Annotated in this window: 49 protein-coding genes (2 of these 49 cut by a window edge); 19 read left to right on the top strand and 30 right to left on the bottom strand. The window is 71.6% G+C overall.

The annotated features are described in order from the left end of the window. Together K7C98_RS12065 and K7C98_RS12060 are read right to left on the bottom strand one after the other, a co-directional pair. Positions 1-869 carry the 5' portion of an NAD(P)/FAD-dependent oxidoreductase gene (locus K7C98_RS12065; RefSeq protein ID WP_224191764.1) on the bottom strand. It extends 94 nt beyond the left edge of the window, so 869 of the gene's 963 nt are visible here — the first part of the coding sequence; it begins with the start codon at positions 867-869; the stop codon falls past the left edge of the window. A gap of 345 nt (positions 870-1,214) precedes the next feature. Beyond that, positions 1,215-2,285 (bottom strand): DUF418 domain-containing protein, encoded by a 1,071-nt coding sequence (locus tag K7C98_RS12060; RefSeq protein ID WP_224191763.1) that lies wholly within the window; start codon positions 2,283-2,285, stop codon positions 1,215-1,217. 110 nt (positions 2,286-2,395) lie between these two features. On the opposite strand from K7C98_RS12060, the gene K7C98_RS12055 reads away from it, so the two are divergent. Both K7C98_RS12055 and K7C98_RS12050 read left to right on the top strand, forming a co-directional pair. Then, entirely contained in the window at positions 2,396-3,025 is a 630-nt protein-coding gene (locus K7C98_RS12055; protein WP_224191762.1) for a TetR/AcrR family transcriptional regulator, read from the top strand. Between the two features lie 337 nt (positions 3,026-3,362). After that, positions 3,363-4,772, top strand: coding sequence for a S1 family peptidase (locus K7C98_RS12050; protein ID WP_224191761.1), 1,410 nt, complete (start codon positions 3,363-3,365; stop codon positions 4,770-4,772). 60 nt (positions 4,773-4,832) lie between these two features. Here K7C98_RS12050 and K7C98_RS12045 read toward each other — a convergent pair whose 3' ends face one another. Further along, a complete protein-coding gene (locus K7C98_RS12045; protein ID WP_224191760.1) occupies positions 4,833-6,263 on the bottom strand; it encodes a trypsin-like serine peptidase in 1,431 nt (476 codons plus the stop codon). A gap of 659 nt (positions 6,264-6,922) precedes the next feature. Between K7C98_RS12045 and K7C98_RS12040 the strand changes: the two genes are divergently transcribed. After that, a complete protein-coding gene (locus tag K7C98_RS12040; RefSeq protein ID WP_224191759.1) occupies positions 6,923-8,845 on the top strand; it encodes a type VI secretion system tip protein VgrG in 1,923 nt (640 codons plus the stop codon). A 7-nt stretch (positions 8,846-8,852) separates the two neighbouring features. After that, positions 8,853-10,856: a serine/threonine protein kinase gene (locus K7C98_RS12035; protein WP_224191758.1), complete on the top strand. Its 2,004-nt coding sequence runs from the start codon at positions 8,853-8,855 to the stop codon at positions 10,854-10,856. Between the two features lie 18 nt (positions 10,857-10,874). Here the strand turns inward: K7C98_RS12035 and K7C98_RS12030 are convergent, their stop codons facing one another. From K7C98_RS12030 to K7C98_RS12015, 4 genes are all read right to left on the bottom strand, one after another. After that, positions 10,875-11,336 carry a hypothetical protein gene (locus K7C98_RS12030; RefSeq protein ID WP_224191757.1) on the bottom strand — a complete coding sequence of 154 codons (462 nt, stop codon included), beginning with the start codon at positions 11,334-11,336 and terminating at the stop codon, positions 10,875-10,877. 11 nt (positions 11,337-11,347) lie between these two features. Then, a complete protein-coding gene (locus tag K7C98_RS12025; protein WP_224191756.1) occupies positions 11,348-12,343 on the bottom strand; it encodes a PAAR domain-containing protein in 996 nt (331 codons plus the stop codon). Positions 12,344-12,358: 15 nt separating this feature from the next. After that, a complete protein-coding gene (locus K7C98_RS12020) occupies positions 12,359-12,820 on the bottom strand; it encodes a DcrB-related protein (RefSeq protein ID WP_224191755.1) in 462 nt (153 codons plus the stop codon). A gap of 385 nt (positions 12,821-13,205) precedes the next feature. Continuing rightward, the gene (locus tag K7C98_RS12015; RefSeq protein ID WP_224191754.1) at positions 13,206-13,490 is read right to left on the bottom strand and encodes a hypothetical protein; all 285 of its coding nucleotides are present in this window, start codon (positions 13,488-13,490) and stop codon (positions 13,206-13,208) included. A 613-nt stretch (positions 13,491-14,103) separates the two neighbouring features. Here K7C98_RS12015 and K7C98_RS12010 point away from each other — a divergent pair. Further along, entirely contained in the window at positions 14,104-15,396 is a 1,293-nt protein-coding gene (locus tag K7C98_RS12010; protein ID WP_224191753.1) for an Hsp70 family protein, read from the top strand. 23 nt (positions 15,397-15,419) lie between these two features. On the opposite strand, the gene K7C98_RS12005 is transcribed toward K7C98_RS12010, so the two are convergent. The 3 genes from K7C98_RS12005 to K7C98_RS11995 form a co-directional block, all read right to left on the bottom strand. After that, positions 15,420-15,770: a hypothetical protein gene (locus tag K7C98_RS12005; RefSeq protein ID WP_224191752.1), complete on the bottom strand. Its 351-nt coding sequence runs from the start codon at positions 15,768-15,770 to the stop codon at positions 15,420-15,422. Positions 15,771-15,993: 223 nt separating this feature from the next. Continuing rightward, a complete protein-coding gene (locus tag K7C98_RS12000) occupies positions 15,994-16,908 on the bottom strand; it encodes an oxygenase MpaB family protein (RefSeq protein WP_224191751.1) in 915 nt (304 codons plus the stop codon). Between the two features lie 161 nt (positions 16,909-17,069). After that, a complete protein-coding gene (locus K7C98_RS11995) occupies positions 17,070-17,468 on the bottom strand; it encodes a GFA family protein (protein ID WP_224191750.1) in 399 nt (132 codons plus the stop codon). Between K7C98_RS11995 and K7C98_RS11990 the strand changes: the two genes are divergently transcribed. The 7 genes from K7C98_RS11990 (at position 17,461) to K7C98_RS11960 (ending at position 26,930) form a co-directional block, all read left to right on the top strand. Beyond that, complete coding sequence (locus K7C98_RS11990; protein WP_224191749.1) at positions 17,461-17,643, top strand: hypothetical protein; 183 nt, start codon at positions 17,461-17,463, stop codon at positions 17,641-17,643. The two genes, K7C98_RS11995 and K7C98_RS11990, sit on opposite strands and share 8 nt — an antisense overlap. 320 nt (positions 17,644-17,963) lie before the next feature. Continuing rightward, positions 17,964-19,259 (top strand): esterase/lipase family protein, encoded by a 1,296-nt coding sequence (locus K7C98_RS11985; RefSeq protein WP_224191748.1) that lies wholly within the window; start codon positions 17,964-17,966, stop codon positions 19,257-19,259. Between the two features lie 237 nt (positions 19,260-19,496). Next, positions 19,497-20,762: a DUF4185 domain-containing protein gene (locus K7C98_RS11980; RefSeq protein WP_224191747.1), complete on the top strand. Its 1,266-nt coding sequence runs from the start codon at positions 19,497-19,499 to the stop codon at positions 20,760-20,762. 5 nt (positions 20,763-20,767) lie between these two features. Continuing rightward, positions 20,768-22,690, top strand: coding sequence for a family 43 glycosylhydrolase (locus K7C98_RS11975; RefSeq protein WP_224191746.1), 1,923 nt, complete (start codon positions 20,768-20,770; stop codon positions 22,688-22,690). A gap of 281 nt (positions 22,691-22,971) precedes the next feature. After that, entirely contained in the window at positions 22,972-24,507 is a 1,536-nt protein-coding gene (locus tag K7C98_RS11970) for a GH25 family lysozyme (RefSeq protein WP_224191745.1), read from the top strand. 326 nt (positions 24,508-24,833) lie between these two features. Beyond that, a complete protein-coding gene (locus K7C98_RS11965) occupies positions 24,834-25,586 on the top strand; it encodes a hypothetical protein (RefSeq protein ID WP_224191744.1) in 753 nt (250 codons plus the stop codon). 207 nt (positions 25,587-25,793) lie between these two features. Then, entirely contained in the window at positions 25,794-26,930 is a 1,137-nt protein-coding gene (locus tag K7C98_RS11960; RefSeq protein WP_224191743.1) for a PHB depolymerase family esterase, read from the top strand. 31 nt (positions 26,931-26,961) lie between these two features. Here the strand turns inward: K7C98_RS11960 and K7C98_RS11955 are convergent, their stop codons facing one another. Both K7C98_RS11955 and K7C98_RS11950 read right to left on the bottom strand, forming a co-directional pair. After that, entirely contained in the window at positions 26,962-27,798 is an 837-nt protein-coding gene (locus tag K7C98_RS11955) for an SDR family oxidoreductase (protein WP_224191742.1), read from the bottom strand. Next, positions 27,795-27,941 carry a hypothetical protein gene (locus K7C98_RS11950; protein ID WP_224191741.1) on the bottom strand — a complete coding sequence of 49 codons (147 nt, stop codon included), beginning with the start codon at positions 27,939-27,941 and terminating at the stop codon, positions 27,795-27,797. Before K7C98_RS11950 ends, K7C98_RS11955 begins: the two co-directional genes overlap by 4 nt. An 85-nt stretch (positions 27,942-28,026) precedes the next feature. Here K7C98_RS11950 and K7C98_RS11945 point away from each other — a divergent pair, with 85 nt between their 5' ends. Then, on the top strand, positions 28,027-28,689 hold the full coding sequence (locus K7C98_RS11945) for a TetR/AcrR family transcriptional regulator (protein ID WP_224191740.1): 663 nt from the start codon (positions 28,027-28,029) through the stop codon (positions 28,687-28,689). A 7-nt stretch (positions 28,690-28,696) separates the two neighbouring features. On the opposite strand, the gene K7C98_RS11940 is transcribed toward K7C98_RS11945, so the two are convergent. From K7C98_RS11940 to K7C98_RS11860, 17 genes are all read right to left on the bottom strand, one after another. Next, positions 28,697-29,230 carry a carboxymuconolactone decarboxylase family protein gene (locus K7C98_RS11940; protein WP_224191739.1) on the bottom strand — a complete coding sequence of 178 codons (534 nt, stop codon included), beginning with the start codon at positions 29,228-29,230 and terminating at the stop codon, positions 28,697-28,699. Between the two features lie 338 nt (positions 29,231-29,568). Continuing rightward, entirely contained in the window at positions 29,569-31,125 is a 1,557-nt protein-coding gene (locus K7C98_RS11935; RefSeq protein ID WP_224191738.1) for a R3H domain-containing nucleic acid-binding protein, read from the bottom strand. A gap of 164 nt (positions 31,126-31,289) precedes the next feature. Next, positions 31,290-31,634: a hypothetical protein gene (locus tag K7C98_RS11930; protein ID WP_224191737.1), complete on the bottom strand. Its 345-nt coding sequence runs from the start codon at positions 31,632-31,634 to the stop codon at positions 31,290-31,292. A gap of 82 nt (positions 31,635-31,716) precedes the next feature. Continuing rightward, on the bottom strand, positions 31,717-32,991 hold the full coding sequence (locus K7C98_RS11925) for a hypothetical protein (RefSeq protein WP_224191736.1): 1,275 nt from the start codon (positions 32,989-32,991) through the stop codon (positions 31,717-31,719). Between the two features lie 491 nt (positions 32,992-33,482). Beyond that, positions 33,483-34,610 (bottom strand): acyl-CoA dehydrogenase family protein, encoded by a 1,128-nt coding sequence (locus tag K7C98_RS11920; protein ID WP_224191735.1) that lies wholly within the window; start codon positions 34,608-34,610, stop codon positions 33,483-33,485. A gap of 475 nt (positions 34,611-35,085) precedes the next feature. Beyond that, the gene (locus K7C98_RS11915; protein WP_224191734.1) at positions 35,086-35,796 is read right to left on the bottom strand and encodes a hypothetical protein; all 711 of its coding nucleotides are present in this window, start codon (positions 35,794-35,796) and stop codon (positions 35,086-35,088) included. 30 nt (positions 35,797-35,826) lie between these two features. Then, positions 35,827-36,276, bottom strand: a complete 450-nt coding sequence (locus K7C98_RS11910) for a hypothetical protein (protein WP_224191733.1) — start codon at positions 36,274-36,276, stop codon at positions 35,827-35,829. 67 nt (positions 36,277-36,343) lie between these two features. Further along, entirely contained in the window at positions 36,344-37,675 is a 1,332-nt protein-coding gene (locus tag K7C98_RS43510) for a collagen-like protein (RefSeq protein WP_263429432.1), read from the bottom strand. Next, entirely contained in the window at positions 37,672-38,199 is a 528-nt protein-coding gene (locus tag K7C98_RS11900; RefSeq protein ID WP_224191732.1) for a hypothetical protein, read from the bottom strand. The genes K7C98_RS43510 and K7C98_RS11900 overlap by 4 nt, the downstream gene beginning before the upstream one ends. Before the next feature lie 465 nt (positions 38,200-38,664). Continuing rightward, on the bottom strand, positions 38,665-39,345 hold the full coding sequence (locus tag K7C98_RS11895; RefSeq protein WP_224191731.1) for a hypothetical protein: 681 nt from the start codon (positions 39,343-39,345) through the stop codon (positions 38,665-38,667). 281 nt (positions 39,346-39,626) lie between these two features. Continuing rightward, on the bottom strand, positions 39,627-41,306 hold the full coding sequence (locus tag K7C98_RS11890; protein ID WP_224191730.1) for a collagen-like protein: 1,680 nt from the start codon (positions 41,304-41,306) through the stop codon (positions 39,627-39,629). 20 nt (positions 41,307-41,326) lie between these two features. Beyond that, complete coding sequence (locus K7C98_RS11885) at positions 41,327-41,872, bottom strand: hypothetical protein (RefSeq protein ID WP_224191729.1); 546 nt, start codon at positions 41,870-41,872, stop codon at positions 41,327-41,329. Between the two features lie 329 nt (positions 41,873-42,201). Then, complete coding sequence (locus K7C98_RS11880) at positions 42,202-42,897, bottom strand: hypothetical protein (protein WP_224191728.1); 696 nt, start codon at positions 42,895-42,897, stop codon at positions 42,202-42,204. Between the two features lie 31 nt (positions 42,898-42,928). Further along, positions 42,929-43,372 carry a hypothetical protein gene (locus tag K7C98_RS11875; protein ID WP_224191727.1) on the bottom strand — a complete coding sequence of 148 codons (444 nt, stop codon included), beginning with the start codon at positions 43,370-43,372 and terminating at the stop codon, positions 42,929-42,931. Between the two features lie 60 nt (positions 43,373-43,432). Further along, positions 43,433-45,094, bottom strand: coding sequence for a collagen-like protein (locus K7C98_RS11870; RefSeq protein ID WP_224191726.1), 1,662 nt, complete (start codon positions 45,092-45,094; stop codon positions 43,433-43,435). A gap of 488 nt (positions 45,095-45,582) precedes the next feature. Beyond that, positions 45,583-46,752 (bottom strand): collagen-like protein, encoded by a 1,170-nt coding sequence (locus tag K7C98_RS11865; RefSeq protein ID WP_224191725.1) that lies wholly within the window; start codon positions 46,750-46,752, stop codon positions 45,583-45,585. 20 nt (positions 46,753-46,772) lie between these two features. Then, on the bottom strand, positions 46,773-47,315 hold the full coding sequence (locus K7C98_RS11860; RefSeq protein WP_224191724.1) for a hypothetical protein: 543 nt from the start codon (positions 47,313-47,315) through the stop codon (positions 46,773-46,775). A 588-nt stretch (positions 47,316-47,903) separates the two neighbouring features. Here K7C98_RS11860 and K7C98_RS11855 point away from each other — a divergent pair. The 4 genes from K7C98_RS11855 to K7C98_RS11840 all read left to right on the top strand — a co-directional run bounded on the left by K7C98_RS11855 (position 47,904) and on the right by K7C98_RS11840 (position 55,598). Continuing rightward, the gene (locus K7C98_RS11855; RefSeq protein WP_224191723.1) at positions 47,904-48,812 is read left to right on the top strand and encodes a tetratricopeptide repeat protein; all 909 of its coding nucleotides are present in this window, start codon (positions 47,904-47,906) and stop codon (positions 48,810-48,812) included. 372 nt (positions 48,813-49,184) lie between these two features. After that, positions 49,185-51,254, top strand: a complete 2,070-nt coding sequence (locus tag K7C98_RS11850) for a sulfatase (RefSeq protein ID WP_224191722.1) — start codon at positions 49,185-49,187, stop codon at positions 51,252-51,254. A gap of 415 nt (positions 51,255-51,669) precedes the next feature. After that, positions 51,670-54,444: a hypothetical protein gene (locus tag K7C98_RS11845; RefSeq protein ID WP_224191721.1), complete on the top strand. Its 2,775-nt coding sequence runs from the start codon at positions 51,670-51,672 to the stop codon at positions 54,442-54,444. Beyond that, positions 54,441-55,598: a hypothetical protein gene (locus K7C98_RS11840; protein ID WP_224191720.1), complete on the top strand. Its 1,158-nt coding sequence runs from the start codon at positions 54,441-54,443 to the stop codon at positions 55,596-55,598. Before K7C98_RS11845 ends, K7C98_RS11840 begins: the two co-directional genes overlap by 4 nt. A 138-nt stretch (positions 55,599-55,736) precedes the next feature. On the opposite strand, the gene K7C98_RS11835 is transcribed toward K7C98_RS11840, so the two are convergent. Next, entirely contained in the window at positions 55,737-56,075 is a 339-nt protein-coding gene (locus K7C98_RS11835; protein WP_224191719.1) for a hypothetical protein, read from the bottom strand. A 139-nt stretch (positions 56,076-56,214) separates the two neighbouring features. On the opposite strand from K7C98_RS11835, the gene K7C98_RS11830 reads away from it, so the two are divergent. Both K7C98_RS11830 and K7C98_RS11825 read left to right on the top strand, forming a co-directional pair. Beyond that, complete coding sequence (locus K7C98_RS11830) at positions 56,215-56,550, top strand: hypothetical protein (protein ID WP_224191718.1); 336 nt, start codon at positions 56,215-56,217, stop codon at positions 56,548-56,550. Between the two features lie 838 nt (positions 56,551-57,388). After that, a protein-coding gene (locus tag K7C98_RS11825; RefSeq protein WP_224191717.1) for a hypothetical protein crosses the window boundary here: on the top strand, positions 57,389-57,671 show its 5' portion. It continues 185 nt past the right edge of the window; only the first 283 of its 468 coding nucleotides appear in the window; it begins with the start codon at positions 57,389-57,391; the stop codon falls past the right edge of the window.

Raw genomic sequence — 57,671 nt, 5'->3', positions numbered from 1 at the left:
TTCAGCCCCGCGGCGGCCTGCATGCCCGCGGCCGCGGCGAGCAGCGCCCCCTGGACCGGCGTCGTGAGGTCGCCGGCCGCGAAGACGCCGGCGACCGAGGTGCGCCCGAGCGCGTCGACGCGGACGAAGCCGTGCTCGTCGAGCTCGAGGCCGAGGCGCTGGACCAGCTCGGTCTGCTGCTGCGCCGGACGGGCGAACAAGACCTCGCGCGCGAGCGTGCCGCCGTCGGCGAACTCGAGCGCGACGAGCTCGCCGCCCTCGGCCACGAGCCGCCGCAGCGGCCGCTCGTCGAGGCCGACGCCGGCCCGCCGCAGCTCGTCGCGCGCGGCGTCGTCGACCGCGTAGGCGCCGCTGGTGAGGACGACGACGTCGCGCGACCAGCCGGTGAGGAACACGCCCCAGCGGACCCATTCTGGCCCCGGGGACAGGTACGCGAAGCGCCGGTCCTGGACCTCCCAGCCGTGGCAGTACGGGCATTGAAACACGCTGCGGCCCCACAGCTCGCGCAGGCCCGGGAGGTCGTCGGAGAGGATGTCGCGCACGCCGACGGCCAGCAGGACGCGGCGCGCGGCGGCGCGGGTGCCGTCGGCGAAGGCGGCGACGAACCCGTCGCCCTCCCGCGAGAGCGCGGCGACGCGGACGTCGCGGACCTCGACGCCCGGATAGGCCCGCAGCTGCTCGCGGCCGATCCGGCGGAACTCGGCCGGCGGGGTGCCGTCGCGGGTGACGAAGGTGTGGATCTGCTCGGCCCGGGCGTTGCGCGGCTCGCCGGCGTCGCACAGCAGCACCCGCTTGCGCGCGCGGCCGAGGACGAGGGCGGCGCTGAGTCCCGCAGGACCGCCGCCGATGATGATGACGTCGTATGGCATGAGGCTCCTCGTCGACGCGCGCCGCACACAACCGAGTCCGGCCGCGGCGGCGCCGAGGACGGCGAGCCAGCGGCGGCGAGAGAGGTGAGGTCGGAGTCGCATCGCCCGGTCAACGTAAAAGCGGGCGCAGGAGGCCGCCAGGGCGCCGTTTTCGACGATCCTGGCCGATCTTTCGCCGCCCCGGGACGTCGCTCGCGCCGCGTCATGGACACGGGCGAGTGCGCCACGCTCCGCGGTACCGTCGGCCGATGTCTCGTGCACGACGGCGCGCCGAGTTCGCCCGCCGGCGAAATCATCGATTGGACCCAATGTCCACACTGCCGGGCGGCGCGAATGCGCATGGCGTCAGGCCGGGCCGTGGGTGAGGCGGCGCAGCAGCGCCTCGGCCGGGCCGCGGCGATCGAGTCGGCGCAGGACGTCGGCCAGCACGACGGTGAGCGCCCAGACGCCGAAGCCGACCGCCGCGGCCGTCTGGGGCGCGAGCTCGCCGCCGAGGTCGGCGAAGTACGGCTCGAACAGCAGCAGCCACGCCAGCGACTGCGCCAGGTAGCAGCTCAGCGAGCGCTGGCCGCAGGCGATCAGCGCTCGCGTCAGGAGTCCTCGGCGCTCGCCGATCCGCGCCGCCAGCACGGCGACGAGCGCGGCGTAGCCGAGGCCGCCCGCGTAGCCGGTCAGGGTGTGGAGGGCCGTGGCGCTCGCCAGCGCGGCCGCGGAGGCGGGCGGTCCGGCCTTGAGCAGCGCCAGCGGCAGCGCGCCGACCACCGCGACGGCGATCCCGAGGACGGCGACCCGACGCAGCGCCGGCAGGTGGCGCCCGGGCTGCTCGAGCAGGCGCCGGCGCGCGGCCCAGACCCCGAACAGCACCGGACCGGCCGCCATGATCGCGAACAGCGGGGTGGCGACGATCCAGCCGAGCACGCGATAGCCCGCGGAGACCAGCGGATCGGCGACCGCGTCGGCGCCGTCGGGGATGGCGAGCGAGGCCAGGCCGAAGGCGACCGCGCCGAGCACCGCCCACACGCCGGCGCGGACCAGCAGCGGGCCGTCGGGGCGCCCCAGCGCGGCCAGCAGGCCGAGCGAGAGCAGGCCGTAGGCGCCGAGGATGTCGCCGTGGAACAGCAGCAGCGCATGGAGCAGGCCGAACACGACCAGCCAGCGGCCGCGCCGGCGCAGCGGCTCGGCGCCGCGGCGCTGCTGCAGCTGCACGAGGCCGTGGCCGAACAGCGCGGCGAACATGGGGTAGCCGCGGCTGTCGACGAACAGCGTGTGAAACGCGGCCACCGCCTGCCCGAGCGCCCCGCCGCTGCCCGGGGCGCGCAACACCTGGGCGTGGGCGAGGGCGATCACGAGGAGCATGGCCCCGCGGGCGAGGTCGGGGGCCAGCGAGCGCGGCGGCAGTTCGGCGGCAGGGGACATCGGAGACCTTCCTTCTCGCGGCCGTTGCGTCGGCCGGCGTTTTTGGCTACGCCAGCGTATCTAAAGGCACGCGATTAAGATACGGACACGTATCTTAAAAGAGGAGGTTCATGACCCGGCAGGAGCAAAAGCGCGCATCTCCCCAGACCCGCCGACGCGGCGATGCGCTGGTGCAAAGCATCCACGAGGCCGCGCTCGCCGAGCTGGCGGCCGTGGGGCTCGGGCGGCTGACGATGGAGGGCATCGCCAGGCGGGCGGGGACGGCCAAGACCTCGCTGTACCGCCGCTGGTCGGCGCCGCACGACGTGCTGCTCGACGCGATCCGCGACGAGCACCCGCAGGAGGTGGCGTCACCCGCGGCGGACGACCTGCGCGGCGACCTGTTGCGCGCGCTGCGGCAGCTGGTCGCGTGGCTCGGCACCCCGACGGCCGCGGCCGTGGCCGCGATCATGGCCGAGCGCCGGCGCTACCCCGAGCTGGCCCGGGCCCTCTACGAGCGGGTGTTCGACGCCCGCGGCGGCCGCTTCACCCTCACGGTGCTGCGCTTCTACGCCGCCCGCGGCCACATCGACCCGGCGCGGATCACCCCGATCGTCGCCGACCTCGGGGAGGCGCTGGTGTTCAAGCTGGCGCTCGACGCCGACGCGCCGCCGAGCGAGGAGCAACTCGTCGCAATCGTGGACCAGGCGATTCTCCCCGCGCTCGGCCTCGACCCGGCGCGGCGCTCCGGCAAATCATGATCTGCAGTGCGCGTATCGGGTACGGTTGACTCCGCTGATTCGACGATTCAGCAGAGTCGCGTGTGAGTGCGTCCGACAGGCCCCAATATGGGGGCCGCGGCCCTGAGTCGTCGCGTTCGCGCTTGACGCGATGTAGGTCGTCTGGGTATCGAGAGGATGAACTAGGATTCGAGTGCCCACCGAACCGATCACCGATTCGCCGCCGACCCGGCGCCGCCCCAGATCCGGCGCCCGGGCATTGGCGGCACTGGCACATTCGATCCGGTTCGGGGCGCGGGCGGCCGCCTGAGGCCGCGGCCGCGCCCCGTTCGCACGACCAACGACAAGGAAGCTCGCCATGACGCATCGACGGAAGATCCATCGCATTGTCCTGCTCACGCCGCTCTCGCTGCTCGCGCTGGCCACCGCGGCCTGCGACCCCGAGACCGAACCGCTCGACGTCGAGGTCGACAGCGCGGACGAGGCGGTCGCCAGGGGCGACATCACCGACGCCGGCCGGCCCGGGCTGGTCCGCCACGACGAGCTGTTCGCCGACCTCGCCGACCCGCCGCCGGCGCCGCCGAGCATCGACGAGGGGGCGAGCGACGAGTTCTCGATCGAGGAGGACGACGAGGGCGACGCGATCTACGGCGGCACCACGGTGCCGGCGTGCGGCTGGGCCTCCACGGTCGAGCTGGGCGGCTCGTGCACCGGCACGCTGGTCCACCCGCAGGTGGTCATCTACGCCGCCCACTGCGGCGCCAGCTACAGCAAGATCTACTTCGGCGAGAACTACAAGTCGGCGGCGAAGAGCGTCACGCCGCAGTGGTGCAAGGTCTACCCCGGCGGCCAGCCCGGCAACGGCAACGACTTCGCGGTGTGCAAGCTGTCGCAGGCGGTCAACGACGTGCCGATCGTGCCGATCCTGATGGGCTGCGAGACGAGCAACCTGCAGCCCGGCAAGCAGGTCACGCTGGTCGGCTTCGGCAACGCCGACAACGGGCCCTACGGCATCAAGCGCCAGGTGACCACCACCATCAACGGCTTCAACGGCGACGAAATCTCGATCGGCGGCAACGGCAAGGACACCTGTCAGGGCGACTCCGGCGGGCCGGCGTTCATCAAGCTGGCCGACGGCACCTGGCGCGTGTTCGGCATCACCTCGTACGGCGGCGCGTGCGGCACCGGCGGCATGTACTCGATGATGCACAAGGGCATCCAGTGGTTCGAGCAGCAGACCGCGCTCGACCTGACCCCGTGCCACGACGCCAACGGCACCTGGAACCCGGGCCCCGGCTGCTACAACTTCCAGACCAATCCCGGCAGCGTCAATGACACCTGGTCGGGTGGCTGCAACGCCGGCGCCCCGAGCGGCGCCTACAGCCAGACCTGCGGCTCGCCCTATTCGGGCAACCCGAACCCGCCGCCACCGCCTCCGCCGGACAACGGCGCCCCGTGCACCGGGTGCACCGAGTACAGCGGCTCGCTCTCGGGCCCCGGCGACGCCGACCAGCACCCGAACGGCAGCTACTACCAGAGCACCACCTCCGGCGCGCACGAGGGCTACCTGGTCGGCCCCGCGGGCACCGACTACGACCTCTACCTGTACAAGTGGAACGGCAGCGCCTGGGCCCTGGTCGCCAAGGCCGAGACCGCCTCGACCAACGAGACCATCAAGTACAACGGCACCGCCGGCTACTACGCCTGGCTCGTCGAGTCGTACAGCGGCAGCGGCGCGTACAAGGTGTGGATCAAGAAGCCGAACTGAAAAACTGCGATGAATCACAGGAGCGCCTGCTCGCCGTCCGCGAGCCGGCGCTCCTGAGCTTCACTCGAAGAAGGTCCATTCCATGGGCTCGCTGCGATTGTTCGCCCGGTCGTGGGCGGCGACGCAGACGCGGGTCGGCCCGCCGGTCGACTCCACGGTGAACTGACCGAACAGCACGTTGACGAAATGATAGTCCGCGGGCTCGTCGCAGTCGGTGGTGTCGGCCGGGCCCGACTTCTGGTCGAAGCCGGCGTACGTGGGGTCCTCGACCTCCACCCAAAAGCGCACGCGGTTCGCTTGCGGCGGGTCGTGCCAGACCGGAAGCGGGAGCGGCGGAGGCGTCGAGTCGCTCGCGGTGAGCCACGCGACCGCGTGCGAGGGCGGCTGAATCGACGCGGCGGAGGTGCCGCCGCGCAAGCAGACGACGGTGAGCCCGTCGGTGGTCGGCAGCGGCGCCGCGAACACCGGCACCTCCGCGATCGCGACCGCGGCCCCGTAGCCCGCGTCGACGTAGCAGTCCGTGTCCTGCGCCAGGCCGAACTTCGCCCGGTAGTGCGTCCATCCGTGGTCCTCGGCGAGCGAGACGCGGATCGCCGCGTCGGTGGCGCTCGGTCGCTCGTATCGCTCGGTCAGGCGCCTCGACGTCACCACGGGCCCCGAGGCCAGCGGGCAGCCGGCCGCGGCGAGGTCGAGCGCGCCGTCGACGAAGCACGCGCCGAGGCCGGCGACCGGCATGGCGTAGTTGCGTCCGATGTCGATCGCGGGCCCGCAGGGCTCGAGCTCGCACGGGTGGTCGAGATGACAGAGCGCGTGTCGGGGTTCAGCCGCTCCCGTGTTGAGTACCGCGAAGATCGCGCCCGACGCGTCGAGCAGCGGCGAGCCCGAGCTGCCCCCGAAGACGTCGGGGCAGTCGTTCGCCACGGCGTCGGGCCACAACCATTCGAACTCGACGACCGGAGTCCGTTCGCCGAGCGAACAGCGCCCCAGCCGGAGGTGCTCCTCGTATGGATCCTCGCTCGTGCCCTGGGGCGCGCCGACGTTGACGATCGGCGCACCCTCGGCGGGGAGCGCGGTCGCGATCGGTACGCCCTCGATGCCGTCGGCACGCAGCGCGCCGACGGGCTCGTCGAGGCGGAGGAGCGCGAGATCGGTGCCCCTCATGCTCGAGAACGCTGCGACGGTCACTGCGACGGTTCGGTACCGATCGACGGTGTCGGTGAAGAAGCGGAACGTCACCTCGCCCGGGTGGTCGAGCGGCCGCTCCTCGAACGAGCGGTCGTTCTCCCACCAATTCGTGCAGTGAGCGGAGGTCAGCGCGTAGGCGGGGGCTTCGTCGGCGCCGCCGACGTCGAGCAACGTCGCGGTGCACGCGCCCGGAACGCGCGTACGACCAATGCCGTTGTAGCGATCGTTCGATCCGTCGGCGTTGTGGAGGAGCTCGGAGTGCGGGTCGCCGCCGTCGGGCCCGGCGTCCGCCGCCGAGAGCTCCATTTGGTCCAGTGTAGCGAACGAGCGCACGACATGAACGAGAACGTTCATCATCATCTCCTCGCGGTGTGACGCGTGACCCTATAGCATTCCGCACCGCGTGATTCAAGGCGCGCGGGGCGACGGCGCGGCCAGGAGCGGGCGCTCGCCCGTTCGTCGCACCGATCTCGTGTATCGATTCGGGGTTGGGGACGCGAGGCGACTCGAGCATCGTCGATGATCGAGAGGGAGGGATTGGCCGCACTTCAGATGCGCGAGTCACCACATTGAATGGTGTGCCGCGAGACGACCGGCGGATGTCGTGCGTGCTCGGCGACGGGCGATGAGACCTGAACTCGCCGCGGACCTTCGCCGGGCGTCGCGGCGCAGTCGGCAATCCGCGAGGCACCCTGACTCGGGACTCCCACGTCATCTGTCGGGCGCTCGCGCGAGCGCGCTCGATCGCAACCGCGCAGGGCGCCCCCGGTGTGCAGCGCGAAGCGCAGGGGTTCAATCACGATTCGAGGGCCGCGTCGCCCGCGCCAGGTCCGGCGATTCACAGCAGCAGGCCGGCGGGCGCGGGAATGCTCGAAGCAGCGCGGCGGCCTCGCGTTGACGCCAAGACGGGCCGCGCCGTATCTTGGCGCGCGCAGGGGGGCCTGTACGCGGCTCCGGTCCGACCGATGTCCATTTCCGAACTCGTATCGACCGCGTCCGGCCTCACCTCCGACAAGCCGGTCTTCGACCTCACCGTCGGCGGCTCACCGCTTCGGGTGGTCCGATTCACCGGGACCGAGGGCCTGTCGCAGCTGTACGAGTTCCGCGTCGAGGCCGCGGGGCTCGACTTCGACGCCGAGGCCTTGCTCGGGCAGCCGGCCCTGCTGTCGCTGAACGGCGCCGAGTCGCCGAGGCCGATCCACGGCATCGTCTCCGAGGCCGAGTACGTCGGCTACACCCGCGGCCTGCAGCTGTACGAGCTGACGATCGTCCCGTGGGCCCACCGGCTCAGCCTGCGCGAGGACTGCCGCGTGTTCCAGGACAAGACGACCGAGCAGATCGTCACCGACGTGCTGACGCGGGCCGGCCTGCGGCGCGACTGGTTCCGCTTCTCGCTCGGCGAGACGTACGCCCCGCGCAACTACTGCGTGCAATACCGCGAGACGGACCTCGCATTCGTCAGCCGCCTGCTCGAGGAGGACGGGATCTTCTACTTCTTCGAGCACGAGCAGTCGCGCCACGTGTGGGTGATGGCCGATCAGGTCCAGGCCCACTCGCCGATCGACGGCACCTCGACGATGTGGTTCGACCCGCCGCGCGGGACCATCCAGGACCGCGAGCACATCCGCACGTTCCGCTTCGGCGGGCGCATGCGCTCGGGCAAGGTGACGCTCCGCGACTTCAACCTGCACAAGCCCGACCTCGACCTCGAGGTCAAGGAGGTCGCCAAGGTCGACGCCGACCTCGAGGTCTACGAGTTCCCCGGCGAGTATCAAGACCCGAAGCGCGGCGGTCCGCACCAGGGGCAATCGCTGGCGAAGATCCGGCTCGAGGCGCTGCAGGCCACGCGGCGCGCCGGCATGGGCGACAGCGACTGCCCGCGCCTGGTCCCCGGCCGCACCATCACGCTCGCCGGGCACCCCAGGCACGAGCTCAACGCCGAGTACCGACTGATCCACGTCCGCCACTCCGGCCAGCAGCCGCAGGTGCTCGACCAGGACGCCTCGGGCGAGAACAACTACACCAACGTCTTCACCGTCACCGAGCTCAAGGTGCCGTTCCGGCCGCCGCGGCAGACGCCCCGGCCGATGATGCGCGGCGTGCAGACGGCGACCGTCGTCGGGCCCGACGGCGAGGAGGTGCACACCGATCAGTGGGGCCGCGTTCGCGTGCAGTTCCACTGGGACCGCGAGGGCGGGCACGACGAGAACAGCGCGACGTGGGTGCGCGTCAGCCAGCTGTGGGCCGGCAACGGCTACGGCGCGATGTTCCTGCCGCGGATCGGCCACGAGGTGCTGGTCGACTTCATCGAGGGTGACCCCGACCGGCCGATCATCACCGGGCGGATCTACCACGGCAACAACCACACGCCGTATCCGCTGCCCGACGAGAAGACGAAGAGCACCATCAAGTCCGACAGCTCCCTCGGCGGCGACGGCTTCAACGAGCTGCGCTTCGAGGACCGCAAGGGCTCCGAGGAGGTGTTCCTGCACGCCCAGAAGGACTGGAACACCAACATCCTCAACAACCTGACCGAGACCGTCGGCGCCCACCGCAACGCGACGATCGGCGCCAGCGACTCCACCCTCGTCGGCACCGTGCACACCGTGACCATCGCCCAGGGCGCGCCGGCGCCGTCGATCCCGCCGACGGGCACCAAGATGCAGGACACGTTCTTCACCGTCACCAGCGGCAGCGCGCGCATCACCCTCAACGGCCCCGACATCTTCATCGAGGCCGCCGGTAACATCTCGATTCAGGCCGGCGGCAACATCTCCATGCGGGCCGCCGGCTCGATCGGCGTCGCCAGCGGCGGCCCGAGCCGCGTGGAGGCGGGTAGCGGCCCGCTGGAGCTCCAGGGTGGGCCGTTGGTGAAGATCAACTGCTGAGCGTCCCTTGTCCGCCAGCTTCGCACCACGCGTCGGCGACCGCGTCGCCAATCGCTACAAGCTCACGGCCCTCCTCCGCGGCGGGGGGGCGGCCCAGGTGTTCCGCGCGCAGGACGGCGGCAGCGAGGTCGACCTCGTGCTCATCGATCCCGCCCGCTGCGAACCCGAGGCCTGGGCCTCGTTCGCGCAGCTCGTCGAGTTCACGACCGCGGCGCAGATCCCCGGCCTCTCGCCGCTCCACGGCATCACCGAAGCCCCGCCGACGCCGCCGCACTGCCTCGCCGAGGCCCAGGTCGGCCGCGGCTTCGATCGCCTGCGCGCCGACGAGGGCCCGCTCCCGTGGCAGCGCGGGCTCGCCCTCGGCGAGCAGGTCGCCGCGATCCTCGAGGCCGTCGACGCGACGATCGGCCTGGCTCACCGCGCCCTGATCCCCGCCCGTTGCACCGTCGACGCGCAGGGGCAGGTCAAGCTCCTCGACTACGGGATCGCCGAGTTCGAGCCCCTCGAGGGCCGACCCGACGAGTCGGGCTATCGCGCGCCCGAGCAGGCGAGCGGGCCGGGCGACGCGGCGAGCGACATCTTCTCGCTGGCGCTGATCCTGTTCGAGCTCGTCGCGGGCGTGCGGCCGCCGACGACGATGGCACCGCGCCTGCGCTCGCTCGTCCCCGAGGCCCCGCAGGCCGTCGACGACTTCTTCGCCGCGGCGCTGGCCCGCGACCCCGAGCTGCGTCTGCCCGATGTTTCGACGATGCGGGCTGCCCTGCGCGAGCTCCTCGGACTCGGCCCCGCGCCCGCCGTGGAAGCGTCACAGTCGCCCGCGCCGCCGCCCGCGGCGGTCCCCGCGTCCACCGCCGCTCCGTCGCCGCCGGAGCTGCCGCGCGCGCCGGGTTCGACGAATGGCATGGCCCCTTCGCCGGCGGAGCTCGTACGCGTGCCGGGTCCGGCGAATGGCATGACCCCTTCGCCGACGAGCGTGCGCCCGCCGGGCCTTACGAATTCCCTGACGCCTTCGCCGGCGAAGGCGCCGGTCGAGCCGGTGAGGCCGAGCAGCAGCGCGCTCGCCGGCCTCGCGCCGTCCGTCGTGCAGTCGTCACCCCCGGCCGCCGCCATGGCGCCGCTCCCGATCGTGCCGCCGCCGAGCGCGACATTGTCGATGCCCGGCGGGAGCACGGCCGACCAGCCGGTCGATCGCACGGTGGCGTTCCCCCGCGGCTCGAAGCCGACGCTCCTGGCTCACCTCAGGTCGACGAGGCTCCCGAGCCGCCCGGCCGCGCCGGACCCGACCAGGACGGAGATCTTGCCTCCGGCCGCCCGCGGCGCGGCGGCGCTGCGCCTGCTCGACACGGGCTCGGCCAGGCTCGGCGCTCTCGCGGCCGCGAGCGACTCCATGGCCCGGGCCGACCGCACGGAGATCTTCGTCGACAACAAATCATCGTCGTCGGCGCGGGCCGACCGCACGGAGATCTTCGTCGACGACCGCTCAGCGTCGTCCGGCCGGGCCGACCGCACGGAGATCTTTGTCGCCGACAAATCATCGTCGTCCGGTCGAGTCGACCGCACGGAGATCTTCGTCGACAACAAATCATCGTCGTCCGGTCGAGTCGACCGCACGGAGATCTTCGTCGACAACAAATCATCGTCGTCCGGTCGAATCGACCGCACGGAGATCTTCGTCGACAACAGATCGTCCGGTCGAGCCGACCGTACGGAGATCTTCGTCGACAACCGCGCCGCGCTCGGCGGCCGGAACGAGCGCACGGAGATCTTGCAACCGACGCCGTCGTTCGCCGTCTCGCCGCGCGAGCCGGAATTCATCGTCCCCGCGGTCGAACAACCGCGTCCCGGGCGCGCGGCGGCTGCTCCCGCCGCCCCCGCGCGGCCGCCGGTGCCGGCAAAAGAGCCGGGCGACGTCCCGCCCGCGACGGGCGCGAAGCTGCCGCTCAAGGTCGTGCTGGTGGTCGCCAACCTCGTGCTGTTGCTCGTGATCCTGCTCGTGCTGGCACTGCGGTGAGCGGCGCGCCGCGGGCCCTCAGTCGGGCAGGCGAATCGGCGGCAGCGCTCCCGCGACGGCGCGGTCGAACTGCTCGACCAGCACCGGCCGCTCGGCCCCCTTGCCGCCGCGCACCGCGGCGACCCAGGCCGCGATCATCGCGGTGATGTCGACGCGCCGCACGTCGCCGCTCGTGCACTCCACCGCGACGCCGGGCAATCCGTCCGGACGGCGCTCCCAGTCCCCGCGCGCGTGCTCGAGCACCGTCTCGCCGAGGTACTGCCAGGCGGGGATCACCAGCGCCTGGAAGTCGCTCACCCCCTCGCCGCGCGCCGCCAGCAGCAGCCAGTCCGACAGGCGCAGGAGCGAGGCGCGCGAGTAATCGAGGCAGGGCTGCGAATAGTCCCAGTGCGCGCCCCAGACCCGCTGCTGCAGCAGCTCCCAGGCGCGCTTCGCCTGGATGGCGAACAGCTCGAGGTCGTCGTCGATCTCGTCGGCCACGGTGCCACCATTCACGCCGGCTCGAGCCAGGACTGATCGCCGCACAGGGCGGGACTGCGTCCCTCGGGGACACGCTGGTCGCGCTGAAAATCGCGATAGGCCCGCGCGAAGTCGACGGCCAGCGAGACGCCCGTCTTGGCCGTACTGTGCCAGCGGGGGCGCGCCGCCATCCGTCGCTCGACGCCCTGCCGGACGAAGTTGTTGCGGGCGTAGGCTCTCCGCGAGAGCGGTGTCTGACCGGCCGCTCGTTTCCGGCGGACGTAGTCGCGGAACATCCCCCTGCGGGTGGCGCCGCGCTCACCCCACTCGTCGATCGGTGCCACGAGCGGCTCGAAGAGGAAGCCCGAGACGGCCGATGCTCCCCACTGCTCGATGGAATCCGCCCCGAGTTTGCCTGCGACGTACTGCGCGATATCACCGACGCCGACCATCACCGCGCCGGCGGCCATGCTGGCGAGGTTCGACCCCATGAACGCGACCGTGAGGTAGGCGCTGCCGATGTCGAGGGCCTCGTCGACCCACGTGCGCCGGGTCCCGGCGATGCGGACCCGGGCGCCGCCGATCAAGACGTCGGGCGAGCCGCTCGAGATCACCGCGTCGCAGATCAGCTTGTCGCCCTTGCGGGCCGCCGGGCAGCACTTGAAGAGGACCGTCTGGCTGCCCTCGACGATGGGCTTGGTGCCGTGGCTGTAGACGACCGGGACGTAACACTCGCCCTTGTCGAGGACGGCCGCCGCGTCGAGGCCGTTGATCTCGATGAACAGGCCGTCGGACGGGAGGAGCATGCCGGTCTCGATGCCCGGGTTCTCCATGAACATGTCGGCCAGCGCGCCTCCCCCGTAGCCGAGCGCGCCGCCGACGCCGACCGCCACGAAGAACCCGACGCCGCCCGTGCCGATGAAGACGGCCGCGAGCACCGCGGCCGCCACGGCCCCGGCGAAGAAGCCGAGCAGCTTCGAGGAGTGCTTGATGATGTCGGTCTCTCGCGCGGCGAGTGCGGCGGTCATACGCGTCTCCTCGGGTCAGGGGCGGCGGACCTCGGCGGGCGGCGTGAGGACCGCCCTGCCGAGGATCTTCTCCCATTGATCGTAGAAGTCGGACGACTTCTTCAGGGTCGAGGTCATCACGATCGAGAGGACGCTGCCCGGAATGTCGAGAGTGACGATCTGGCGCTGCTCGTAGGCCTCGCCCTTGGCGGTGAAGGTGTAGACGAACTCGCCGGCCGGCTGCCCGCCGAGCGTGCGGCTGCGCCGCTCGATGAGCGCGAATTCGGGCACGCTGCGCGCGAGCTCGACGAGCAGCCCGTCCATGTAGTGCTGCAGGGTGATCCGGGGTTCGAGCGTCTCGCGGCGGACCACCACCGACGCGCCCCCCTCGCCCTGCTGACCGTTCGAGAACACGACCATGGCGTTGCGCTTCCAGGTCGGCGGAATGGCGAGTTTGACGCCCTCACCGGCGTTGACGAGGCTGTCATTGCTGTTCATGAGTGATCACCGCGCGCGACGCCTCGCTCGGGTGCTTCGGTGAGAGCGAGGCCATCCATTGCCGCTGCAACGTAGCGTGCGCCGAAAAACCGTGTCAAGGCGGCCACAGGTTCGGTTTCGAGCCGAAAGGTCCCGTGAATGCTCGTTCGCTCCGGAGCGCGGCGATCGTGAAGCGCGATATCGGAGCCCCTGGGTCTCGCTGTCGCGCGCCGATGGCCCGCGCGTCGCGCGTGCGCTCGTCTCGACATTCTCGCGCGGCCGCAGCGCTCGCCAGCGCCGACGCGTGACTTCGGAGTCACGACCTCCGGCGCGTCTCGTCGCGCCCGTCCGAACCCATGCGCGCGGGCGACCGCGGCCGCGTCGCGGCCCGTGCTCGCGCCGCGAGTCAGGGGCCGAACACGGCGACGAACGCCTGCGGGAAGTTGCCCGCGACCATGTGCAGTCCGTCGCCGAAATCGACGGCGCCGCTCGGCTCGCCGCTGATCGCCACGACCGCCGTCGCCGCGGCCGCGACGGCGGCGGGCGCCTGGTGCTTCGGATCGCCGAAGCCGCGGCTCCACACGTGTTGGCCGTCGCCGTCGAGCTTGACCAGGAAGATGTCGCCCTGGCCCTGCGATACGAGCGGACCGCCGCCGAAGTCGTTGCCGCCGCCGTAGAGCCCGCCGGTCACGAAGAGCGCGCCGGCGCCGTCGTAGGCGACCGCCTGCAGCCCCGTCTGGCCGGGGCTGACGCGCCGGCTCCACTGCGGCGCACCGTCGCCGTCGACCTCGGCGACGTATTGGTACAGATTCGGCGCGAGCGGTCCGTCGCCGAGATCGAGGCCGCCGTAGCTCTCGCCGCCGAAGCGTCGAATGCGACGGGGCGCACCACGCCTCAGCGCCTCTCCGGGCAGTTCTCCGCCATGGCCCGAGGTGCCACACGCTCGAGGCGATCGACGAATAAGACACGGTGCCGATGAAGCTGAGCCCGAGACGGTGCGGCTCGATCCTCGGCGACGGTTCGAGTCGGCGCGACCTCGCGTTCGACCTGCGAACAGATGATGCGCGGTGCGCCGCGCCGTGGGCCCGTGGACGCGAGGACGGACGCGCGTGGCCTCGACGATCGCGTCACCACCTGGAGCGGCGCACCCATCAGCGCCGTCAGCGCGAGCAGGACGGGTCCCTCACAGATCTGCGCGCATGCGCCCCAGCGGGCCGTTCTGCCGGGCCCCAGGGGCCGGTACGGCCACCGGCGCCGAAGCCGCGCGCGCCAAGGAGCCACGTTCACGGTACAACGCGCCCCCCATGACGCCCGCCAACAGCCCCAGGGTCGGGATCGACTTCGGCACGTCGAGTTCGGCGCTGGCGATCGCCGACACGGACGGTCGCGTTCGCTTCGCCCAGCTGCCGACGCTCGGGGTGCTCGGACCCAGCTGGCGCACGCTGCTGTTCTTCGAGCCCGACGAGCAGCCGCGCGGGCAACCGATTCAGTACACCGCAGGCGGCGAGGCGATCGCGGCCTACCTCGAGTGCATGGGCGAGGGCCGCCTGATGCAGTCGTTCAAGACCCACCTGACCACCGAGTCGCTGGGGCGCACGACGATCGCCCAGCACACGATCGGGCTCGACGACATGATCGCGCTGTACCTGCTGCGGCTGCGCCAGCGCGCCGAGGAGAGCCTCGGCAGGCCGATCGGCGCCGTCACGATCGGCCGGCCGGTCCGCTTCGCGGGCGGGCGCACCGCGAACGACGACGCCCTCGCGGCCGCGCGCCTGCTGGCGGCGGCCCGCGTGGCCGGCTTCCACGACGCGCGCCTCGAGCTCGAGCCGGTCGCGGCCGCGCATCACTACGAGCGCACGCTGACGCGGCCCGAGCTGGCCCTGGTCGCCGACTTCGGCGCGGGCACCACCGACTTCTGCTTGATGCGCATGGGCCCGACGGGTCACGGCAGCGCGCGCGCCCGCGACATCGTCGGCACCGGCGGCGTCGGGGCGGCCGGCGACGACCTCGACGCGGCGCTGATCGAGAACCTGGTGTGTCCGGCGCTCGGCAAGGGCAGCACCTACGTCGAGATGGGCACCGAGCGGCCGATCCCGGGCTCCTATTATTACAAGCTGGCGCGCTGGCATCACCTGCCGTTCCTCGCCGGCTCGCGCGTGCGCGCCGAGCTCGAGCGCCTGCGCCGCGGCGCGCGTCACCCCGAGCGGATCGCCGCGTTGATGCACATCATCGAGACGAACGGGGCGTTCCACCTGCACAAGGCGGTCGAGCGCACCAAGGTCGAGCTGTCGCGCCGACCGCAGGCGAGCTTCGACTTCAGCGACGGCGAGATCGAGCTCCACACCTCGGTGTCCCGCCGCGCCTTCGAGGGCTGGATCGCCCCGGTGACGGCCGCGATCGCGGCGTGCCTCGACGACACGCTCGCCCGCTCCGGCGTGAGCGCGGACGAGGTCGATTGCGTGTTCATGACCGGCGGCACCGCGTTCGTGCCGGCCGTGCGCGCGCTGTTCGAGGCGCGCTTCGGCGCCGCGAAGCTGCGCAGCGGCGACGAGTTGATGTCGATCGCGTCAGGCCTGGCGCTGTGCGCGACGGCGTGACGCTGCGTCGGCGGGAGCCGAGCTCACCGCACCTCTTTGCATTCCCACACGTCGTCGGCGATCTCCCACAACCGCTCGCCGCAGGCCTCCCCGGAGGCCAGGACCTCGCGCGCGTGGCTGGGCGCGAGGCGGACCTCCAGGCTCATCGGCCTCTCCGGCGTCTCCGCCGTGTCGTCCTCGCAGCGCACGCTCCAGCGGAGCTCGCAGCGGACCGTGAATTCACACTGATTGCGCACCCGCAGCGCCATGCCTCGCGCGCTCGCCTCGGGCTCGACCTTCACGCATTCGGACACCGCCTGCGCGGCATGGCTGGTGGACAGGGACGCGCCGAGGGCCAGCAAGGCGCACGACACCGCGATCGACACTCGACCCATGACAAGATCCTCCGGCGCGGCGATCGAACGATCGGGACGCGCGCAGGGCCCTCGACAACCTCGCCCCCGCCAGGTTCCCGACTTTTTCCGGCCGGGTCGCGCGACATCACCCGCCCCCGTTCGCGGCCGTCACGCAAGACTGACAGCGAGATGCTGTCCCATGTCTCGTGCGACAGGCCGCCGGCGATCGTCGCCCATCCCTTCGCGTCCCGCGGCCTGAAGATCATGGGCACTGGCGGAGGCGGGCCGTGAGCAGCTCGGCCTGCCGCTCGCGGCTCAGGTAGAGGAAATTCGCCGGCAAGCCGAAGCGCAGCGGGGCCCGGGTCGCGGGCGAGTTCTTCGCCGGGAAGCGCTCGGCCACCGCGGCGGCGGCCCGCACCAGCGCGCGGTCGACTCCTCGCAGGTCGTACTCCGGGCCGAGCTGCAGCCTCGCGCGCACCATCGGCGGCAGGATCGACACGGCCGCCCGCGCGATCGCGCGGTAGAAGAAGCCGAGCGCGCCGGCCTGGCCCTTGCCGGTCTTGATGATGGTGAGAAACTCGTCGACGATCGGGTGCGGCTCGAAGCGCGGCGCCAGCCGCTCCATCATCGCCGTGAAGTCGGCCTCACAGGTCAGCACCGTCTGTACCCCGTAGAGTCGCGCCACCGGCCCGCTCTCGACGAAGTAGCGGCGCCGGTCCTCCGCCGACACCGGCGCGACGAAGCGGTCGTACGCGGTGAGGAACCCGTACACGGCGGTGGCGCTGACCCAGTCGAGCAGCTCGGGGTCGAGGGCGCGGTACGGTTCACCGCCCGGCGTCTGGCCGACGACCCTGGCGTGCATCTTGTTGACGCCGGCGATCACCCGCCGCGCCGCGCTCTGCGGCCCGTAGGCGCCCACCATCGCGGCGATGGCCGTGCGCCGCGAGCGGCCGACCGGATCGGCCTTGTAGGTCGAATGATCCCACACCCCGCTGCGGATCCGCGCATCCGCGAACTCGAGCAGCACGGCCGCCACACCGCCCACCCCGAGCGCGATCGGGTTCTTGTAGATGCGCCAGTGGACCGAGTCCGGCCCGATGAAGCCCGGCTCCCCCGGCGGGTTCGCGTAGTCGATCTTCCACCCCATGTACTGCGTCTGCGAACGGCTCGGATCCATGCGGCGCTTCCCCCCGGCGCGGGCATTGTAGGACGTTCGTCTCCCCGAGCTGCAACCATGCCCGGCATGGACGAGGGCCACGACCTCCAGCGCGCCCGGCAGGCGGGTGACGAACGGGTCTTCGCCCACGACCCGCGCCGGCGGCTCGGCTCCGGAGCCGGTCAGTCCAGGTGCTCGATGTCGAGGTCCGGCGCGATCGCCCAGGCGTGGCGGCGAACCTCGTAGATCGACACGCTCGGCGTCATGAAGCCCGGATCTGCGAACGCGCCGACGGCGACCGCGACGAAGCCGGGTAAACCGTCGAGCTCCCAGAACACGGTCGAGCCGCAGGTCGGACAGAAGCGGAAGGTCGCACGGCCGCCGCTGTCTCCCGTGCGCACGAACTCGGTCGCGGCGCCGGAGAACGTCACCTGCTCGCGAGCGAAGCGCGCCTGGACGCCGAAGGCGCTCCCGGTTCGCTGCTGGCAGGCGAGGCAGTGACAGATCGAGACGCGCACGGGGTCGCCCTCGCAGGTGACACCGAGCTGGCCGCAGGTACAGGAGGCGCGCCGCGTGGTCATGGCCTGGCGTCGTAGCCGTTCGCGCTCGCCCCTTCAAGAGCGCCGCGAGCGCGCCCTGATCGTCGCGCTTCAGAGCCTGGTCGCGGCGCTCGAGCTCCTCGGCGCGCGCGAGCAAGGCAGCGCCGGGCAAAGCGCGGAGCGCATTGCGTGCAGGCAGATTCGCATCTGCGTGTGATGCCAGGAACCGGAGGCGCACGATGTGCACAACATGACCGGGTGCTGTCGACCTCGAGCCGGGGCTTCGGCGTGGTCCCGGGCCTCCATGCTCGAGGCGTCGGCGGGTTATCGGAGCCGTCCTATATTGAAGGGCTGCGTGCATACTCCCGAGAAGTACAAATGACGACGACCCGACCCGCGAATCGGCGGCTCGGGGCCCCCTGTCGAGAAATTCGCTCATTCGTATGCTTGAGATTGCTGGCACGAGCGACGATCGCGCGGGGTCTTGACAGGTGGTAGACACCGTGTTTACCTCGTCGGTCGAAAGATGAGGGCCTGATGCGCATTGATGGCACGACCATGTCGCTGGCGATCGCCGCGACTGCGATGATTGCGTCCTCGGCGCAAGCGGGCGGGCTCAACGACTATGCCTGCCCGCTGACGCCCGAGCGGCCGTACCCGGTCGTGCTGGTGCACGGTCGCGGCGGTGACGTCAACGGCTTCGGGGCGCTCGTCAACGCCCTGAACGCCGCCGGACACTGCGTGTACGGCACGAATTACGGCCAGACGAACGGCGTCGGGCCGAACGGGCACGACCACCTCACCGTCTCCGGCGGACAGATCCACGGGTTCATCCAGCACGTGCTCGCGTCCACCGGCGCGGAAAAGGTCGACGTCATCGGGCACTCGGCCGGCACCGGCGTGCTCAACAATGTGATCCTCGAGAAGGACGGCGGCGGGTCGATCCACCGCCTGGTGTCGTTCGGCGGGCTGCACCACCCGTACGCCCACGTCGGCGTGCCGCCGGCCGACAGCGACCTGTTCCTGCCCAACGTGACGCTCGCGGCGCGGCTCGTCGACCCGGACATCACGATGCAGGAGATCATCATCGGGGCGCTCGACCTCTACGCCGGCGCCGGCGGTTCACTCGCGGGCATCGACGCCGAGACGGCCGAGTCCAACTTTGCCGCCGATCTGTTCGAGCCGAACTACTGGACGATGCTCCACGGCGGGCTCTCGGAGCCGCCGGACGTGCTCCTCAAGCCGTTCGGCGCCGGGCACTCGCTGCCGACGGCGGACGCGGTGCATTACATCTGCTACACGAACATCGTCGGCGCCGCCGACCTCGTCACGGGCGTCTCGGCGGGGTACCAGGATCCCGCGCCCAACGTCGACAACTTCCTGCTCCTCTCGCTGGCGGATCACAGCCAGATCCTCGCCGACCCGGTCGCCATCGCCAAGACGCTCACCGCGCTCGGGACCCCGTGCACGCCGGCGGCGCCGCCCGACGACACCGGCGGCAGCGAGACCGGCGAGGGCACCACGGGGGCGCCGACGACCGGAGCTGAGGGCAATGAGAGCGGCGACAGCAGCGGCGGCAGCGACAGCGACAGCGACGGCGATGGCGACACCGGCACCGCTCCGACCAGCGACGGCAGCAGCGGCGGCTCCGGGCCCTCCGACACGAGCAGCGGCGACGGTCCGCCGAGCCCCGGCGCCGCGACAGGCGGGTCGACCGGTGGTGCCGATGGCGACGACGCAGGTTGCGGGTGCACGTCGCGGAGTGATGGCGCGCTGTCGGGTCTCCTCGGCGCGCTCGCGCTGGGGTCGCTGGTGCGACGGCGTCGCCGGTGAATCGCCGGGCTCGGTCAGCCGGGCCGCGCGGATTGACGCCAGTGCGACGTCCGCGAGTACGAGCATTCGCGTTCGCGGACAATGTGAACCCTCGCGACGGCCGCCGCGTCGCAGCATCGCTGCCATGCACGGCGAGGGGCCGTGCCCCCGATCGCAAGCGTCACATCGACGGTGACGCTCGCCACACGCGGCCCTCGATTGTTGCCATGACCGAGTGATCGTGATAGTGTGCGATCCATGTCGCGCGTGGTGTGCATCCTGTCCGTGAGCCTCGTCGGCGCCGGCTGTTCCGCCGGTGCCAACATGTCCGATGCGTCCGCCGGCGCCGGCCCGGCGAGCGCCGATCCGGTGACCACACTCGGCTCGACGGGCGACGATCCGATGACCGCCGGCGACACGAGCGGCACCGCAGCGACGACCACGGGCCCGACGACCACCGGCGAGCCGCCCGGCACTGCCGGCGATCCGCCCGGAGGCACCACGGGCACCAGCGACGACACCGGCCCTGGCACCACCTCGACGCCGGACGACCCGAGCGCCGAGACCCGCAAGATCCGCGACCTCACCGGCCCCGGCACCAGCAGCAAGCAATTCGGGGTCGGCGGCACCGATCTGGGCATCCCGGTGCGCCAGCCCGACGGCAAGATCGCGTACATCTTCGGCGACACCTTCGAGAACGACGGCGTCGGCGGTCCCGGCTGGCGTGCGCCCGTGCTCCTGCGCTCCGAGCCCGGGGACCTCGAGGCAGGCATCGAATTCACCGGCGCCGCCGGCGGCCCGTATGCCAAGCAGATCCTCGATTACGCGCACAACACCAACGGCTACTCCACCTGGCTGCCCTCGGACGCGATCACGATCGGCTCGCGCATGTATCTGCATTACATGGTCAACGCGGGCCTCGGCAACGTGCTCTGGTCGGAGATCGCCGTGTCCGACGACAACGGCGAGAACTGGACGTCGACCGGCACGAGCTGGGCCGGGGACGAGAACAACGGCCTGCGCCAGCTGTGGACCTGGGAGCGCGGCGACGACGGCTTCGTCTACACCCTGTCGACCGCGTTCACCCGCGACCGCGGCATCATCCTCCACCGCGTCCCCGACGACAAGCTGCTCGACAAGGGCGCCTACGAGCCGTGGGGGTACCTGGACGGGGCCTGGGGCTGGGGCAACCCCGCCACCGAGGTCCTGACCGGCAAGTTCGGCGAGCTGTGCCTGCGCCGCGTCGAGGACAAGTGGGTGCTGTCGTGGTTCAACGCCGCCGACTACGACATCACGATCAAGGTGTTCGACAGCCCGGTCTCCAACCTCTACCGCGCCACCACCTACAAGCCGATCAAGGGCGGCGCCTGGGGCTTCGAGAACGACACCACCGTCGCCCAGCTCTACGGCGGCTATATTCACCCCGATTCGACCCTTCACAACCTCCACCTGATCGTCTCGCAATGGAACACCGACACCGACTGGCCGTACCGTGCGATGCAATTCGTCACCGGGGTAGAGTAAGCCGCATGCGCCTGCGCTTGGCCCCGCTGGCGTGTATCCTCGCCTCCGCCGCCTGCTTCGATGATGGTGGCGTCATCGCCGGCCCCGTCGGCGATCCGGGCACCGGCAGCCCCGGCGAGGCCACGGGCGGCTCGACCGGCGGCCTGCCGACCTCGACCTCGACCTCGCCTCCGACCTCCACCGGCGACACGACCGGGCCGACCGGCGACGAGCCGGGCTGTCCGGACGTCACCAGCCCCGATTGTCCATGTCCGCCAGGACAGGTCCTGAAGGACAGCGTATGCGTCCACGAGACCTGCGCCGCCGACACCTGCCACGGCCACGGCGTGTGCGCCGAAGGGCCCGACGGGGTCACCTGCGCCTGCGACGAGGGCTTCACCGGCGGCCGCTGCGACGGCCGGGGTGCCGACTTCTACAGCCGCACCCTGCTGATGCCCGGCCTCGCCGACCCCGACATCTACAAGGAGCACGACGACCTGTTCCTGTTGACCGGCACCGGCAGCAGCCTCACTCTCCCGATCTACGAGTCGACCGACCTCCTCGAATTCCACGAGAAGAAGATCTACGACCCGGCCGCGCTCGATCCGGCCCACGATTATTGTTACATCTGGGCCCCCGATCTGACCCGGCACGACGGCGCCTATCACCTCTATTTCTCGGCCCATCGGGTGGCCAGCGGCGCGGCTTGTCCGCCCGGCGCTGCCCAGGACGTCGCCACGTTTCACACCTCCGCCCCGACCCTCGATCTCGAGTTCGGGGTCCCCGAGCTCATCCACGACGGCACCCCGTGGCCGCGCACGCGGATCGCCTCCGGCTGCCCGCCCGAGGGCTGCAGCCGGGCGATCCGCATCGACGCCGCCGCCTTCGACGACGGCGCCGAGCGCTGGCTCTTCTACGTGTGGTTCCAGGGCGGCAACAACATCTCCTCGTTCCCGTTCTCCAACCCCGACGCCGTCACCCACCACGCCGGTCCGGCGCTGTTCGCGGTCCAGCCGTTCGAGGAGCAGATCAACGAGGCCCCCGACGTGTTCGCGCGGGCCGGCAAGCACTACCTCAGCTTCAGCACCGGCTTTTTCAACAGCCAGTACGCGATGTTCCACGTCGTCTCCGACGCCGTCGGCGACCTGACGCGGAGCCGGGCTGTCCGTCGCCACTCGGTCCCGATCCGCACGTCCGCCGACATCCTCGTCGAGACCCACGGCCACAACTCGATCGTCGAGCGTCGCGGCGAGTTCTTCAACGTGTTCCATGTCGGTTCGTTCGATGGCGGCGGCAACCTCACCGACCGGAGCACCCACAAGCAGCGGATCGCCTTCAAGCCGGACGGCTCGATCCACGGCCTCAATTTCGTCGATCTCCGCTGGCCCCGCCTGCCGGGCCACGAATACTCGCTCGACGTCGTCACGCGCGACGGCGGCGTTTACGGGCCGTGCATCGCCGACGCCCTGCTCGGCTCGGCGACCAGCGTCCGCTTCGCCGGGATCTGTCCGAGCGCCGGCGACGTGAGGGTCGCCAAGAGCGACGTCGCCGCCTTCCGCCTGTACTACTCCGACGACGGCATCTGGCAAGATCCCGTCGAGCAACCGTACGACGGGTTCAGCGATCAGCTGTTCCTGCCGATCCCCGGCGGCACCGCGGCGGCCGTCGAGCTGCACTGGAACGAGAAGGTCACCGGCACCGAGTATTCGCTCGACGTCCGCCGCACCGACGATACGTGGGTCGCCCCCTGCGCCGGCGAGTCGGTCCTCGGCACCGACATCTCGTACGTCTTCACCGGCGCGTGCCCGACCGCCGGCAACAACGTCGCCCTGCAGGACGTCAAGGAGCTGCGGATCTGCTCGGCCGTGGGCAACGACTGGGCGAACGCGATCTGCGCCTCCGTCCCCTACGACGGTGTGCAGGGTTTCGTCGATGTCTCGATCCCCTGATCGGACGCGCTCGGCGAACGCCCGAGCCGAGCGGTTCACGGACGGCCTTCGCGGGCCTGTCGTTGCGAGTCACCATGTTCGCCGCGACAGTATGACCTGATCGGACCCCGCGTCAGCTCTCTGCGAACGGGGTTGACTGATGGTATACGACACATATACCATCAGTGCACGGCCACCTCCGATCTCCGCGGGTTCAGCCCTCCTCGTCACGCGAGGGCCCCACGAAGGTGACGGCGCCGGAACACGCTCGAGCCCCGCGCCGCGGGGTACGATCATCCGCCATGCCCTCGCTTTCCCCGACCCTGATCCTCGTACTCGCCGGCCTGAGCGCGCGTCCGTACGGCAATGCTCTCGGCGACGGGCTCGGCCTCGCCGACCGCCCGCCCGCGGCGAGCGAGGGCCAGGTGTGCGCCGCCGGCGAGACGCTCTTCGGGATCGACGTGTCGGTCTACCAGGGCACGATCGACTGGAACGCGGTCGCGGCCGACGGCGTGATGTTCGCGTGGGTCCGTGTGTCGCACAGCACGGCCGTCCTCGACTCGCAATTCGCCGCCAACCTCGCCGGGGCGCGCGCGGCCGGGATCCACACCGGGGTCTATCAATACTTCGAGCCCGGCGAGGACCCGATCGCCCAGGCCCAGCTCCTGCTCGACAACCTCGGGCCGCTGCAGCCGGGCGACATGCCGCCGATGATCGACGTCGAGAGCGCCAATACCGTGCCGCAGGGGCAGTACGTCGACGCCATCCGCGCGTGGCTCGATCACGTCGAGGCGGCCACCGGCACGGTGCCGTTCATCTACACCGGATATTACTATTGGAACGACAATGTGGGCAGCGGCGAGTTCGCCGACCACCCGCTGTGGATCGCCAACTACAACCCCGGCTGCCCGCTGGTGCCCGACGCGTGGCCGAGCTGGACGGTCCACCAGACCTGCGACTGCGGCACCGTCGCCGGCATCGACGGCGCGGTCGACACCGACCTGTTCAACGGCAACGTCGATGCGCTGCTCGGGCACGCGGTCGGCGCCGCGGTGTGCGGCGACGGCAAGTGCATCGCCGAGACGCCGTACAACTGCCCGGAGGACTGCCCGCCGTGCGGGGTGATCGGCCCCGAGGGCGGGACCATCGACAACGACGCGGCCTGCCTCGAGCTGTACGGCCCGCTCGAGTACTGGCGCGACGTGGCCGTCGGCCACGGCGGCTCGCTGCGCTGGACGGCCGCCACCGAGTGGGCCGAGCCGGCGAACTACGCGGTCTGGCGCATGTACTTCGCCGAGTCCGGGACCTACCGGCTGTCGACGTGGATCGAGCAGCCCTACGGCGAGACGCAACAATTGACGTATCGCGTCAACCACGCCGGCGGGGAGTCCGCGGTGCCCGGCAATCAGTCGCTGGCGAGCGGCTGGCTCGACCTCGGCGAATTCTCGTTCAACGCCGGCGCGGATCACTGGGTCCGCATCAACGACAACACCGGTGAGCTCGAATCGCTCGAGGTGGCGATCGCGTGCGACGCGTTGCGCATCGAACGGATCGACGGCGGCGAGACCACCGGCCCCGGCGACAGCGACGGCGAGCTCACCGGCGAGCAGCCGACGGGCGGCTGGCCGGGGAGCACCGGGCTCGACAGCAGCAGCGGCGGCGGGCCTGATTCGTGGCCGGGCCCTGCCACCAATACCGACGGGCTGCCGCCGGGCTTGGAGCAGGAGGACGGTTGCGGGTGCACGCATTCGCGCGGCGGCGGGGCGGGGATGATGGCTGCCCTCGCGCTCCTGCTGTCGCGGCGTCGCCGGCGAGGCGACACATCGACAGGGTCGTGAGCGCCGTCGACGCGAGCGGGTGCGCAGGCGGTTGTGGTGGGCTCGCGGGGCTCGTGGCACCCAACTCGAAATATCGACTCCGCCGGTGATCTTTCGGTGGTATCAGGGCCCGATTCGTGGTCTCCTGCGCATGGAGGTGTCCGATGCGAAGACTCCTGGGCGTCATGGCGTTGGTGAGTGCGTGCAATGACGGCAGAGACGTCGATCTGACGAACGCGACCACGACTCCGGTCTCGGCGTCTGGCACGTCGGCGACCAGCTCGGCGAGCGGCAGCAGTAGCGAGGACAGCGGCCCTGGCAGCTCGAGCGATGCCGACTCCGGCGGCATGTCGACCGCGAACCCGACCACCGGCGCCGACGCCACGACGATGATGGCCGATACCGGCAGCTCGGGCGACAGCGGGACGATGTGCCTGGCGCAGACGGAGGCGTGCACCGACGTCGCGCAGTGCTGCCCGGGGCTCGAGTGCAGCACGACCACGCTCGGCCAGGTGTGCTGCGGCGGCGAGGGGGTCTCGTGCGTCACCCCCAACGGCGAGGACTGCTGCGGCAACCTGCTGTGCATCGGCGGGGTGTGCGGCTACGACGGCGGCGGCGACGAATGTGCCGCGCCGTGCACCCAGCCGCCGGCGCTGGTGATCGAGAAGCAGCGGTTGGCCGGCATCGGCGGCACCTTCCTCGGCATCTGCGGCGACGCGAATCACACCTACGGCTATCACGTCCCGGCGGCCAACCTCCCGGACGACGACTACTCGATGCAGGGCGCGGCCAACGCCCCGGTGTGCCAGTGGCACGCGGCGGCGATCGACATCGGCATGGACTGGCCGGCCTCGCGCGACTGGCTCAAGTGGCTGATCCCCAGGATCGCCAACGACGACATCACCGGCATCGCCGAGGTCATCGGCTCCTACGACGGCATCAACGTCCGCTACTGGTCGGACTCGAGCGGCTGGAGCGTCGACGGCGTGCCCTACGACGGCGTCGGCCACGACACGCACACGCACGTCGCCATCTACCGCTCGACCGCGCTCGAGGACCACGGGATCCTGGCCGGCTGGACCGCGAACGGCGGGCCGTGATCGAACTGTCTCCCGAGACATGTTAATGAGGACATGTCCCCTGGTGCGGCGCGTACATCCACCCGACTCGAACCTGCACGAGCTGCCCCTGATCGTGTCTCGGTGGAATGCCGGGGCCGATTGACCGCACCGCGCAATGGTGCTGTCACCGGCGTCGAGAAGAATTGTGTACACGCGCCGGTTTCATGGTATCCATGACGAATGGATATGATCTCACGCCCCCTCGTCCACCCGGCGCTCCGCATCGGATGCTTGACCGTCTCGTTCGCATCCGCGTGCGCGAGCGAACCCGGGACCTCCGCGACCTTCGGTGAGGCGAGCGACTCGAGCACCACCGGGACCGCCGGGGCCGCCGGGACCACGGAGAGCGGCAGCGGCACGAGCGGCGAGATCCAGCCCACCACGAGCGGCACGACCGACGACACCGCCGAGCCGACGACGGACGGCGAGGCCTCGACGACGGACGGCGAGGCTTCGACGACGGACGGCGAGGCCTCGACGACGGGCGGCGAGGCGCCGGCGATCCCGTTCGTCTGCCCCGGCGGTGCGATCGGCTCTGGCATGAACAGCATCGACGTCGGCGGCGCGAGCCGTACCTTTCTCGCCGACTTCCCGGCCGATGTCGATCGGCCGCTCGGCGTGGTGTTCTCGTGGCACGGCTACGGCGACTCGGCGATGAACTTCAGGGCCGCGGTGGGCCTCGACCCCGATGCCGATCCAGCGCTGCCGGTGGTCGTGATCACCCCGGAGGATTCGGGCCTGCCGCCGCCGCTGGGGCTCGACTGGGATATCGCCGGCGGCGCGGCTCCGGACAACGTCGACCTCGCCCTGTTCGAGGCGGTGCTCGGTTGCCTCGACGCGCAGTACGAGATCGACGCGGCGCGGATCTACTCCTTCGGCTTCTCGGCCGGCTCGGTCATGACCAACCTGCTGCACTCGAGCTACCCGGAGCTGATCACCACGATCGTCTCGGAGTCCGGCGCCTGGTTCAACGACCCGTCCCAGGCCGACCTCGTCAACATCTTCGACATCGACTGGGACTGGCCCGCCCTCGACCCGGCGGTCGGCGGCACCGTGCTCCTCACCCACGGCGGGCCGACCGACGTCACCGTCCTGAACATCCTCGATCTGGAGGCCTCGGCCCAGGCGGCCCTCCCGTTCCTCGCCGCCGGCGGCCGCACCGTCGTCGATTGCGCGCACATGCAAGGTCACACGCTGCACCCCGAGGTCCCGCCCGAGCTCATCGGCGTGTTCCTCTCGGCCCACCGGGCCGGGCAACCATCTCCGTACCTGAGCGACGGTCTCGAGGGCTACCCGGCGAGCTGCACGCTCCGGGTGCCCTGAGCGCGCGCGTCCTTCCGCGACCCTCGCCGCCTCACATCGACCGGAGGCGGTGGAGGCGGTCGTTGAGGCGACGCATGAGCCACTCGTAGGGGAGCGCGAATTTCTGCTGGAACCAGTGGCCGACGCGGATATCGAGCGAGGTGAAGACCATGTATTGGTCGCGCTCGACCCCGCGGAGGATCGCCTCGGCGACCGCCGCGGGCGTCACCGCGTGGCGACGGAAGCGGCGCCGCAGCTCGACCATGTCGGGCCGGGAGGTGTCGACGCCGAAGATCTGCACGCTGTCGACGAGCGGCGTATCGACGGCGCCGGGACAGACGAGACTGACGCCGATGCCATGGCGTCGCAGGTCGAAGCGCAGGACCTCGGACAGGCCGCGTAGCCCGAATTTGCTGGCGCTGTAGGCCGCGTGCCACGGCAGACCGAACAAGGCCGCGGCCGAGGCGACGTTGACGAGGTGGCCGCCGCGACCGGCGGCGATCATCGGCGGGATGAAGCACTGGATCACGTGGATCGGCCCCATCAGGTTGACGTCGACGACGCGCTGCCAGTGCGCAGGCTCGAGCTCCTCGACGAGGCCCCACACCGAGATGCCGGCGATGTTCATCACGACGTCGAGGCTGCGGTGCGCGGCGTGGACGGCGTCGGCGAAGCGGCGCACGGCCGCGAGGTCGGCGATGTCGAACGCCGCGTGTGCGCTCACCCGTCCGCCTGCGCGCTGGACCTCGCCGACGACCGCCGCCAGCTTTGCGCCGTCGATGTCGGTCAGGAACAGGTCGGCGCCCCGCGCGGCCGCGGCGAGGGCAGTCGCGCGGCCGATGCCGCTGGCGGCTCCGGTGATCAGGCACTTCTTGCCGCGGACCTTCATGGGCGCACGCCGGACCAGTCTCCGCCGGACGAGCCCGACGCACCGGCCGTGTCGACGCCCGGCGGGCCGCAGGCGAGCCGCGTGAACGAGGCGGGGGCCGTCAGCGCGAGGCCGCGCGGGATCGGCGAGGTGGCGAGCTGCACGGGGAGAGGACAGTAAACATCGTGTATACCATGAGTCAAGTCCTCGGCAGCGGACGATCGGAGGGTTACGCTGCGGCCCCACGACATGCCGCCCCGCGTTCACGAGTCGAAGTCCACCCGGGCGCCGGGCATGCAGCTCGGCGAGGACCAGGCGCGTCTGATGATCCTCGCCGGGGCCGCGCTGACGTTCGCGGAGCGCGGGCTGCGAGCGACCTCGGTCGAGCACCTGCTGGTCGCAGCGGGCGTGTCGCGGCGGACGTTCTATCGCCTGTACGGGAGCAAGGAGGACGTCGCGGCTGCGCTGTACGAGTTCGGGACGGAGCAGCTGGTGGCGGCCTGTCGCCAGGCGGTCCGGGAGGAGCCCGCCCCGCTGCGTCAGCTCGAGCGCTGCGTCGACGCGCACCTCGACAACGCGCGTGAGTTCGGGCGCCTGATCTTCGTCCTCGGCGGCGAGGCGCAGCGACACGAGTCGCCCCTGCACGCGCGGAGGATGGAGACCCACGCGGCGCTCGTCGAGCTACTGATCGGCGCGGGCGACGGCCGGCGCGAGCAGGTCGATCCGCTGCTCGTCCGCGGGCTCTTGCTCGCGCTCGAGGGCGTGGTGCGGCTCGTGCTCGAGGAGGGCGACGAGGGGCGCCGGGTGAGCGACGCGAGCCTCGCCCGGGCACGGCGTGTGATGCTGCGGATCGCCACGGCGACGCTCGCCGGCGCGGGCCCGGGCGTGTCGCCGCTGCCGTCGGCCGAATAAAGGCCGCTCAGAAGTCGCGGTCGATCCGGAGGGTGGCGATCGTGGTGGCGAGCAGCTCGTAGTGGCCGACCAGCATGCACAGCTCGATCCGCTGCGGCTCGCTGTAGTGGGACGAGAGCGCCGCCCACTCGGGGTCGCCGATGTTCTTCGTCGTGACGAGGGCGTCGACGGCGGCGAGGAGGGCGCGGTGGCGGTCGCTCCAGCCCGGGTCCGTCGGGCCGGCGAGGAGCCGCTCGACCTGCTCGGGGCCGACGCCGACGCGGCGACCGAGCCGCAGGTGATGATCGAACTCGTAGGCGCACTGTCGCAGGTGGGCGACCCGCAAGATCACGAGCTCGGCCTCGTGACGCGACAGCGTGCCGCCGGGCATCAAGCGCCCGGCAAAGCGCAGCCAGGCGCGGAAGAGCCCGCGCTGGCGCCCGAGGGTGCTAAAGAGGCGAGCGTCGCGGACGCCGGCCGCCCGCGAGAGTACGCGGCACAGCAGCCAGTTGACGAGACCGAGCTCCTCGAGGCCGCCGGGTTCGATGCGAGGGGCCGTCATGCCGGCTCACCGGTGAACGCGTCGCGCCGGCGACATCCGTGCTCCATCGGCGAGACGACCTCGTGTGGCTCGAGCATGAACGCCAAGCTATCGCCACCGACGACGAACCGCAACGCCGGCGTATCCGCGCATCGGTCGACGCAGCCTCGGCAGGCCGCACGCATGTTGCCGATGAAGGACAGATCGAATCACATGAAGCCGGGGCAGGTGCCGCGGCGTCATGATCCCCACGAGCACGGCCGCGAGGGCGACAGGGAGCCGGCCGGGCGCTGCCGATAGCGCTCCGTGAACTGCTGCACGTTTCGGGCGCGACAGACCGGACGGTTCCAGGGCGAGGGTCAGGGCGCGACCGCCTCGTCTTCGTCGAAATCGTCGCCCTCGGCGGGGCGAACGACCAGGTGGCGGAAGGGTTCGTTGCCCTCGGAGTAGACCTCGATGAGGTGGTGCCGGGCCGCGAATCGGTGCTGCACCTTGCGCAGTGGCGGCGGCTGAGCCCGCAGCGCCACGGTGATGTTCTCGCGCACGGCTCGCTCGATCGCCTGCTCGAGCTCGACGATGGCCTCGCGGACGAGCTCGTCATCGATGCCCGGCACGGTCGGGAAGGCGGCCTGCAGCGCGCGTCGCAGCTCCGAACCGCTGTTGCGCTTGACCGTGTGCACCGGCCGACCGTCCTCCGCCAGCCGGCGGATCTTCTGGTCGTCCGCCCGGGCGCGCAGCGCGAAGATCATGTCCGCGTGCTCGGGGTTGTTCACGATCCGCGCGTCCGCGGCGACGTCTCGCAGCGCGCGGACCAGGAGGTCGCGGCTGATCGCGTGCAGGTAGATCCGCACCGGGCCCTCCCACGTGGCCGGGTGCCCCACGCGAGCGCGGGTGGCGGGCGCGGCAGGGGCCTCGGGCGCGGCCGCGGGGACGGCGGACGCGAGCGCGCGGCCCGGTTGCCGGCGCTCGCCCCTCACGGCCTCGCCGGCGAGCAACCGGTCGACCGCGGCGCCCGCGTCGTGGTGGACCACGATCTCGTCGCGCCCGACCATCTCGATCACGACGTCGAAGGTGGGAGCGCCTCGGCGCTCGGTCACCGTCTTTGCGGAGCGTCGCCGCCGCGCCTCCTCGTCTCCGAGCGTGACGGTGTGCACGCCGCCGACCAGGTCCGAGAGGGTCGGGTTCAAAATCAGGTTCTCGAGCGTGTTGCCGTGCGCCGTACCGATGAGCTGCACCCCGCGCTCGGCGATGGTGCGCGCGGCGGCGGCCTCGGCCGCGGTGCCGATCTCGTCGACGATGATCACCTCGGGCATGTGGTTCTCGACCGCTTCGATCATCACTGCGTGCTGGCGGTCGGGCCGCGGCACCTGCATCCGCCGCGCGGCACCGATGCCGGAGTGCGGCACGTCGCCGTCGCCGCCGATCTCGTTGGAGGTGTCGACCACGACGACGCGCCGGCCCAGGTCGTCGGCCAGCACGCGCGCGATCTCCCGCAGCTTGGTCGTCTTGCCGACGCCCGGCCGGCCCAGCAGCAGCACGTTCTGCCCGGTCTCGACCAGGTCCCGCAGCAGCTCGATCGCGCCGACCACCGCGCGCCCGACGCGGAGGGTCAGCCCCACGACGTCGCCGCGCCGGTTCCGGATGACCGAGATCCGGTGCAGCGTGCCCTCGATGCCGGTGCGGTTGTCCTCGCCCACGGGGCTCAACCCCCTGAGCACAGCGTCGATATCCGCGCGGCTGACCGGCGTGCCAGCGAGGCGTTCGGCACGGCCCTCGAGCCGGGCCTCGGGCGTGCGACCGAGGTCCATCACCACCTCGAGCAACTGCGCCGGCGGGAGCGCGTGCACGGCGCTCTGCAGCTCGGCGGGCAGGACCCCGATGAGGAGCCCGAGTTCGTGGTCCGTTGTGCTGGTCACGGGCGACACATAATGCTCGCCGGCCGGTTCCGCCATGGATCCAGGAAAGGTTGGGCGCGTGCGCCCGCGCGGGAGGGAGCTCGTGGCTGGACACGCCGCGGCCCGCCGCGCTCCAGCCGGCGGCGGAGCCGCCGCAGGCAGCCAAACGGCAGGACGCGACCTAGCTAGGACCCATCACCCGGCTCCGCCTCGCCGCCCCAGGGCGTATTCGAGCCGGTCCAGCGGACCACGTGGGCCAGGTCGACCGCCTGGGCCCGGCGCACACGCCCGATCATCGCGTCCTCTTCCTCTCTGAAGAGATGAAACTCTCCGTTGAACGGCCGCCTCCTGTTGCGAAGCAATCGCTTTGCCTCCTCCACCAGCCGATCGCGGCTCGACGAGAACTGCGGAAATGCGCGCAAAATCTCGGAGATGTTCTCGTCGACGCCCCATGTATGGTTCCACGAGTAATACAAATCGAGGGTGGCCGGAAACAGCAGATCGGCAGCCTCGGGCGGTATCTCCGACATGATTCATCCCCGGCCACAACTGCGAATGTGAGGGGACCGAGTGCGAGCCGAGGTGCGAGCCCGATACACGTCGCGCAGTGTCTCACGGGATCTTGCTGGTGTCGAACACCAGCAGACGCAGGCCCAGGCCGCTGCTGGAGGCCTGACGGGACCCGAACATCACCGCGACTCGTTGGCCGAACGCCGCGATCGCCATCTCGCGCCCGCCGAAGGTGCCGACGAATCCGACATCCTCGAATTCGTACGCGAGGGTCCGCCCCAACGAGCCGTCCGCGCCCAGCTCGGCGAGGTGGAGCGTGCCCGAGGCGCTCGCGCTGCTGGTGCCCACGCATCGCCACCCGGAGGCGCGCGGCTCGGGGGTGTAGGTCACGTCGATCGCGGCCCGGGTCACGAACCACGCGCCCCACAGCTGCCCCCCGCTGATGCGCGCGAGCTGGTACGCGCCGTCCTCGATGCCCTCCAGCTCGGCGTGGCAGGGCGGGCACGTCGGGTCAGCGGCGTTGTATACAGCGGGACAGCCGCCGCTGATCGGCGCGGTGCCGGGGATCGCCGTCTCTGTCCAATTATCGCCGTCGACGACCGACAGCAGCTTGTGGGCGCCCTGCGCTCGCCGCAGCGTGGCGATCGGAGCGTCGCCGCCGGACGCGGGCCGGGGCGGATTGGCCACCCGGCCCAGCTCACCGCTCTCGCCGACCGGCATGCTGTCGAAATGCGCGAAGTTCAGGAGGACCTGCGGGCCGCCGTCCCAGTCGCCGGTGTGGATCAGCGAGAAGGCCCGGTCCCACGCGTCCTTGCCGACGTATTCCCCGATCGTATTGGGATCCCAGGATCCCAGCGACGTCCAGGACCACACGTCGCCGGCCTTGCTGGCAAATCGAAGCTGCCCGGACTCGTCGCCGGTCCGGAACGACGCGTAGAGGTTGCCGGCGCTGTCGGGCCGGACGCGGAAGCCCTCGCTGCCGACGAAGTTGACCGGCAGATCCGGGACCGCGACCTCCTCCCAGCCGCTCGCCGTCGACCGCAGGTACCCCGGGCTGTCGAGATAGCGATACACGGTCCCGTCGGCCTCCTGGCCGGCGAAACCGAGGCCCGGCGCGGGCTGGGTCCACGAGAACCCCGCTTGCTGGCTCCGGAACGAGCGCCAGCCGCCCTCGGGACCGACATAGAAGTTGCCCCAGACGCCCTGATCATCGATCGCTAGCTCGACCTGTTCGGCGATCGCGTCGTCCGGACAGGTGACCTCGATGTCGACGGCGACCGCGCAGCCCTCCCCCTCGCAGGCCTGGCCGAGCGCACCTTCCTTGGCTGTACACGAATGATAGGGGTCGCAGCCGCTCCCGAGGACGGTGGCAACCACGACGAGCAGCGCGGGCTCGAATGAGATTCGGCGTAGCGTTTCACGATCTCCGCGTCTCACGGTCTCTTCTTGTCCCTTCCTCCCGTAGCGGGACCCAAAAGTTGTTCATTGCCTGGCCCGCGCAAGCAATCTGCCGCACACCGATCTTGCGCCCCAGCGTTCGAGGGCTCCGGCTCCTCACCGACAGCGGCGTCGTTGCCGAGACGTCGAGCTCGACGCGCAGCTCAAGACCCGACTCCGATCGCCGTCAGCCGCCGCTCTCGCCCGCCTACCGCTCGAGGGACGCCGCCACGTGCGCGTAGGCGCGCTCGATATCCCTCCATCGATTGACCCGCACCTGCGCCGTCGCGACGTGTCGGCCTCGTCAAGGGGCCCGAGCGGAGGCCTGCCGCGGCCGAGCGCGAAGCTCCATCGATTTGTGAATTCGCTCCCCCGCTCGGAACACCGTCTTGATGCACAGGGGACCCAGGAAGCCGGGAACGGGGTTCGCTTCAAAGCATCGGCATGCCGCATGCGTGCTTGCCGATGAAGTCGTACAGCAAGTCGGTGGTCGGGGACATCACCGTCGCGGCGTGGGCGTCGCGGAAGTGGCGCTCGATGCCGACGTCCTTGCGATAGGCCGCGCCGCCGCAGATCCGCATGGCGAGATCGGTGACCTCGGTGGCGACCTCGGCGGCGGCGGCCTTGACCTCGAGCACGCGCAACTGGGCGTCGGGGTGGTTGGTCTCGAGGGCGGCGAGGGTGTCGGCGAGCAGGGCGCGGGCCATGTCGCGCTTGACGATGCAACGAGCGACGAAGGCGCGGATCGTCGGCAGGTCGGCGAGGGTCTGATCGATGTGCGAGAAGCGGGCGCGCGTGGTGTGGGCGATGGCGCCGGCCACGGCGGCGCCGGCGATGCCGATGTAGCAGGCGGCGGAGAGGACCTGAAAGTGGGGGAGGATGGTGGCCATCATGATGTCGAGCCCGCCGCCGTCGGGGCCGAGCATGGCCGACTCGTCGACGAGGACGTTCTCGGCGCGGATCGGCGCCGACGAATTGCCGCGCAGCCCGAGGCCGTCGAACGGGCGCGGAATGGTGAGACCCGGCGCGGTGGCGGGGACCAGCCACAATGTGCTGAGCTCCTGGACGGCCAGCGGCTGGCTCGACCACACGTAGCTGTCGGCCTGGCCCGCGGAGGTCGACCAGCTCTTGTCGGCGTCGAGGCGGATCTTGCCGCCGACGGCCCGCGCGGTGCCCTGCGGGGCCCAAAAGTGACTGCGCGAGCCGGCCTCCGAGAAGGCGAGGGTGGTGATGTGATCGCCGGCGGCGATGGCGGCGCGGACGGCCCGCGGCCCGTGGCGCTCGATCACCACGGCGCCACAATAATGCATACACAAGACCATGGCCGTCGAACCACAGGCGCCGGCCATCAGCTCGACGACCTCCGCGGCGGCGCGCAAACCGAGGCCGGCGCCCCCGACCTCCTCGGCGCTCAGGAGCCCGAGCAGCCCGGCGGCGCCCAGCGCCCGCATGCCGGCCCGCGGAAACACGCCGCGATCGACGTCGCAGGCGTGCGGAACGATGACTTCCTCGCGGATCCGCCGCGCGCGCTGAAGATGAGGACCAGGGTCGTTGTGCATGCCGGCCATCGTCTTGCGCCAGGGCCGAACCGGCAAGCACGCGCGGCCGAGGTTGCTCGAGGTGAGCGCGCCCCAATCGGCGGTGATTATCAACGTAAACCGGAGGGCGCGCGGCGACAGCGAGGCTCACGCGGCGCAGTCGCTGCGCGTGAGTCGGCGACCTGGATATCGGCCTTCCCCGGGCGGAAAGCCCCGCAGCGGCGCCCGGCTCGGGCGGCTACGCGATATCGCCGGGGTGAGATCGAGCTCGGGGCAGGAACTTGCGAATGAGCAGCGCCTCGGAACTGCGCGCCGCTCCGAGCTGTACGCGATATCGCCGGAGGTGAGATCGAGCTCGGTGGAACCTGCGAATGAGCAGCTCCTGGGAACTGCGCGTCGCTCCGAGCGGTACCGGACATCGTCGGGGCGAGCGATCGATGTCGCAGCGACCTGCGAATGGAGCGATCCTCGGCTCGGTGTCTTCGCCGGAGTCCGATCAGCGAGACCCGGTACTCGGCGTCGGCATCAACGCCGCGCGAGTGGGTGGCGCTGGCGGCGGCCCCGATCCGGCGAAGGCGATGGGGACGGCGACGGTGACGGGGACGCCAGGGGGCTCGGGGAGGGTGGGGGGCTTTTGCGCGATCTGTCCTGTCAGACAGGTGCCAACGCCGGGCATGCCCGCGACGTCGGAGGTTCCGAGGGCGACGAGCGTGCCGTCGGCGGCGTAGGTGGCCTCGACGGTGAAGGTGGCCGCGGCGTCCGAACCCTGCGGCCAGCACGACTTGCGCAAGGCGTCGCGACGGCGGTCGAGGTCGGCGCGCAGGGCGGCGACGACCTTGGGTTGAGCGGCCACGCTGGCCTCGCTCTCGGCGTTCAGGCCCGGGCTGGCGGCGACCGGCGGCGCGGGCGGGCCAGGCGGCGCATCTGGACGGGCGGGCCGCTCCACTCGCTGGCTCAATTGGAACGGATTGCCGATCCGGCGCGTGTCGCGGGACCGCTCGCTGGGCGGGTCGGCCGGGAGATTGGCGGGGTCGTGGTCCGCGGCGCGGACGCCGAGCGCCCCGGGATCGCGGGAGTCGGACGGGCCCGAGGCGGAAGGAGACGGCTCGGCCGATGGCGCGGGCGCGTGGCGGCTCCACAACACGAGCGCGGTCGCGGTGCCGGCGAGCAGGGCGCCACCCGTCAGGTAGAAGCTACGCGAGGCCATGAAGATCCTCCGGACATGTCTTGAAGGCCATCAGGGGAATGACAGGGGGATCGTCGCAGTCACGACCTGGCCGGGCCGCGGGATCCGCAGGGGCGGCAGCTTGGCCAGCATGCACGCCGTGATCTCCGGGGGATACTTGCGGCCCTTCTCGACCAGGCCTCGCGTGACCTGGAAGCCCCCGGCGTCGAAGGTGAAGTTGAACTCGAATTCGAGCGCCGGCGGCGGCTGCTGCCCTGCGACTCCAGGCAGGTAGCAGTCCTGGCGCAGCGTGGCGCGGTGATACGCGAGGGCGTTGGCGACGTGCCGGCGCGAGGTCTCGAGGTCGACGACCACGGCGACGGGGGCCGCCTCTGCGGGCGGAGGCGCGGGCGCGCTCGTCGGAGTCGGCTCCGGCGCGCTCGCCGTCAGGCCCCGGAGCCCGAAGAACAGGCCGAGGGCGATCATGGCTCCTGCCAGGAGGATGGCCGTCGAGGTCGACAAGGAGGGTGGAGGGTGCCAAAAAGGGCGCCCCGACGCCAGCGGCGTCGGGGCTTCGGAGTGCCGGTCCTCAGTTCGTGACCATCACCCAGCCGTTGACGCGATCGTTCCAGACGATGTCCTCGGTGCCGGAGTTGCGGATACACAGTCCGACGTTCCAGCTGCCCGCGCCCGGGACGACGCTGCCGGTCCCCACATACGCGAGTCCAGCGCCGAGGAACATGTGGTTCACGGCGAGGTCACCGTTGAACGACGTGAGCGCGGCCGCGTTGACGTCCTGATAACAGAGGTCGATGTCGGCGTAGCTCGCGAACGTGTTGGTGAGGTCGAGCCCGAGCGACGCCTCGGCCGTGCCGGTGATCCGCTGTCCCGCCTGCGTGTTGACCACGGCGGTCGGGCCGACGAAGAGCCACGTGTTGCTGCCGGCCGCGTATCCTGCGGTCTGCCCGGCGAAGGTCGCGGTGGCGACGATGCCGGTGGGACCCTGCGGGCCGACCGGACCGGCAGGACCGACGGCGCCAGCCGGGCCTTCGGGGCCCTGCGGACCGACGGCGCCGGCCGGACCTTCGGGACCCTGCGGGCCGACGGCGCCGGCGGGACCGGCGGGACCCATCGGGCCCTGGAGGCCCTGGAGACCCTGCGGGCCCTGCGGTCCCGGCGGGCCGGCGGGGCCCGGCGCACCATCGGCGCCGGCGGGACCGGCGGGGCCGGGTTCACCGGGGGGGCCGGCGGGGCCGGCGGCACCATCGGCGCCGGCGGGGCCGGCGGCACCCGCGGGACCCTCGGGGCCCACGGGACCGGCGGGGCCGGCGGGACCGGCGGGGCCCTCGGGACCGGCAGGACCGACCGCGCCGGCGGGTCCTGCAGCACCCGCGGGTCCGGGCGGACCGGCGGGTCCGACGAGACCGCTCGGATCGCCGACCCACTTGCCTTCCTGGTCGATGACCGCGCCGAAGCCCTGGATGTTGACATTCGTCGGGTTGATCTCACCGCGGACGTCGCCGGCGAACATGGCATAGGGGACGCTGGCGATCGCGGCGCGGGGCGTCATCTCCGGGTCGGCGCCGACGGTGATCCCGAGCCAGCGGGTCGAGCCGTCGAACACGTTCTCGTCGAGCGCGAGCTGCTCGCCGAGGCGCACCGAGAAGAAACCCTCGTCGAAGTCGATCGAGATTGTCTCGGACCAGATCTCGTTGCCGTCGACCTCTGCGTCGTAGATCCTGAAGGTGAGATCCTGGGTGCCGGAGATGGGCTCGCCGTTGGCGTCGAACAGGCGACCCTGGTGCGTGACGAGCTCGGGGACCGCGAGCGCGCTGGCCTCGAGCGGCATCATCCACGCGGCCGCGAGGAGCGTGCCCAACCACCATTTCTTCGTGATAATTCCGGATCGTTGCATCGTCATGGAGGGTTCCCGTTGGCGCCGATGAGGCCGCCTTGCAGTCGAAAGTTGCTCGAGGTGTAGACGCCCTGGTTCTGGGTCGGCTGACCCAGGGTGAAGACCATGCGGAAGTTGGGGCTCGCGGCCACGGTCCCGCTGTTGACGGTCTGGGTGATCGACTTGCCGCTGACCGGGTCGCCGGTCGTGCTGTCGGTGTCGGTGGTGTCGGTGGTGTCCGTCGTCGACGTCGTCGACGTCGTCGTCGTCGTCGTGTCGGTCGTGGTCTCCGTCGTCGGCTCGATCGTGGTCGTCGGCGGCTCGACCGAGGTGGTCGAGTCCGTGCCCGTCGTCGTCGTCGTCGGCGGCTCCGTGGTGGTCGGCACGGTCGTCGGCGGTTCGTCCGTCGTCGACGTGCTATCCGTGGTCGTGGGCGTCGTTTCGGTGACCGTGGTGCTGTCGTCGGCACACGCCGCGCCGAGCAGCGCGACGAGCCCGAGCGCCAGCCACGGGCGCGGCGGCCCATGGGCCGATGTTCCTATCCATATCATCATTGCATCCTGGCTCCTCTATCCATTCTGCCGACGACACACTCAGGCTCGTCGGTGCGCGGAGACTATCCACAAGTCCCCGACCTGCAGAAGGGCCTGCGAGCGTGGTCAACCGGAGACTGCTCGTGAGGAGACGAACGCGTTTTGTCGACTCGCCATGTTAACAGTGTTTGTCAATGCAAATAGGGCAAGAACGACGATTGCGTCGAGGCTGCCGCTGCGACGCATCGCGCCGGCAAATGGCACCTCCCATCGGATGCTGGGCGACGCCCCGACGGGTGCACGGAAGGGCGAGCGCTCCGCACATCTCGCGTGGGGCCTCGCGGCGGCGATCTCCGTCTGGCGACGCTCGTCGATCGCGAGGGGCTCTGCGCCGCGAGGCGACACAGGACGAGGAAATCGTGTTTGGGCGACCGCGCCTCGCACGAACAGTCGCCGAATCACCGCGACAGGGATGGGCTCGCGTCAGCCTCGAGGATCGCGCGGCCGACTCTCGGGCAATTCGTCCGCCGGCGGCGGCCCGGCGCCGGCGAAGGCGATCGGGACGGCGGCCGTGACGCTGACGCCGGGGGCCTCGGGGAGCACGGGCGGCTTCTGGCCGATCTGTCCGATGATACAGCTGCCGACGCCGGGCATGCCGGGGACGTCGGAGATGCCGAGCGCGACCATGGTGCCGTCCTCGAGGAAGGTGGTCTCGACGGTGAAGGTCGCGGCGTAGTCGGAGCCCGGCGGCCAGCAGGCCTGGCGCAGGGCGTTGCGGCGGGCGTCGAGGTCGGCGCGCAGGGCGGCGACGACCTTCGGCTGCGCGGCCATGCTCGCCGCGCTGAGGGCGTTGAGGCCGGGATCGGCGACCAGCGGCGGAGCGGGCGGTTGCGGCGGCAATTCCGGGAGTACGGACGGCGGCTGCACGCGGGGTTGTCTGTCGGCGAGCCGGGGTCCGACCGTCGGCAGCTCGACGACGCCGCCCGCGGGGTCGTGGTCGGCAGCGCGAACACCGAGCGCAAGCGCGGCGTCGGCGTCGGCGTCGGCGGCGGCGGCGGCTCGCGGCGGATCGCTCGCGGCACCGTGGTCGAACACGAGCCACACGAGGAAGCCGGTGCTGCCGACCAAAAGCGCGCTCAGGAGGTAGAAGCCGCGTGACGCCATGAGTGTTCCTTGGGACAGGTCGGCATGTTCAGGGAGAGGACGAGCGCCAGGTCGCGCTCACGCGGGCCGGCGGAAAGGCGGTTGATCGAGGACGCGCCCGGGGACGGGTCGGTCGCGGGCCGATCGTATGCCGAAGCCGCGAGCTCGTCCGGCCCGCGGTCGAGAAGACGGCGGAACGGGCCGAGGCTCTCGCCCCGGCGAAGAGGGTTGCGGATGGGGGACACGTGGACTGTCGACCAGACAGGCGTCCCGCCGCCGCCGGCAGCGGGACGCCTCGGGTCTCAGTTGGTGACCTGGATCCAGCCGTTGGCCCGGCTGTTGAACGCGAGCGAGGCGTTGCCGCCGAGGCTGTTGCGGACGCACATGCCGACCTGCCAGGTGCCGGCGCCCGGGACGACGGTACCCGCTGCGGTGATGCTGCTGGGATAGTAGGTGACCTCGACCTGGACGAAGTTCGCACCCGAGAAATTCGTCAAGGCGCCGTTGCCCACGGGCCGATAACAGAGATCGGCGTAGATGTCCTGATCCCAGATCCCCGTGCCCAGGCCCGCGGTGACGGTGCCGGTGAGGCGTTGCCCCGCAGCGATGTTCACGTCCACGGTCGGACCGGCGAACTGCCAGTTGGCGTTGGCCGGGATGCTGGCGATGCCGCCGGCCAGGGACGCCGTGGCGACGATGCCGGTGGGACCTTGCGGGCCCGGGGGACCCTGCGCGCCGGCCGGCCCCTGGGGACCGGCAGGACCGACCGGGCCGGCGGGGCCCTGGGGACCGGCGGCGCCGGCAGGACCGGCGGGACCGGCAGGACCGATGGGGCCGATGGGGCCGACGGGACCGATGGGACCCTGGGCACCGGCGGGCCCAGCAGGGCCGGCGGGGCCGGCGGGACCGGCGGGACCGGCAGGACCCGCGTCGCCCTGGGGGCCCGGGGGGCCTTGTGGGCCCTCGGCGCCGGCAGGACCGGCCGGACCGGCGTCGCCTTGCGGACCGGCAGGACCGGCCGGACCGGCGTCACCTTGCGGGCCCTGGGCGCCGGCGGGGCCGGGGTCGCCTTGCGGGCCCTGGGCGCCGGCGGGGCCGGGGTCGCCCTGCGGGCCCTGCGGGCCGGCGGGGCCGACATCGCCTTGCGGGCCCTGCGGGCCGGCGGGACCGATGTCACCCTGCGGGCCCTGGGGACCGGCAGGGCCGGGGTCGCCTTGCGGGCCCTGGGCGCCCTGGGGGCCTTCGGGACCGGCAGGGCCGGCAGGACCGGCGGGGCCGGCCTGGCCGACGTCGCCGGGGGGACCTTGCGGGCCTTCGGGACCGGCGGGGCCGGCGGGACCGGCGGGACCGGCGGGGCCTTCGGGACCGGCGGCGCCTTCGGGGCCCTCGGGACCCTCGGGGCCGGCAGGACCGGCGGGGCCGGCGGGGCCTTCAGGACCGGCGGGGCCTTCCGCACCCGCGGGGCCCGCGGGACCGGCAGGTCCGGGCGGACCGGCGGGTCCGATCAATCCGGAGGGATCGCCGACCCATTGACCATTCTCGTCGATGACCTGACCGAAGCCCTGGATGTTGACATTCGTCGGGTTGATCTCGCCGCGGACGTCGCCGGCGAACATGGCATAGGGGACGCTGACGACGGCGGCCCGGGGGGTCATCTCCGGATCGGCGCCGACGGTGATGCCGAGCCAGCGAGTCGAGCCGTCGAAGACGTTCTCGTCGAGCACCAATTGTTCGCCGAGGCGGACGGAGAAGAAACCCTCGTCGAAGTCGACGGAGATGGTCTCGGACCAGATCTCGTTGCCGTCGACCTCGGCGTCGTAGATGGCGAAGGTGAGGTCCTGGGTGCCGGTGACCGGCGAGCCGTTGGCGTCGAAGAGGCGGCCCTGGTGGGTGACGAGGGCGGGCACGGCGAGAGCGCTGGCCTCGAGGGGCGTCATCCACGCGGTCGCGAGGACGACGCCGAGACAGCACTTTTTCGTCACGGATAGGAGTCGTTGGAACGTCATGGAGGATTCCCGTTGGCGCCGATGAGGCCGCCCTGGAGGCGAAAGTTGTTGGAGGTGTAGACGCCCTGGTTCTGGGTCGGCTGACCCAGCGTGAAGACCATGCGGAAGTTGGGGCTCGAGGCGATGGTCCCGCTGTTGACGGTCTGGGTGATCGACTTGCCGCTGACCGGATCGCCGGTGGTGGTGTCGGTGTCGGTGGTGTCGGTGGTGTCCGTCGTCGTGGTGGTCGTCGTGTCGGTGGTGGTCTCGGTCGTGGTCGTCGGCTCGATCGTGGTCGCCGTCGGATCGACGGCGGTGGTCGAGTCGGTGCCCGTATTCGAGGTGGTCGGCGGCTCGGTGGTGGTCGGGACGGTCGTCGTCGGCGGCTCGTCGGTCGTCGAGGTCGGCTCGTCCGTCGTCTGCGTGGTCGTCCCCTGCGCCGTGTCGGTGACGGTCGTCGTGTCGTCGGCGCACGCGGCGACGAACAGCGCGATGACGCCGAGGGTCGCCCACGGCCGCGGCGGCCCGTGGGCCGAAATTCCTATCCATGACATCCAATGCATGATCTCTCCTCTATGCAATCCCAGGCGGCGCGCAGGGGCCCGCCAGCGGAAGACAGGCTATTCACAACCACCGCACCGCTTGAAGGTCCCCGAGTGTGGTCCGACGCCTCCACACCGGGCCCCGGCGAGCGCGGATTCGCCAGAGGCGACGGGCGAGATTCGCCGCGGCGGAATCGCGCGAGGTCAGGGAAACGGCAAAAACGGCCGAACGGAGCGGCTTCGGCGGGGCGGCGCGAATTGGGCCGCGAGACGCTCGATGTGCTCGCGGTCCCGCCTCTCGGCGAGAACGCCTCACATGCGTTTGGGGGCGGGGAGCGACGATCTCCAGGTCACCCGCGCGGCGCGACGGACGACTCGACCCGGCCGTCGTCGCTCGGGTCGGGACCCGAGGGCGGCTCGGGCAGCCTCGCACCGGCGAATTCGATCGGCACGGCGACGGTCACGGGGACGGCCGGGAGCTCGCGCAGCGCCGGGGGCTTTTGGACGATCTGTTCCATGAGACAGGTCGAGACGCGCGGCAGGCCGGGCACGTCGCCGACGCCGAGCGACAACATGGTGCCGTCGGGCGCGTAGGAGGCCTCGACCGTGAACGTCGCCCCGACGTCCGAGCCCGGCGGGAAGCAGCTGCGGCGCAGGGCGTCGCGGCGGGCGTCGAAGTCGGCGCGGAGGGCCGCGACGATCTTCGGCTGCTCGGCGACGCCGGCGGCGGCCGCCGCGGCTTGCTCGGGGCTGGTGGCGATCGGCGCGGCGGGCGGATCTGCGGACTCGGGTCGCGTCGCGGCGGCGGGCGGCGGGTCGGCGGGTCGCTGCTGCGCGGGCGGATCGGCGGGCGGGATGGCGTCGAGCTCGGGCCGCAGCGCTCGCGCGGGGTCGTGGTCGGCGGCGGCGACGCCGAGCGCGGCGGCTCCGGCGCTCGCGGGCGCCGGGGCGGGCTCGGGTTGGGCCCGCGAACGCAGGCCGATCCACAGGAGGATCGCGGCGCCGCCGGCGAGCGCGAGCATCAGGGCGGCGGGGCGTGGTGCCATGAATGCTCCCCGGGACATGTTGAAAGGGACATTATGGAAAGGACAGGACGACGACGGCGGTCACGACCTGGCCGGGCGCGGGGATCCGCAGCGGGGGCAGCTTGTCGAGGACGCACTGCGTGACCGTGGGCCGCGACTCGGCGCTGGTCTCGACGACGCCCCGCATGGCCTGCACGCCGGCGGCGTCGAAGGTGAAGGTGAACTCGATGTCGAGCGCCGGCGGGACGGCCTCGCTCGCGACGACGGGGAGGTAGCAGTCCTGGCGCAGGGTGCCGCGGTGATAGGCGAGGGCGTTGGTGGCGTGCTGCCGCGAGACGGCGAGGTCGACCGGCGGCGGAGCGGGCGGAGGTGAAGGGTCGGGCGCGGCGGCGGGTGCTGGCGCGGGCGTCGGGGGCGTGTTCGTCGCGCGGAGGCCGAGGAACAGGGCCACGGCGATGAGCACGCCGGCGAGGAGGATGGCCGTGGGAGTCGACACGCGGAGGGCAAGAGTGCCGGAGCAGGCGCGCCGCCGCCAGAGGCAGCGGCGCGCGCGGTCTCAGTTGGTGACGAGGATCCAGCCGGTGACGCGCATCAGCGGGTCGTTGAGGCCCGAGGCGCCGGGGCGGACGCACATGCCGACGACGTAGGTGCCGGCCGCGGGGGTCACCGTCGCGGCCGCGGCGGCCGTGGCGACATTGAGGGAGATCCAGACCCGGCCGTGGTTCGCGCCCGAGAAGTTGGTCAAGGTCATCCCGGCGATGGGCCGGTAACAGAGGTCGGTGTCGACGAGCTGCGTGGCCCCGGCGAGCTTGCCGAGGCTCGCTGCCGCCGATCCGGTGAGACGCTGGCCGGCTGCGACCGTGACCATCGTGGTCGGGCCGGCGAAGATCCAATTGGCGCCGTTCTGCGCGATGTTGCCGATGGCTCCGGCGTAACTGCCAGTGGTGACGATGCCGGACGGCCCCGCGGGGCCGACGGGGCCCTGGGCGCCGGCGGGACCCTGGGGGCCGGCCGCTCCGGCAGGGCCGGCAGGGCCGGCGGGACCCTGGGGACCGACCGCTCCGGCGGGACCGGCGGGACCGATGGGACCGATCGGGCCCTGGGCGCCGGCGGGTCCGACAGGCCCGGCGGGCCCGGCAGGACCTGCAGGACCGGCAGGACCGGCGTCGCCTTGCGGACCCTGCGGACCTTGTGGGCCCTCGGCTCCGGCAGGACCTGCCGGGCCGGGGTCGCCTTGCGGGCCCGCGGGGCCTGCCGGACCGGGGTCGCCTTGCGGGCCTGCGGGGCCTGCCGGACCGGGGTCGCCTTGCGGGCCCTGGGCGCCCGCAGGGCCTGCATCTCCTTGCGGTCCAGCGGGGCCTGCAGGACCGGGGTCGCCTTGTGGGCCCTGCGGGCCGGCGGGACCGGGGTCGCCTTGCGGGCCCTGCGGGCCGGCGGGACCGATGTCGCCTTGCGGGCCCTGGGCGCCCTGGGGGCCTTCGGGACCGGCAGGGCCGGCAGGACCGGCGGGGCCGGCCTGGCCGACGTCGCCGGCGGGACCCTGCGGGCCTTCGGGACCGGCGGGACCGGCGGGACCGGCGGGACCGGCGGGACCGACGGGGCCTTCGGGACCGGCGGGGCCTTCGGGGCCCTCGGGGCCGGCAGGACCGGCGGGGCCGGCGGGGCCTTCCGCGCCGGCAGGACCTTCCGCGCCGGCGGGGCCCGCGGGACCGGCAGGTCCGGGCGGGCCGGCGGGTCCGATCAAACCGGAGGGATCGCCGACCCATTGACCATTCTCGTCGATGACCTGACCGAAGCCCTGAATGTTGACATTCGTCGGGTTGATCTCGCCGCGGACGTCGCCGGCGAACATGGCATAAGGGACGCTGACGACGGCGGCCCGCGGGGTCATCTCCGGATCGGCGCCGACGGTGATGCCGAGCCAGCGAGTCGAACCGTCGAAGACGTTCTCGTCGAGCACCAATTGTTCGCCGAGGCGGACCGAGAAAAAACCCTCGTCGAAGTCGACGGAGATGGTCTCGGACCAGATCTCGTTGCCGTCGACCTCGGCGTCGTAGATGGCGAAGGTGAGGTCCTGGGTGCCGCTGACGGGCTCACCGTTGGCGTCGAAGAGCCGGCCCTGGTGGGTGACGAGGGCGGGCACGGCGAGAGCGCTGGCCTCGAGGGGCAGCATCCACGCGGTAGCGAGGGCGACGCCGAGGCAGCACTTTTTCGTCAAGGATAGGAGTCGTTCGATCGTCATGGAGGATTCCCGTTGGCGCGAAGAGGCCGCCCTGGAGGCGAAAGTTGTCGGAGGTGTAGGCGCCCGGGTTCCGGGTCGGCGGACCCAGCGTCCCGGCTCCTCTATCCATTCTGCCGACGACGCAGAGCCGTCGCCGGGAGCCACGCTACCGACGAACGTCGCGGTCGCTGAAGGTCCCCGAGTGCGGTCACCGGCCGACCGCGGCGCGCCGAGACGGCGCGAAAACACCTGTTCGGGGCGAATGCGCCGGTTCGAGGCGCGCCCGCGGCCGCCCCGGAGCTGTCGAACGACGGCGATCGGGCGCCCGCTCGCCGCGGATGGGCGCGGGCGAGCGAAGGCCGAACCTTGCGCGGTCGTCACGGAGCGCGGTGGCCCCACGCTCGCTCACGAATGCGACGAGGCCGACGGGGAGCCCCAGCGGGGCCTCGTCGTCCGCGCGGCCTGCCGGTGCCGGCAGGGTCGGCTCAATTCGTGACCTGCACCCAACCGTTGACGCGGTTGTTGATGTTGATGTCGTACTGGCCGTAGTCGTTGCGGATGCACATACCGACGGTGTAGGTGCCGCCGGCCGGGGGCACGACGGTGCCGACGGCGGTCATGTTGTTGGCGTACTGCTCGACCCGCGGCTGGACGAGGTTGGCGCCGGAGAAGGGGACGAACGGCCCGTTGTCGAGGCGGTAGCAGAGGTCGAGGTCCACCCTTTGCCAGTAGAGCACCTGGCCGTGGGACAGGCCCGCGGTGGCAGCTCCGGTCAAGCGCTGGCCGAACGCGATCGTGATCGAGACGGTCGGACCGACGAACACCCAGCCGCTGTTGAGCGCGATGTTGGCCTGCACCGCGCCGGCGAACCTGCCGGTGGTGACGATGCCGGTCGGGCCCGCAGGACCGGCGGGGCCGACCGGACCGGCCGCGCCCGCGGGACCCTGCGGCCCGGCCGCACCGGCGGGACCGGCGGGGCCGGCGGGGCCGGCAGGACCGACGGGACCTTGCGGGCCGGCGACGCCCGCAGGACCTGCAGGACCTGCCGGACCGGCGGGACCCGGCGTGCCGTCGACGCCGGCGGGACCGGCGGGGCCCGCAGGACCTTCGGGACCTGCGGGACCGGCCGGGCCGGCGGGGCCGGCAGGGCCCGCGGGACCGGCAGGGCCGGGCGGGCCCGCCGGTCCGATGAGGCCGGACGGATCGCCGACCCACTTGCCGTCCTGGTCGATCACGGGGCCGAAGCCCTGGATGTTGACATTCGTCGGGTTGATCTCGCCGCGGACGTCGCCGGCGAACATGGCATAGGGGACGCTGACGATCGCGGCCCGCGGGGTCATCTCGGCGTCCGCGTCGACGGCGATCCCGAGCCAGCGGGTCGAGCCGTCGAAGACGTTCTCGTCGAGCACCAATTGCTCGCCGAGCCGGACCGAGAAGAAGCCGTCGTCGAAGTCGACGGCGATGGTCTCGGACCAGATCTCGTTGCCGTCGACCTCGGCGTCGTAGATCTTGAAGGTGAGATCGTGGGTGCCGTCGACCAGCGAGCCGTTGGCGTCGAAGAGGCGGCCCTGGTGGGTGACGAGCGCGGGCACGGCGAGCGCGTCGGCCTCCAGCGGGAGCATCCACGCGGCCGCGAGGGCCGCGCCCCTGGTCATGAGTCGGAGTCGTTGCATCGTCATGGAGGGTTCCCGTTGGCGCCGATCAGGCCGCCCTGCAGGCGAAAGTTGCTCGAGGTGTAGACGCCCTGGTTCTGGGTCGGCTGACCCAGCGTGAAGACCATGCGGAAGTTGGGGCTCGCAGCGACGGTCCCGCTGTTGACGGTCTGGGTGATCGACTTGCCGCTGACCGGATCGCCGGTGGTGGTGTCGGTGTCCGTCGTGTCGGTGGTGTCCGTGGCCGTGGTCGTGGTCGTCGTCGTGTCGGTCGTGGTCTCCGTCGTCGTCGGCTCGATCGTGGTGGTCGGCTCGACCGCGGTGGTCGAGTCGGTGCCGGTGTTCGAGGTCGTCGGCGGGTCCGTGGTCGTCGGCACGGTCGTCGTCGGCGGCTCCGCGGTCGTCGGCGTGTCGTCCGTCGTCTGCGTGGTCGTGCCCTGCGCCGTGTCGGTGACCGTGGTCGTGTCGTCGGCACACGCCGCGGCCAGCAGCGCGACGACGCCGAGGGCCGGCCACGGACGCGGCGGTCCGTGGGCGGAGGTCGTGATCCAAGCCATCCAGTGCATGCTGCTCCTCTATCCAATCTGCCGCCGAGACACACAGGTCGGCGGCGCGTCCAGACTATCCGTAAGCGCCGCACCTGCTAAGGGGCTTCGAGTGGGGTCGGCAGGGGACATCGCGCGAATCATAGGTAGAAGCACCCTGTCCCGCAGGACAGGATGCGGCCGCGTGGACGCGGACATCGCCGTCCGGATCGGCCCGGGAGCGGCGAATTCATGGCTTTTGGCGCCGGTGCGCGCGTTCGCCCGGGCGCGGGTCGGCGGCGCCGGCGAGGCGCCGGCGGAGATCGTCGAGCGGGGCCAGGGCTGCACCGGCGGTCGTCGTGACGCTCGCGGTCCTCGTCGCGCCGCGGCTCGCCGACGAGTCGCGGCTCCGTTCGGCGCGGCCCGGCGTCGGGCGTGGCCGGAGATGTCCAAAAGGACATGTCATACCATTACCTCCACAGCCTGGTCCGAGAGACAGACGCTGGCTCGGGCGGTCGCCGATGCGGGCCGCCGACGGCACGAGCGCCGGAGCACGAGGAGGCACTTCCTCACACGCCTGCGGCCGCGAAATCCGAACACGAGCGAGCCGGGCTCCAGTAGCGTCGCGTCATGGATGACGCACGCGAGCAGGACACGCGCGACAAGATCGGGGCCCTGAAGGCGGCGCTGGCCGGCGAGGCCACCGCCGAGGAGCTGTACGACCACCACCGCACCGCGGAGGTCGCCATCGAGTTCCGCGAGGCGGACGGGATCGCCGGGCTGCCGGAGGTCGACGAGGAGCTGGTCGACGAGCTGCGCGCGCTGTCGCTGCGAGCGCTGACGCGGGCCGCGGAGGGCCACGGTCAGGCGGCGATCGATCTGGCGCGGCGCGTGCTGCAGAGCGACGACTCCGAGCTCGCGGCCGGCGCCTGGCCGGCGCTGACGCGGCAGGCGGCCGCCGACGAGACCGGGGCGCTCGACGTGCTGCTCAGCTACATGTGGACGCGCGGGCTCGCCGGTCCCGAGGGCAGTGACGGCGACGAGGACGAGGCGCGCGCGGCCGCCGTCCGCTCGGCCGAGAAGGGCGACCCCGACGGCCTGTTCGAGGCGGCGGTACTGGTCGGCCGCAGCGACCCCGAGGCCGGCCGGGCCTACAACGCCAGGGCGGCGGCGCTCGGCCAGCCGCGGGCGATGTTCAACGAGGGCTACTACGCGGAGACCGGCGACCGCGTGGCCCAGGACGACGCGGTCGCGTTCGACTGGTACCGCAAGGCCGCCGACCTCGGTCACGTCAAGGCGGGCGCGCTGGTCGGGATCAAGTGCTTCCAGGGCCGCGGTCACGACCGCGACGCGGAGATCATCACCAAGTACCTCGCGATCGCCCAGGACGGCGGCTTCCCGTGGCCCAGCCTCGCCGAGGTGCTCGGCGTCAGCGACGAGGAGATCGCGGAGATGCGGGAGATCGCCGGCATCGAGGACGACTACGATCCGTACGGCGACGAGGAGGACGAGGACGACGACGAGGACGAGGCCGACTGAGCGACGTGGCCTCGCAGCCAGGCTGCGCCTTCGGGCATGTCGTTTTAAGCATGTCTGAAAGGCCTGGTCGGGGTGCCGCGGTCGAGCAGCGCGCCGCGCGCCGCGCGCGAGGGCGCATCGGCGGCGGGCGATCGCGGCGGTCGTGCGCTACTTCATGCCTCGGCGGGTGGGCCGCCGCACTTGGCCCCGATCGGCGCGTAAGCGGTCCCAGACGGGCTTTCAGCGAGGGTGACGTCTGCATACGTGAGGCGCGGCAAACATCGTCACGCTTCCGTCACGCCGCGACGTCGGGCACAATGCGGCGCTCACGCGATGTCCGTCGAAGATCCGCCCAGAACGGCGTTTTTGGCCCATATTCCGTTCGCTGCCGGGGTGGCAGGCCTGGCTGCCCTGATCGATTTCCTCAGCGGCGGGCACGGTGTCGGCGTCTCTGCGGCGATCTCCGCGCTCGGCGTGGGGGTGGGCGCCGGGGCCGTGCTCGGCGGCCTGTTCGCGGGGGCGCTGCGCGGGCTGCAGCGGCTGCCGGGCTGGGCCCGTGTGCTCGCGTGGCTGGTGATCGGCGGGGGCCTCACCGCCTGGCTCATGGACCAGCTCGGGGTGATCGCCCGCTTCGGCGGCAAGGATCACGCCGACGCCGTCGTCGCGGCGGTGGCCGGCCTGGGCGCGGGCCTCGGTCTGGCGGTCCTCGGGCTCATCGCCCAGCCGTCGATGGACAGGCCGGCGTGGCTGTCGTGGACCAGGAGGCGCCCGCTGTGGGCCGGCCCGGGGCTGGTGCTGCTGGCGATCGGGCTCATCGTCGCCGACCGTCAGGTCGCGGTCGACAACTACGCGGCCGCGCACACGGCCCTGCGGGTCATGGCCGTGTTGATGCTCGCCATCACCGGGGTGGCGTGGATCCGCTACTGGCCGCGGCGCCTGCGGCCGCCGGTGTGGGGTCGTCGCGTGCTCGCCGGGCTGCTCGCGCTGCCGTTCGTGTGGGCCCTCGTGGTCGTCGGCGGCGATCGCGACGTGCTCGCCGGTCTGCTCGGGCGGCCGTTCTCCAGCCTCTCGCTGCGGACGCTGCGGTCGCTCGGCGACATCGACCGCGACGGCTACTCGTTCATCCTCGGCGGAGGCGACTGCGCCCCGTTCAACGCCGCGGTCCACCCGTTCGCGCGCGAGGAGCCGGGCAACGGCATCGACGACAATTGCAGCCTCGGCGACGCGCCGGTCGACCCGCCGCGGGTCGACCCGCCGATCCCCGACACGCCGCCGCCGACCAGCGTCATCCTCATCACGATCGACACCCTGCGGGCCGATCACGTCAGCTGGGGCGGCAAGCGCAACACCACCCCCGAGATGAAGAAGTGGTCCGAGAGCGGGACCCGCTTCATCCGCGCCTACACCGGCGGCTCGTGGACCAGCCTCGCGCTGTCCTCGCTGTTCCGCGGGGTGTACCCGCGGCGGCTGGTGTGGAACCCCTTCTACGAGACCAACCGGTTCCGCCTGCTGCGCAGCAGCGAGATGGACCAGCTCGACGACAACGAGATGCTGAAGCTCAAGTTCGGCCTGCCGGCGCCCGAGAAGTACGTCCCGCTGCAGACCTACTTGAAGCGCCGCGGCATGTACACCGCCGCGGTCATCGACGACGGCTCGACCGGCTTCCTCGACCTGTCGACCGGCGCCTACCCCGACTTCGACGAGTACCACGAGGTCTCGGGCAAGGCGCTCGACGTGGCCGTCACCGACGCCGCGATCAAGATCCTCGACGCCCAGCCCAAGGACCGCCCGTTCTTCCTGTGGGCGCATTACTTCGGCCCGCACGGCGGCCACTCGTGGCACCGCGGCGTGCCGCGCTGGGGCAACAGCGTCGCCGGCAAGTACGACCACGAGATCGCCTGGACCGACAAGCACGTCGGCCGCCTGCTCGCCCGCATCGACGAGCTGGCCAAGGAGCGCGAGATCGCCGTCGTCATCACCGCCGACCACGGCGAGAGCCTCGGCGCCAAGCGGCGCACCCACGGCGTCGGCGTCGGCGAGGACGACATCCGCGTGCCGCTGGTCGTCCGCGGCCCCGGCTTCGCCCCCGGCACCACCTCGAAGCAGCTCGTCAGCACCGTCGACGTCATGCCGACGATCCTCAGGTGGACCGAGACCCCCGCGCCCGAGGGCCTCGACGGGCGCGACCTCGCCGGCATCCTGTCGAACCCGGCCTCCAACAAGAACCGCACCCTCGTCGCCGAGACCTGGCGCTTCACCGCCAACGGCGACGCCACCCACAACATGATCGCGGTGTTCGACGGCACCTTCAAGCTGGTGTGCAACCTGCTCGACGAGGGCCTCGCCGCGCGCAAGCAGCAGGGCGACAAGCCGCTGCCGTACGGCGAGCCGAGGATCGAGCGCCTGCAGGAGGCGCTCGACGCCTACCTCGAGCGCACCGGTCCGCCGAACTTCGTCGATTAGCGCGCCGCGACCGACGCGTCACTGCACCGGCCCGACCGATCGGGTCGCGGTGCCTGTCCTGGCGGGCAGGATCTGTCCAAGAGGATATGTTTTGAGGAGCATTCACGTCACGCCCTGTCATGAATGCGCGTTCATCGGTGCCTCCGTGGATTCCCGAGGCGTGGCGCCGAGATCGCCGCCGCCTCCCGAACGTGGGGCCGCCGGGGACCCGCCTCGGGCCCCACGGGCCCCAGCGCGGCGGAGACCGCGTCTTTGACGATCGCTGCCGAGTGCTGACATTCGTCGCGTGGCGTCACGTCATCGCCGCAGCGCCCGCGATCGGGGCCGCGAGACCACGGGTCCGATAACGATCCTTGATCTCGCAACAACCCTCTTTCTATCGTTCGCTCCCCGCGAGCCCGAGGAGGGAACAGGCATGCCAGCGACGCGCTTCGGACCGTATGAGCTGCTCTCGCCGTCGTCTCTGGCGGGCTTCGTCTTCCCGGCGCACATCGACCGCTACCTGTCGACGCTCGTCGGCTCGGAGCCGACGCCGCTCGACCGCCACGTGTGCGGCAAGATCGACCTGTTCTTCTTCAGCGTCGAGGGCTGCGTCGAATTCCACGTCGGCTCGGGCTCGCACGACCTCGAGCCGCCGCCGCTGGTCCGCAACGTCTACTTGCAGAGCCGCGCGCCGGTGCTGGTGGCCGGGCAGGGCGGCGAGCGGCCGATCGACGCCAGCCTCGGCGACGCGCGCCCGCTCGGCGGCGCCGGCGAGCTGCCCGAGGTCCCGGTCGACAGCGTGCCGGTGCTCCAGCTGCACGCCCCGCCGGTGGTCAGCGGCGCGTCGACCTTCACCGCGCCGCTGGCGGTCCCGCCGAACAAGACGCCCGACGAATTCATCGACGTCGGCGGCGGTCGCCAGGTGAAGTACACGATCACCTCGATCGCGATCTCCCCGCCGGTGGCCGGCGCCGGCCCGATTCCCGCGACCTGGCGGCCCGGGCAGGGGTCCGGCCCGCAGGGCAGTGAGACGCGCATCGACCTGGCGTTGATGAGCCGCGTGCCGACGCCCGGCGAGCACGCGCTCGAGCGCTCGCACGACCTCGACCTGCAGGTCGAGCAGCGCTGGGGCGGGCTGTGCACGCCCATCGCCAGGCCGGTGTGCGTGCTGTTCAGCTGCTGCGGCCAGGCCATCGGCCCGTCCGGGAGCGGCTGGACGCTCGCCGGCCGCGCCCAGCCCGACGCGCCGGGCACCCGCCGCACCACCCCGCCGCCGACGGCGATGCGCGTCGACGAGCCGGTGCGGGCGGCCGGGCTCGGGTTTCTCGACATCCTGTCCCGAGGGGCAGGTGGGCCCTACCGCGACCCGGCGCTGGTGCTCGGCCGCGACCCCGTCGAGCTCGACAAGCCCGGCGGCAAGCAGGGCGGCAAGAAGGGCCAGCTGCCCGCCGGCGCGTGCACCCGCGCGCTGCAGCTGCCGCTCGCGCGCCAGCGCCGGCTCGACAACCCGATCGAGCTCGACTGGCAGCTCGAAAACCTGCTGCAAGAGACAGGTGACGACCGCTGGATCACCTTCCGCACCGGCGCCGGCAACGCCCGCGTGTTCATGGCCGTCGACGCGCGCCTGACCAGGGCCGGCGGCCTGCGGGTGCGCCAGCTCGACGCCACCGGCCAGATCCTGGTCGAGGAGGAGCTCGAGGACATCCCGACGCTGCCGATCTCCGGCATCACCGGCCTGCCCGCCGACTGGCTGGACCCCAACGGCCCGTGGGCGGCCGACGTCCTGCCGGTCGCGCAGTTCCTCGCCGAGGCGCAGTTCGCCGCGCTGAAGAAGATCCTGTTCACGGTCAAGAACCAGGGCGAGCGGCTGCAGCTGGCGATCCCGGCGCAGTTCAAGGATTACGACGTCCCGGCGCGGGCGATCGTCGGCGTGATCGAGGTGTGCCCGCAGAGCGAGAAGATCCGCTGGCAGTCCGAGACGGCGGTCGCCGACGGCGAGCTCAAGACCCTGATTGGTTACCTCGGTGGCGGCGCTCGGGTGCCGCTATTGGCGAACGACACCGTCTACACGCTCACCGTCGACTACGACGCCGTCGCGCGCGACAAGGACGGCAACCTCACCGACTACGCCGGCCGGTCGCAGGCGTTCCAGTTCCGCACCGACGACCGCCCGCCGGCGCGGCTCGACGCCCACGTGTACGGCAGCACGCCGCAGCAGGGCGAGAAGTTCCACTTCTACGAGGACCCGGTCAAGCTGGTGTTCGACGACGAGGCGATCGTGCGGCTGTACGCGCAGTACGGCAAGCAGCTGCGGTTCGTCGTCCGGGGGGCCGACGGCGTGCCGCTGCCGAGCGCCGAGGTCGTCGACCTCGACGCGGTCGCGGCCGAGTTCGGCGCGCCGTACCGCGAGGCGCTGCTCGTGTTGATGAGGAATTACCCCGACCGGTTCAATTGCGTCGGCGGCAGCTTCAGCGTCGGCCGCCACGCCTCATGGACCTCGCCGGTGCCGCTCTTGCCGTGCATGCACTACACCTTCGACATCGAGCTCGATCCGCCGTACCCGGTGCCGCCGGGGGACGAGCAGAAGCCGGTGGTGCCGCTGTTCCGCCGCAGCTTCACGACCTCGCGCTTCGCCTCGCTGGCGGCCCTGATCGAGGCCACGCGCGGGCGGCGGATCCTCCACCGCGCGCTCGCGGCCCCGCTCGGGTTCACCGGCGCCGGCGAGGTCGTCCTGCCCGTCCGCAGCATCGAGGAGGCGCTCACCCGCGCCGGCGAGCAGGCGTTGCCGGCCGGGAGCGACACCGGCTTCACGATCTACTGGGTGTTCCGGCCGGCGCTGAGCAAGTGGGTCCCGCACGCGATCCTCATCGACGCCGCCGAGCCGCTGTGGCGCCTGCGCGACGAGCCCGCGCTCGAGCAGGCGCCGAACCAGCCCGACCCGGCGTGCAAGCGGCTGGTCCCGGCGACCCGACAGGCGTTGCGGCTGGCGCAGTTCGGCGGCGCGCAGATCGCCCGGTTCGTCCGCTCGCCGGCGGGGACCCGCACCGTGGCTGTCTTTGCGGACAGCTTCGTCCCGGCCGCCGGCGGCACGACGATCGAGATCGTCGCCGAGGTCCTGCCGAGCGCGCTGTACGACATCGCCGCCGACACCCGAACCCTGCTCCAGCTCACGCTGCAGCCGGTCGCCCCGTGGGAGGAACAGCCATGATGCGCCACGTGTGGCCCCACGCCAGCCTGCTCCACTGCGCCGAGCTGCTCGCGGCGCACGAGAAGGGGTTGACCTCCGAGACAGCCGGGAAGATCTGGCCCGAGGGCCAGGAGAGCCACGGCCCGGCGGTCGCGCTGCGCTGGTCGACGCACCCGGCGCTGGGCTTCCCGCGCCGGCCGTTCGCGGTGTGGCGGCGGCTCGCGGAGTGGAAGCCGGACCGCTCGGCGCTCGACAAGCCGAAGACGCTGGCGAGCGGGCTCGACGAGCTTGCGATCGCCGGCGACGAGCTGTACGAGATCCGCTTCGCCGTCACCCCGACGGCCGGGACCACGCTGGTCGCCGAGGCGCTCGACGGTCACGGGCGCCCGATCCCCGGCCAGCGAATCGCCTTCGACGCCGCGGCCACCGGGGCCATGCGCTGCCCCGGCATCTGCGCGCTGCGCCTGACCGGCACCGGCCAGATCCACGACCTCCGCGGCATGACCGGCTCGTCGCTCGCCGACGCGGCCGGGTGGCAGCGGATCGCCGTCGTCGGCCTGCCGTACGACAGGGGCTCGCTGCCGCCGCACGTCTACGACACCGAAGTCCCGCAGGGCTACGAGCCGCCGGCGGAGGGCGGCTACGAGGCCGCGAAGGTGCGGCTGCAGGCCGAGCGCGGGCTCGGCCTGCCGCGGCCGGCGAGCGCCGAGGCGGGCGTGCCGACGCCGGCGGGGGCGCTGCTCGAACAGATCCGGCTGTCGGCCGGGCCGCTCGAGAGGATCACCAGGTGCCTCGACAACAGCGTCGACGACGACCCGTCGAGGCGGCAGAGCGCCTATCTCTACGAACATGTCCGCGAGGACATCCGCCAGGTCGACCCGCCGTTGCCGTCCGGGGCCGCGCCGGCGCGGGCCGGGGTGCCGGTGGTCGGCGTCACCCAGCTCGCCGTCGGCAGCGACAGCGAGGTCGCGACGGCGCTCGGCTACGGCGTGATCGACTTCCCGCCGCCGGGCGACCCGAAGGAGGACGGCCAGGTGGTGTGGCCGCCGGGCCTGAAGCCGCCGCCGCACGTGTACCTGGTCGAGGCGGTGTTTCGCTTCCCGTTCGCCGGCGACCTCACGATCTGCGCGCTCGGCCAGGTGCGCCCGCCGCCCGGCGCCGCGGCGCTGTCGTAGGCCGCGACCGCGCAGAGAAACCGCCCGCCGGCCGTCGACCTGCCGAGGGCCCGGCGGGCGACGAGCCGACGATCGCGCGCGAGGTCGAGGAGCGGCTGTGGAACGGCGACACGGAGGGCCTGCCGGACCCGCGAGCGCTCAGTCGAAGCCCACGCCCCACAGCTCGTCGCAGACGAGGAGGGGCTCGCCCATGACGAACTTCCGCAGGCACTCGTAGCGGTTCGCGTCGTCCGCGTCGGCGAGGCATTGCTCGAACACGTCTGGGTCGGGCAGCGCGCCTTGCTCCGCCCGCCACACCGTCCAGGAGAGGTCGTACGCGCCCCAGTGCCGGCGGATCGCGGTGCCATCGGCGCCGATCAGCACGTAGCCCGAATCCGAGAACATATCGCCGGAGTGCTCCCCGCAGTTCCAGCCGATGATGCCGGGCGTGCGGTCGCGGAGCGCCGTCAGTGCGCACGCCAGCGCCTCGGGATTCATGAGCGGAATCGCATCGCCCTCGTCGGGGTCGTCGCAGGCGGAGATATGGTCGCCCCCGACCTCGACGGTCGGGCACAGCGGCTCGCCACAGATCGGCAGAGACGGCTCATCGCCCCATCCGCCCTCTTCTTCAGGCAGGATGCACGGGCAGACGGGCGGCTCGTCGGTCTCGGCCGTGCTCTCCGTGGCCGTCGAACTGCCGGGCTCCGTCGCACCTTCCGTCGTCGTCGACGAGCTGCTGGGCTCCGTCGCAGCTTCCGTCGTCGTCGAGCTGCCGGGCTCGGTCGCCCCGACCGTCGCCGTCGCGCTCTCGGTCGGCGTGCTGGTCTCGGTCCCGTCCGTCATCGTCGCGCTCACGGTCTCCGTCATCCCGACCGTCGTGTCGGTTCCGCCCGCCGTACACGGGCCGCAGCCGGTCATCGCACCGAGTACGCCACCGACGAACAAGCAATGGCGCCACCGCCCGCCTCCATGATTCATGATCGACATGCTAAGTTATACCTCCAGGCTGGTCATGCTAGCCTCATATACACGAGGCGTCGAGGCGCGTCGCGCGCTCGGCCGTCGCTGCCCGAGCCGAAGAGGTACGCGCGCGTCACGCGGAGCGAGGGCCGTGCACTCGTATCCGCGCTCCGCACGGGCGAGTCGCATGGCACACGTAGCGACTGACATTCTCTGGCTGCCTTGCACATCGATCGAGAGGACTCCGAAGATTGTGTAGTTTGTCAAAAAATGTGAATCGATCGGACCTTGGGTCGACCTGGCCAACAAACTTCCGTTGTGCCGACGTTTGTTCTGTCGACGCCTGATTGTCTGCTCTCCCTCAGTATTTCGGGGGAGCGCCATTCGCTCGAGCACAAGACTCGAGGTCACACTCCGCCGGGCGCCACGCACGCACGATGGAAAGACGCGTTCACGTCTGCGCGAGCCCGATCGACGCCCACGCATCCGGTGCGGATACATCGGAGGACAGTGGCGGTGACTCTGCCGGGGAGAGCACAAGGTGGGGCATCAGGCGTACGCTTAATCATGCGCCCGGGCCGCCCTGAATGGGCGGGTGCGTCGCCGAGAGCCGTGCCGACGATGTGTGCGCTCGACCGCCCTCAATACGCTGACTCGCTCTCCGGGCCGTTACGCCGTCGGTCTCGCCACGTGGCGGCGAATTGCCGGCCGCCTTGGCGACCGCGACGGAACCTGCGGCGGGCGATCGGCGGGGATCCGTGCGGGGCGTCAAAGGTAGAGCGCCGGCTTGGTCATACAAACCGTTGGCGCTGCAGAACGCATCGCCAATCGAAATACAGAAGGAACAGCTTATGCGCAACGCACTCAACATTCTCGCAGGAATCGCGCTCCTCGTCGGCGCCGTGGCCCCCGCGGTCCATGCCGGCAGCACCAACGACCCGTGGCCGAGCGATCCCAAGGACCCGGAATCGTACCCGAGCGATCCCAAGGACTCGTGGCCGAGCGATCCCAAGGACCCGGAATCGTGGCCGGAGGATCCCAAGGAGGAGCCCAAGGAGGATCCCAAGGAGGATCCCAAGCACCCGGACCCGTGGCCGGAGGATCCCAAGCACCCGTGGCCGCCCAAGGACAAGT

The sequence above is a fragment of the Nannocystis pusilla genome, from assembly GCF_020073745.1.
In the GTDB taxonomy this organism is placed as follows: Bacteria; Myxococcota_A; Polyangia; order Nannocystales; family Nannocystaceae; genus Nannocystis; species Nannocystis radixulma.
The sequence above is the reverse complement of the archived record's forward strand: the minus strand, read 5'-3'. Positions and strand labels throughout refer to the sequence as shown.

Excerpts from the sequence above, each read along its gene's own strand:
- K7C98_RS12060 (WP_224191763.1), bottom strand. The coding sequence starts at position 2,285 with ATGTCCCCTGCCGCCGAACTGCCGCCGCGCTCGCTGGCCCCCGACCTC.
- K7C98_RS12055 (WP_224191762.1), top strand. The coding sequence starts at position 2,396 with ATGACCCGGCAGGAGCAAAAGCGCGCATCTCCCCAGACCCGCCGACGC.
- K7C98_RS12050 (WP_224191761.1), top strand. The coding sequence starts at position 3,363 with ATGACGCATCGACGGAAGATCCATCGCATTGTCCTGCTCACGCCGCTC.
- K7C98_RS12045 (WP_224191760.1), bottom strand. The coding sequence starts at position 6,263 with ATGGAGCTCTCGGCGGCGGACGCCGGGCCCGACGGCGGCGACCCGCAC.
- K7C98_RS12040 (WP_224191759.1), top strand. The coding sequence starts at position 6,923 with ATGTCCATTTCCGAACTCGTATCGACCGCGTCCGGCCTCACCTCCGAC.
- K7C98_RS12025 (WP_224191756.1), bottom strand. The coding sequence starts at position 12,343 with ATGACCGCCGCACTCGCCGCGCGAGAGACCGACATCATCAAGCACTCC.
- K7C98_RS12020 (WP_224191755.1), bottom strand. The coding sequence starts at position 12,820 with ATGAACAGCAATGACAGCCTCGTCAACGCCGGTGAGGGCGTCAAACTC.
- K7C98_RS12010 (WP_224191753.1), top strand. The coding sequence starts at position 14,104 with ATGACGCCCGCCAACAGCCCCAGGGTCGGGATCGACTTCGGCACGTCG.
- K7C98_RS12005 (WP_224191752.1), bottom strand. The coding sequence starts at position 15,770 with ATGGGTCGAGTGTCGATCGCGGTGTCGTGCGCCTTGCTGGCCCTCGGC.
- K7C98_RS12000 (WP_224191751.1), bottom strand. The coding sequence starts at position 16,908 with ATGGATCCGAGCCGTTCGCAGACGCAGTACATGGGGTGGAAGATCGAC.
- K7C98_RS11995 (WP_224191750.1), bottom strand. The coding sequence starts at position 17,468 with ATGACCACGCGGCGCGCCTCCTGTACCTGCGGCCAGCTCGGTGTCACC.
- K7C98_RS11985 (WP_224191748.1), top strand. The coding sequence starts at position 17,964 with ATGCGCATTGATGGCACGACCATGTCGCTGGCGATCGCCGCGACTGCG.
- K7C98_RS11980 (WP_224191747.1), top strand. The coding sequence starts at position 19,497 with ATGTCGCGCGTGGTGTGCATCCTGTCCGTGAGCCTCGTCGGCGCCGGC.
- K7C98_RS11975 (WP_224191746.1), top strand. The coding sequence starts at position 20,768 with ATGCGCCTGCGCTTGGCCCCGCTGGCGTGTATCCTCGCCTCCGCCGCC.
- K7C98_RS11970 (WP_224191745.1), top strand. The coding sequence starts at position 22,972 with ATGCCCTCGCTTTCCCCGACCCTGATCCTCGTACTCGCCGGCCTGAGC.
- K7C98_RS11965 (WP_224191744.1), top strand. The coding sequence starts at position 24,834 with ATGTCGACCGCGAACCCGACCACCGGCGCCGACGCCACGACGATGATG.
- K7C98_RS11960 (WP_224191743.1), top strand. The coding sequence starts at position 25,794 with ATGATCTCACGCCCCCTCGTCCACCCGGCGCTCCGCATCGGATGCTTG.
- K7C98_RS11955 (WP_224191742.1), bottom strand. The coding sequence starts at position 27,798 with ATGAAGGTCCGCGGCAAGAAGTGCCTGATCACCGGAGCCGCCAGCGGC.
- K7C98_RS11945 (WP_224191740.1), top strand. The coding sequence starts at position 28,027 with ATGCCGCCCCGCGTTCACGAGTCGAAGTCCACCCGGGCGCCGGGCATG.
- K7C98_RS11940 (WP_224191739.1), bottom strand. The coding sequence starts at position 29,230 with ATGACGGCCCCTCGCATCGAACCCGGCGGCCTCGAGGAGCTCGGTCTC.
- K7C98_RS11930 (WP_224191737.1), bottom strand. The coding sequence starts at position 31,634 with ATGTCGGAGATACCGCCCGAGGCTGCCGATCTGCTGTTTCCGGCCACC.
- K7C98_RS11920 (WP_224191735.1), bottom strand. The coding sequence starts at position 34,610 with ATGCACAACGACCCTGGTCCTCATCTTCAGCGCGCGCGGCGGATCCGC.
- K7C98_RS11915 (WP_224191734.1), bottom strand. The coding sequence starts at position 35,796 with ATGGCCTCGCGTAGCTTCTACCTGACGGGTGGCGCCCTGCTCGCCGGC.
- K7C98_RS43510 (WP_263429432.1), bottom strand. The coding sequence starts at position 37,675 with ATGACGATGCAACGATCCGGAATTATCACGAAGAAATGGTGGTTGGGC.
- K7C98_RS11900 (WP_224191732.1), bottom strand. The coding sequence starts at position 38,199 with ATGATATGGATAGGAACATCGGCCCATGGGCCGCCGCGCCCGTGGCTG.
- K7C98_RS11895 (WP_224191731.1), bottom strand. The coding sequence starts at position 39,345 with ATGGCGTCACGCGGCTTCTACCTCCTGAGCGCGCTTTTGGTCGGCAGC.
- K7C98_RS11885 (WP_224191729.1), bottom strand. The coding sequence starts at position 41,872 with ATGCATTGGATGTCATGGATAGGAATTTCGGCCCACGGGCCGCCGCGG.
- K7C98_RS11880 (WP_224191728.1), bottom strand. The coding sequence starts at position 42,897 with ATGGCACCACGCCCCGCCGCCCTGATGCTCGCGCTCGCCGGCGGCGCC.
- K7C98_RS11865 (WP_224191725.1), bottom strand. The coding sequence starts at position 46,752 with ATGACCAGGGGCGCGGCCCTCGCGGCCGCGTGGATGCTCCCGCTGGAG.
- K7C98_RS11860 (WP_224191724.1), bottom strand. The coding sequence starts at position 47,315 with ATGCACTGGATGGCTTGGATCACGACCTCCGCCCACGGACCGCCGCGT.
- K7C98_RS11855 (WP_224191723.1), top strand. The coding sequence starts at position 47,904 with ATGGATGACGCACGCGAGCAGGACACGCGCGACAAGATCGGGGCCCTG.
- K7C98_RS11845 (WP_224191721.1), top strand. The coding sequence starts at position 51,670 with ATGCCAGCGACGCGCTTCGGACCGTATGAGCTGCTCTCGCCGTCGTCT.
- K7C98_RS11840 (WP_224191720.1), top strand. The coding sequence starts at position 54,441 with ATGATGCGCCACGTGTGGCCCCACGCCAGCCTGCTCCACTGCGCCGAG.
- K7C98_RS11835 (WP_224191719.1), bottom strand. The coding sequence starts at position 56,075 with ATGAATCCCGAGGCGCTGGCGTGCGCACTGACGGCGCTCCGCGACCGC.
- K7C98_RS11830 (WP_224191718.1), top strand. The coding sequence starts at position 56,215 with ATGCACGGGCAGACGGGCGGCTCGTCGGTCTCGGCCGTGCTCTCCGTG.